The sequence below is a fragment of the Neisseria sp. HMSC070A01 genome (genome assembly GCF_001810165.1).
Taxonomy (GTDB): Bacteria; Pseudomonadota; Gammaproteobacteria; order Burkholderiales; family Neisseriaceae; genus Neisseria.
On sequence record NZ_KV800120.1, the window covers coordinates 1 to 57,671 of the forward strand.

51 protein-coding genes, 2 tRNA genes, 1 pseudogene and 1 riboswitch (1 of these 55 running past the window's edge) are annotated in these 57,671 nt (G+C 50.4%); of the genes and pseudogenes, 23 read left to right on the forward strand and 31 right to left on the reverse strand.

The features are described 5' to 3' along the window. The 11 genes and pseudogenes from HMPREF2711_RS03105 to glnA all read right to left on the reverse strand — a co-directional run. A pseudogene (locus HMPREF2711_RS03105) lies at positions 1-1,457 on the reverse strand (hypothetical protein); the annotation flags it as partial. Between the two features lie 1,486 nt (positions 1,458-2,943). Continuing rightward, on the reverse strand, positions 2,944-3,072 hold the full coding sequence (locus HMPREF2711_RS11235; RefSeq protein WP_256388401.1) for a hypothetical protein: 129 nt from the start codon (positions 3,070-3,072) through the stop codon (positions 2,944-2,946). A gap of 201 nt (positions 3,073-3,273) precedes the next feature. Further along, entirely contained in the window at positions 3,274-4,854 is a 1,581-nt protein-coding gene (gene purH / locus HMPREF2711_RS03110; RefSeq protein ID WP_070615455.1) for a bifunctional phosphoribosylaminoimidazolecarboxamide formyltransferase/IMP cyclohydrolase, read from the reverse strand. 163 nt (positions 4,855-5,017) lie between these two features. Next, positions 5,018-6,187 (reverse strand): chloride channel protein, encoded by a 1,170-nt coding sequence (locus HMPREF2711_RS03115; RefSeq protein ID WP_070615753.1) that lies wholly within the window; start codon positions 6,185-6,187, stop codon positions 5,018-5,020. A gap of 108 nt (positions 6,188-6,295) precedes the next feature. Then, the gene (locus HMPREF2711_RS03120) at positions 6,296-7,114 is read right to left on the reverse strand and encodes a hypothetical protein (RefSeq protein ID WP_070615458.1); all 819 of its coding nucleotides are present in this window, start codon (positions 7,112-7,114) and stop codon (positions 6,296-6,298) included. A gap of 63 nt (positions 7,115-7,177) precedes the next feature. After that, positions 7,178-8,053, reverse strand: a complete 876-nt coding sequence (locus HMPREF2711_RS03125) for a DMT family transporter (protein WP_070615461.1) — start codon at positions 8,051-8,053, stop codon at positions 7,178-7,180. A 79-nt stretch (positions 8,054-8,132) separates the two neighbouring features. Then, complete coding sequence (locus HMPREF2711_RS03130; protein WP_003748448.1) at positions 8,133-8,867, reverse strand: glutamine amidotransferase-related protein; 735 nt, start codon at positions 8,865-8,867, stop codon at positions 8,133-8,135. Between the two features lie 43 nt (positions 8,868-8,910). Next, on the reverse strand, positions 8,911-9,150 hold the full coding sequence (locus HMPREF2711_RS03135) for a Fis family transcriptional regulator (RefSeq protein ID WP_003684241.1): 240 nt from the start codon (positions 9,148-9,150) through the stop codon (positions 8,911-8,913). Between the two features lie 70 nt (positions 9,151-9,220). Continuing rightward, complete coding sequence (gene dusB, locus HMPREF2711_RS03140) at positions 9,221-10,225, reverse strand: tRNA dihydrouridine synthase DusB (RefSeq protein ID WP_003748446.1); 1,005 nt, start codon at positions 10,223-10,225, stop codon at positions 9,221-9,223. A gap of 131 nt (positions 10,226-10,356) precedes the next feature. Continuing rightward, positions 10,357-11,007 carry a site-2 protease family protein gene (locus HMPREF2711_RS03145; protein WP_003748444.1) on the reverse strand — a complete coding sequence of 217 codons (651 nt, stop codon included), beginning with the start codon at positions 11,005-11,007 and terminating at the stop codon, positions 10,357-10,359. Between the two features lie 384 nt (positions 11,008-11,391). Then, on the reverse strand, positions 11,392-12,810 hold the full coding sequence (gene glnA / locus HMPREF2711_RS03150) for a type I glutamate--ammonia ligase (protein ID WP_070615464.1): 1,419 nt from the start codon (positions 12,808-12,810) through the stop codon (positions 11,392-11,394). 198 nt (positions 12,811-13,008) lie between these two features. Between glnA and aroE the strand changes: the two genes are divergently transcribed. Together aroE and mtgA are read left to right on the forward strand one after the other, a co-directional pair. Continuing rightward, the gene (gene aroE, locus HMPREF2711_RS03155) at positions 13,009-13,818 is read left to right on the forward strand and encodes a shikimate dehydrogenase (protein ID WP_070615467.1); all 810 of its coding nucleotides are present in this window, start codon (positions 13,009-13,011) and stop codon (positions 13,816-13,818) included. Between the two features lie 2 nt (positions 13,819-13,820). Next, positions 13,821-14,522: a monofunctional biosynthetic peptidoglycan transglycosylase gene (gene mtgA / locus HMPREF2711_RS03160; RefSeq protein ID WP_003748438.1), complete on the forward strand. Its 702-nt coding sequence runs from the start codon at positions 13,821-13,823 to the stop codon at positions 14,520-14,522. 39 nt (positions 14,523-14,561) lie between these two features. Here the strand turns inward: mtgA and pncB are convergent, their stop codons facing one another. Both pncB and HMPREF2711_RS03170 read right to left on the reverse strand, forming a co-directional pair. Further along, positions 14,562-15,782 carry a nicotinate phosphoribosyltransferase gene (gene pncB / locus HMPREF2711_RS03165; protein ID WP_070615470.1) on the reverse strand — a complete coding sequence of 407 codons (1,221 nt, stop codon included), beginning with the start codon at positions 15,780-15,782 and terminating at the stop codon, positions 14,562-14,564. Between the two features lie 92 nt (positions 15,783-15,874). Then, entirely contained in the window at positions 15,875-17,170 is a 1,296-nt protein-coding gene (locus HMPREF2711_RS03170) for a M23 family metallopeptidase (RefSeq protein WP_003748435.1), read from the reverse strand. Positions 17,171-17,533: 363 nt separating this feature from the next. Here HMPREF2711_RS03170 and HMPREF2711_RS03175 point away from each other — a divergent pair, with 363 nt between their 5' ends. Further along, the gene (locus tag HMPREF2711_RS03175) at positions 17,534-18,517 is read left to right on the forward strand and encodes a hypothetical protein (protein ID WP_003748434.1); all 984 of its coding nucleotides are present in this window, start codon (positions 17,534-17,536) and stop codon (positions 18,515-18,517) included. A gap of 6 nt (positions 18,518-18,523) precedes the next feature. Here HMPREF2711_RS03175 and rfaQ read toward each other — a convergent pair whose 3' ends face one another. Then, the gene (gene rfaQ, locus HMPREF2711_RS03180) at positions 18,524-19,606 is read right to left on the reverse strand and encodes a putative lipopolysaccharide heptosyltransferase III (RefSeq protein ID WP_070615473.1); all 1,083 of its coding nucleotides are present in this window, start codon (positions 19,604-19,606) and stop codon (positions 18,524-18,526) included. Positions 19,607-19,753: 147 nt separating this feature from the next. Next, a riboswitch (PreQ1 riboswitch) is annotated at positions 19,754-19,798 on the forward strand. Positions 19,799-19,801: 3 nt separating this feature from the next. On the opposite strand from rfaQ, the gene queF reads away from it, so the two are divergent. Continuing rightward, positions 19,802-20,275 carry a preQ(1) synthase gene (queF, locus tag HMPREF2711_RS03185; protein WP_070615476.1) on the forward strand — a complete coding sequence of 158 codons (474 nt, stop codon included), beginning with the start codon at positions 19,802-19,804 and terminating at the stop codon, positions 20,273-20,275. Between the two features lie 100 nt (positions 20,276-20,375). After that, a complete protein-coding gene (locus HMPREF2711_RS03190; protein WP_049328863.1) occupies positions 20,376-21,053 on the forward strand; it encodes a 7-cyano-7-deazaguanine/7-aminomethyl-7-deazaguanine transporter in 678 nt (225 codons plus the stop codon). Between the two features lie 66 nt (positions 21,054-21,119). On the opposite strand, the gene ubiM is transcribed toward HMPREF2711_RS03190, so the two are convergent. From ubiM to rplU, 3 genes are all read right to left on the reverse strand, one after another. After that, positions 21,120-22,304, reverse strand: a complete 1,185-nt coding sequence (gene ubiM, locus HMPREF2711_RS03195) for a 5-demethoxyubiquinol-8 5-hydroxylase UbiM (protein ID WP_004518804.1) — start codon at positions 22,302-22,304, stop codon at positions 21,120-21,122. Between the two features lie 275 nt (positions 22,305-22,579). Then, positions 22,580-22,852, reverse strand: coding sequence for a 50S ribosomal protein L27 (rpmA, locus tag HMPREF2711_RS03200; protein ID WP_002212328.1), 273 nt, complete (start codon positions 22,850-22,852; stop codon positions 22,580-22,582). A gap of 27 nt (positions 22,853-22,879) precedes the next feature. Then, on the reverse strand, positions 22,880-23,188 hold the full coding sequence (gene rplU / locus HMPREF2711_RS03205; RefSeq protein ID WP_002216394.1) for a 50S ribosomal protein L21: 309 nt from the start codon (positions 23,186-23,188) through the stop codon (positions 22,880-22,882). 263 nt (positions 23,189-23,451) lie between these two features. On the opposite strand from rplU, the gene ispB reads away from it, so the two are divergent. The 3 genes from ispB (at position 23,452) to HMPREF2711_RS03220 (ending at position 24,970) form a co-directional block, all read left to right on the forward strand. Further along, complete coding sequence (gene ispB / locus HMPREF2711_RS03210) at positions 23,452-24,426, forward strand: octaprenyl diphosphate synthase (RefSeq protein ID WP_003748423.1); 975 nt, start codon at positions 23,452-23,454, stop codon at positions 24,424-24,426. A 4-nt stretch (positions 24,427-24,430) separates the two neighbouring features. Then, positions 24,431-24,877 (forward strand): DUF441 domain-containing protein, encoded by a 447-nt coding sequence (locus HMPREF2711_RS03215; protein WP_004518807.1) that lies wholly within the window; start codon positions 24,431-24,433, stop codon positions 24,875-24,877. A gap of 18 nt (positions 24,878-24,895) precedes the next feature. Beyond that, positions 24,896-24,970, forward strand: a tRNA-Arg gene (locus HMPREF2711_RS03220). A gap of 102 nt (positions 24,971-25,072) precedes the next feature. On the opposite strand, the gene HMPREF2711_RS03225 is transcribed toward HMPREF2711_RS03220, so the two are convergent. Next, complete coding sequence (locus HMPREF2711_RS03225) at positions 25,073-26,230, reverse strand: NnrS family protein (RefSeq protein ID WP_070615479.1); 1,158 nt, start codon at positions 26,228-26,230, stop codon at positions 25,073-25,075. Between the two features lie 86 nt (positions 26,231-26,316). Continuing rightward, positions 26,317-26,697, reverse strand: a complete 381-nt coding sequence (locus HMPREF2711_RS03230; RefSeq protein ID WP_070615483.1) for a hemerythrin domain-containing protein — start codon at positions 26,695-26,697, stop codon at positions 26,317-26,319. 146 nt (positions 26,698-26,843) lie between these two features. Here HMPREF2711_RS03230 and HMPREF2711_RS03235 point away from each other — a divergent pair, with 146 nt between their 5' ends. Beyond that, entirely contained in the window at positions 26,844-27,302 is a 459-nt protein-coding gene (locus HMPREF2711_RS03235) for an RrF2 family transcriptional regulator (RefSeq protein WP_049337024.1), read from the forward strand. Between the two features lie 599 nt (positions 27,303-27,901). Here the strand turns inward: HMPREF2711_RS03235 and HMPREF2711_RS03245 are convergent. The 8 genes from HMPREF2711_RS03245 to HMPREF2711_RS03280 form a co-directional block, all read right to left on the reverse strand. Next, a tRNA-Ile gene (locus tag HMPREF2711_RS03245) sits at positions 27,902-27,977 on the reverse strand. A 93-nt stretch (positions 27,978-28,070) separates the two neighbouring features. Further along, positions 28,071-28,922 carry a dihydropteroate synthase gene (folP, locus tag HMPREF2711_RS03250; protein WP_070615488.1) on the reverse strand — a complete coding sequence of 284 codons (852 nt, stop codon included), beginning with the start codon at positions 28,920-28,922 and terminating at the stop codon, positions 28,071-28,073. An 83-nt stretch (positions 28,923-29,005) separates the two neighbouring features. After that, positions 29,006-30,667 carry an electron transfer flavoprotein-ubiquinone oxidoreductase gene (locus tag HMPREF2711_RS03255; RefSeq protein ID WP_070615491.1) on the reverse strand — a complete coding sequence of 554 codons (1,662 nt, stop codon included), beginning with the start codon at positions 30,665-30,667 and terminating at the stop codon, positions 29,006-29,008. Positions 30,668-30,799: 132 nt separating this feature from the next. Continuing rightward, positions 30,800-31,237, reverse strand: coding sequence for an ExbD/TolR family protein (locus tag HMPREF2711_RS03260; protein ID WP_070615494.1), 438 nt, complete (start codon positions 31,235-31,237; stop codon positions 30,800-30,802). A 3-nt stretch (positions 31,238-31,240) separates the two neighbouring features. After that, a complete protein-coding gene (locus HMPREF2711_RS03265) occupies positions 31,241-31,900 on the reverse strand; it encodes a MotA/TolQ/ExbB proton channel family protein (RefSeq protein WP_049332314.1) in 660 nt (219 codons plus the stop codon). A gap of 102 nt (positions 31,901-32,002) precedes the next feature. Beyond that, positions 32,003-32,929 (reverse strand): energy transducer TonB, encoded by a 927-nt coding sequence (locus HMPREF2711_RS03270; RefSeq protein WP_070615498.1) that lies wholly within the window; start codon positions 32,927-32,929, stop codon positions 32,003-32,005. A 350-nt stretch (positions 32,930-33,279) separates the two neighbouring features. After that, positions 33,280-34,176 carry a tyrosine recombinase XerC gene (locus tag HMPREF2711_RS03275; RefSeq protein WP_003748405.1) on the reverse strand — a complete coding sequence of 299 codons (897 nt, stop codon included), beginning with the start codon at positions 34,174-34,176 and terminating at the stop codon, positions 33,280-33,282. A gap of 1 nt (position 34,177) precedes the next feature. Continuing rightward, the gene (locus HMPREF2711_RS03280) at positions 34,178-34,606 is read right to left on the reverse strand and encodes an acyl-CoA thioesterase (RefSeq protein ID WP_003748403.1); all 429 of its coding nucleotides are present in this window, start codon (positions 34,604-34,606) and stop codon (positions 34,178-34,180) included. A gap of 150 nt (positions 34,607-34,756) precedes the next feature. On the opposite strand from HMPREF2711_RS03280, the gene fba reads away from it, so the two are divergent. Both fba and HMPREF2711_RS03290 read left to right on the forward strand, forming a co-directional pair. After that, positions 34,757-35,821, forward strand: a complete 1,065-nt coding sequence (gene fba, locus HMPREF2711_RS03285) for a class II fructose-bisphosphate aldolase (protein WP_003748401.1) — start codon at positions 34,757-34,759, stop codon at positions 35,819-35,821. Positions 35,822-35,947: 126 nt separating this feature from the next. Continuing rightward, positions 35,948-36,877 carry a glycosyltransferase family 2 protein gene (locus HMPREF2711_RS03290; RefSeq protein ID WP_003748400.1) on the forward strand — a complete coding sequence of 310 codons (930 nt, stop codon included), beginning with the start codon at positions 35,948-35,950 and terminating at the stop codon, positions 36,875-36,877. A 65-nt stretch (positions 36,878-36,942) separates the two neighbouring features. Here the strand turns inward: HMPREF2711_RS03290 and HMPREF2711_RS03295 are convergent, their stop codons facing one another. After that, positions 36,943-38,619 (reverse strand): formate--tetrahydrofolate ligase, encoded by a 1,677-nt coding sequence (locus HMPREF2711_RS03295; RefSeq protein ID WP_003748397.1) that lies wholly within the window; start codon positions 38,617-38,619, stop codon positions 36,943-36,945. 178 nt (positions 38,620-38,797) lie between these two features. Here HMPREF2711_RS03295 and HMPREF2711_RS03300 point away from each other — a divergent pair, with 178 nt between their 5' ends. Next, positions 38,798-39,229, forward strand: a complete 432-nt coding sequence (locus HMPREF2711_RS03300; RefSeq protein WP_003680126.1) for an EamA family transporter — start codon at positions 38,798-38,800, stop codon at positions 39,227-39,229. 71 nt (positions 39,230-39,300) lie between these two features. Here HMPREF2711_RS03300 and HMPREF2711_RS03305 read toward each other — a convergent pair whose 3' ends face one another. Further along, positions 39,301-40,443, reverse strand: a complete 1,143-nt coding sequence (locus HMPREF2711_RS03305; RefSeq protein WP_003748395.1) for an extracellular solute-binding protein — start codon at positions 40,441-40,443, stop codon at positions 39,301-39,303. A 308-nt stretch (positions 40,444-40,751) separates the two neighbouring features. Between HMPREF2711_RS03305 and rpsT the strand changes: the two genes are divergently transcribed. The 6 genes from rpsT to lpxH all read left to right on the forward strand — a co-directional run bounded on the left by rpsT (position 40,752) and on the right by lpxH (position 47,538). After that, a complete protein-coding gene (rpsT, locus tag HMPREF2711_RS03310; RefSeq protein ID WP_002212556.1) occupies positions 40,752-41,015 on the forward strand; it encodes a 30S ribosomal protein S20 in 264 nt (87 codons plus the stop codon). 168 nt (positions 41,016-41,183) lie between these two features. After that, positions 41,184-42,323, forward strand: coding sequence for a phospholipase A (locus tag HMPREF2711_RS03315; RefSeq protein WP_049332334.1), 1,140 nt, complete (start codon positions 41,184-41,186; stop codon positions 42,321-42,323). Positions 42,324-42,475: 152 nt separating this feature from the next. Then, complete coding sequence (locus HMPREF2711_RS03320; RefSeq protein ID WP_070615755.1) at positions 42,476-43,177, forward strand: DUF502 domain-containing protein; 702 nt, start codon at positions 42,476-42,478, stop codon at positions 43,175-43,177. Positions 43,178-43,240: 63 nt separating this feature from the next. Further along, positions 43,241-45,049: an aspartate--tRNA ligase gene (gene aspS, locus HMPREF2711_RS03325; RefSeq protein WP_049359901.1), complete on the forward strand. Its 1,809-nt coding sequence runs from the start codon at positions 43,241-43,243 to the stop codon at positions 45,047-45,049. A gap of 239 nt (positions 45,050-45,288) precedes the next feature. Continuing rightward, positions 45,289-46,674: a PIG-L deacetylase family protein gene (locus tag HMPREF2711_RS03330; RefSeq protein WP_070615501.1), complete on the forward strand. Its 1,386-nt coding sequence runs from the start codon at positions 45,289-45,291 to the stop codon at positions 46,672-46,674. Between the two features lie 156 nt (positions 46,675-46,830). Continuing rightward, positions 46,831-47,538 (forward strand): UDP-2,3-diacylglucosamine diphosphatase, encoded by a 708-nt coding sequence (lpxH, locus tag HMPREF2711_RS03335; protein WP_070615503.1) that lies wholly within the window; start codon positions 46,831-46,833, stop codon positions 47,536-47,538. 60 nt (positions 47,539-47,598) lie between these two features. Here lpxH and serB read toward each other — a convergent pair whose 3' ends face one another. Continuing rightward, a complete protein-coding gene (gene serB, locus HMPREF2711_RS03340; protein ID WP_083301545.1) occupies positions 47,599-48,429 on the reverse strand; it encodes a phosphoserine phosphatase SerB in 831 nt (276 codons plus the stop codon). A gap of 307 nt (positions 48,430-48,736) precedes the next feature. On the opposite strand from serB, the gene HMPREF2711_RS03345 reads away from it, so the two are divergent. The 4 genes from HMPREF2711_RS03345 to argC all read left to right on the forward strand — a co-directional run bounded on the left by HMPREF2711_RS03345 (position 48,737) and on the right by argC (position 56,829). After that, the gene (locus HMPREF2711_RS03345; protein ID WP_003748380.1) at positions 48,737-50,941 is read left to right on the forward strand and encodes a TonB-dependent siderophore receptor; all 2,205 of its coding nucleotides are present in this window, start codon (positions 48,737-48,739) and stop codon (positions 50,939-50,941) included. Between the two features lie 429 nt (positions 50,942-51,370). Then, complete coding sequence (locus HMPREF2711_RS03350; RefSeq protein ID WP_003748378.1) at positions 51,371-53,578, forward strand: TonB-dependent siderophore receptor; 2,208 nt, start codon at positions 51,371-51,373, stop codon at positions 53,576-53,578. A 129-nt stretch (positions 53,579-53,707) separates the two neighbouring features. After that, on the forward strand, positions 53,708-55,411 hold the full coding sequence (locus HMPREF2711_RS03355) for an ABC transporter ATP-binding protein/permease (protein ID WP_070615507.1): 1,704 nt from the start codon (positions 53,708-53,710) through the stop codon (positions 55,409-55,411). A 371-nt stretch (positions 55,412-55,782) separates the two neighbouring features. Further along, the gene (gene argC / locus HMPREF2711_RS03360) at positions 55,783-56,829 is read left to right on the forward strand and encodes an N-acetyl-gamma-glutamyl-phosphate reductase (protein ID WP_003748373.1); all 1,047 of its coding nucleotides are present in this window, start codon (positions 55,783-55,785) and stop codon (positions 56,827-56,829) included. Positions 56,830-56,905: 76 nt separating this feature from the next. On the opposite strand, the gene HMPREF2711_RS03365 is transcribed toward argC, so the two are convergent. Then, positions 56,906-57,181, reverse strand: a complete 276-nt coding sequence (locus HMPREF2711_RS03365) for a hypothetical protein (RefSeq protein ID WP_003748371.1) — start codon at positions 57,179-57,181, stop codon at positions 56,906-56,908. Positions 57,182-57,442: 261 nt separating this feature from the next. On the opposite strand from HMPREF2711_RS03365, the gene HMPREF2711_RS03370 reads away from it, so the two are divergent. Beyond that, positions 57,443-57,671, forward strand: the start of a protein-coding gene (locus HMPREF2711_RS03370; RefSeq protein WP_003680158.1) for a S24 family peptidase. 458 nt of this gene lie beyond the right edge of the window; 229 of the gene's 687 nt are visible here — the first part of the coding sequence; its start codon is at positions 57,443-57,445; its stop codon lies off the right edge, out of view.

A 57,671-nucleotide genomic window follows, 5' to 3' on the forward strand; every position in this document is an offset into this window, starting at 1 on the left:
CCTTTAGGACCAGTTGCGCCGGTTGCACCAGTAGAACCGCCACCGATTACGCTCAGGGTGTATTCGTTAGTGCCGTTTGAGGTCATTGTCAAACCGTTACCAGCGATCAGTTTCAGAGTGTTATTGGCATTTGATTTAGGATCGTATTTGTAAGTACCTTCAGCTGGTGAGCTACCGCTGCCATTGTGGCCTGTGAATACGAATGGATTCAGGTTTTCGATGCGGTTTGCTACGGCAAACAATTGAGAGCCGTTGATTGCATCGGTAGAAGTTGCATTGATACGGCCTGCGGCAACGTTTTGGATTTGACGTTCGTTACCTGCAGAACCTACAGACAATACTGCGCCGTTACCCAAGCCGCTGGTTGCGCCTGCGAAGCCACCGTAAGTATAGCTGCCTACTGTTGCAGAAGAGGTAGGTACGAATGCGCTGGTTGTAGAGCCGTTACCCAGGGCTACGCTGTTTTCGATAGTAGATTTAGCTTCTGTACCCAAAGCCAGAGTGTTTTTGGCTGTTGCTTGAGCACCATTACCCAGAGCAGTTGCATAATCACCACCATTGGCTTGAGCACCACGACCCAATGCAATCGCTTGTTTAGAAGCAGCGTTACTTTGTACGCCCAAAGCTACTGAGTATTTGCCAGTCGCTGTAGCAGCAGGACCGAATGCAGCAGCAGAAGTACCGTCAGCTACGGAACCACGACCGATTGCTACGTCAGAACCTTGTTTGGCTTGAGCGTCACCACCCAATGCTACCGCGCCGTTTGCCAAAGCTTTAGAACGCTCACCGATGGCTGTAGCTACGATACCGGTTGCTTGAGCTTCTGTACCGACTGCCATTGCCGAACCGGCATTATTTACTACGCCGTCGCCATCAGCGCCAGTAGAAGTACCGTCAGCTGTAGCAGCATGACCTACGGCAACGTCAGCAGCTTGCTTAGCAGTTGCACCGTTACCTTGAGCGATAGAGTTATTGCCAGCAGCTTTAGATTGAGTACCCAAAGCGATAGAGTTGTTACCGATTGCTTTAGCAGCAGTACCTGCTTTATTACCCAGAGTACCATCCATCGCACCGCCAATAGCTACAGAATTTTCACCTGTTGCTTGAGCGGATGCACCACCAGCAAATGAGCCTGTGCCATTAGCTTGAGACAATACGCCGATAGCGGTACCACGGTTAGCAGTTGATTCAGCATAAGCACCGATACCAATTGCGTTATCGCCTCTAGAAACTGTTTTAGTACCGACAGCAATGGAGTTATTGTTAGACGCAGTGGCAGTTTGACCCACAGCAATAGAGTTAGACTCAGCAGCAGTAGCGTTAGAACCTACAGCAACTGCAGCTTCTTTATTGGCTTGCGCATATGGACCAACTGCAACTGTCAGATTACCTTCTGCTTTTGTATATGAACCAACGCCGACAGCTTGAACACCTGACGCATTTGAGCTGGTACCCATTGCCATCGCATGGTCTTTACTTGCTACAGTATCTTTACCGACAGCAATAGTATTGGTCCAAGCACCATGAGCGTTATTACCAATAGCGATAGAATCTTGTTTTTCGGCGTTTGCATGCGTACCTACAGCAACTGCAGCAGCATTTGCATTGGAGTTATCACCAATAGCTGTTGCAAATTGTGCACCAGCATTTGCACGGTTACCGAATGCACTTGCGGAGTCTTGAGTAGCAGTTGCACGGTTACCTACTGCAGTCGCACGAATTTGAGTTGCTTGGGCTACATTACCGATTGCAACAGAAGCTTCACCACTTGCAACAGAGCTTACACCCATTGCAGTCGATGCACCGCCGGTTGCGATATTGTTATTACCTACTGCCAATGCTGCGTTTGCAGTCGCAGTATTGTTCGCACCGTAAGCGATAGTGCCATCTTGGCTGCTAGCAGTATTTTGATAACCCACTACAACAGAGTTGACACCAACGTTTCTGTTAGAACCGTTGTAAGTACCATTTGGAGTAATGTTTACCGCACTACCACCCAAATCTACACCTGCCTGAGCAGCACTGGAAGCCATCAAAGCACCTGCCGCCGCAACTGCAGCAGCTACGGCTTTACGCTTGTCAGAAGCGGATTTTTTGCCGTGTGCATGGCTGATTTCGGAAACCGCGGTCCATGTCTGGGTCGCGTGGTTCCAAATAACTTTAAAGACTTTATTCATATCGATTTTCCTGTAAGGGGTTTGATTTCTTTTGGGACGTTTGCTCGGCCATAAACCGCTTGCCCATACATATGCCGCACTTCAGAGTCTCCCCTTTATGCGGTTTTACGTCGTAATCTCTTGTATGCAATTCCCGTGCCAAAAGTTTCCACTCGGCCGAATGACAGCTAAAAGCCTGTTTTATGGGATTTTATGCTGATACATTTTGGGAAGCTTGTGAAGTTTGGGAAACGATGTGCCGTTTTTTGTCAGCTTGTTTCTTAACAAGTCACTTTTTGTCAGCTTCTTTCAATGCATTCGGAATCCTTGTCCAAATTTTATATGCGTTTGGTTTCGCAAATCAACTCTTCCGATAAAGTGTTACTTTTTCGGCCTCAACGGTCATGCCCGTTAAATTTACTTGTTGCTTTTTTTAAACGGTTTTTCTAGCTATTTGATTTTACTTTTTTATTCTCAAACAATAATGATTGATAAATAATATATAATTTGAATAGTTTCTTTAGTGATAGATTTAAATGTGGGCTTTTATTTAGAGAATTAATGAAATTTGTATTGAAGATCGGCTTAAAACGTGTGATAGGTTTATATGGCCTGTTTTCAGACGACCTTTGACGTTTCCTAACATATAAATAGTGAACAAATGATACGAATTTATGCGCTATTGAGCCGATGGACGGCGTTAAAAAGGCAAGTGTAAAACTTACCTTTACGTTTGGGATTTGTTTGTTCTCCTATTGTAGAAAACTGTGTTGTTTTTCAGACGGCCTTACCAACGGAATGTCTGGGTCACGCCTGCGGAAGCGCCGTTATTGCCGGCATAGCCGTAGCCGCCGGTATGGCTGGAGGCGCAGGCGGTGAGTGTGGCGAGGGTAAGGATGAGGAGGATGTGTTTCATGGTTCTTTCTCTGAGTGGGTTGGTTTGAGACTTGGGCGGCGTTGTGTTGCTGCATGAATCGGACGGGCTAGGGCTTGGTTGCTTTGTCTTGATTTACAGTTAGACCACTAAATTGTTTGATGATTGAAAAAGGCCGTCTGAAAACGGGTTTCATGATATTGAAACTTTGTTTTCAGACGGCCTTTATTTTATATCAGCTTATTAGTGGCGGAAATGGCGGATGCCGGTTACGACCATGGCGATACCGTGTTCGTCCGCTGCGTCAAAGACTTCTTGGTCGCGCATGGAGCCTGCCGGATGAATGATGGCTTTGATGCCCTGCTCGGCAATGACATCTACGCCGTCGCGGAATGGGAAGAAGGCATCGGAAGCGGCACATGCGCCGTTGAGGTCGAGATTGGCATCTTGCGCTTTGCGGGCGGCGATGCGGGTGCTGTCCACGCGGCTCATTTGGCCTGCGCCGATGCCGTAGGTTTGACCGCCTTTGCCGAAGACAATGGCGTTGGATTTGACGTATTTTGCGACGTTCCATACAAACATCAGGTCGTTCCATTCTTGCTCGGTCGGTTGGCGCTTGGAGACAACTTTCAAATCGGCACGGCTGAGGCGGTGGATGTCGGGGGTTTGTACCAATAGTCCGCCGCCGACGCGTTTGAGTTCAAAGCGGTTGGCACCTGCCTCAAGCGGTACTTCCAATACGCGCACGTTTTTCTTGGCGGCGGCGATTTCGAGGGCTTCGGCGGTAAACTTCGGCGCCATGAGGACTTCCATAAATTGGTTGTCGGTAATTTGTTTGACGGTTTCGCCGTCCACTTCGCGGTTGAAGGCGATGATGCCGCCGAATGCGCTGGTGGTATCGGTAGCGTAGGCGAGTTTGTAGGCGGTCAATGTATCGGCGGCAACGGCGACACCGCACGGGTTGGCGTGTTTCACGATCACGCAGGCGGGCGCGTCGAAGGATTTGACGGCTTCCCAGGCAGCATCGGCATCGGCAATGTTGTTGTAAGACAATTCTTTGCCTTGCAGCTGTTTGTAGGCGGAAAGACTGCCTGCGGCTGGATAAATATCGCGGTAGAATGCGGCGCGTTGGTGTGGATTTTCGCCGTAGCGCATGTCTTGCACTTTAATCCAGCTTTGGTTGAACTGGCTGGGGAATTCGCCGATTTGGGGCTGGCCGCTCAAGACGTCGTCTGAAAGCGAGGTCAGGTAGTTGGAAATCATGCCGTCGTATTGGGCGGTATGGCTGAATGCTTTGCGTGAAAGGTTGAAACGGGTTTTGTCGCTCAAGGCGCCGTTGTTGGCTTCGAGTTCAGCAGCGATGGCCGGGAAATCGGCGGTGTCGGTAACGATGGCGACGTGTTTCCAGTTTTTCGCGGCGGAGCGCACCATGGTAGGGCCGCCGATGTCGATGTTTTCAATTGCGTCTTCTAGCGTACAGTTTGGCTTGGCGATAGTGGCGGCGAAGGGGTAAAGGTTGACGCACACGAGGTCGATGTTGCCAATGCCGTGTTCTTCCATCTTGGCGACGTGCTCGTCCAAATCGCGACGGCCGAGGATGCCGCCGTGGATTTTCGGATGCAGGGTTTTCACGCGGCCGTCGAGCATTTCGGGAAAACCGGTATAGTCGGCAACTTCGATAACGGGAACGCCTGCATCAGCCAAGAGCTTTGCTGTACCGCCGGTAGAAAGGATTTCTACACCGAGCTTAGTCAGGGTTTGGGCAAATTCGACTGCGCCTGTCTTGTCGGACAGGCTGATCAGGGCGCGTTTGATGGAAGACATTTGGATTTCCTTTGTTGAAGGTTTAATCGATATGGGATGAATTTTCAGGGCGGTATTATCCGCTATTTTCGCCTTTTTGGCAGTAGGTTTTTATAGATATTGTTGACAATTTTATTGTAAAAGGCCGTCTGAAACTTGGTTTCAGACGGCCTGATGTTTTTGACTATTTAAATCCCATTTTCTTCGCCACGCATACTGCGCCTGCCATGCCTGCGCATAAGGGCATGAGCAAGGCAACGGGGGCGTAGGTGAGTTCTAAAACAAAGACGATGGCCGTCAGGGGCATTTTGAGGGAAACGCCAAGGAAAACGGCGGCGCCGACAACGGCCGCACTTTCAGACGACATGGCAGGAAAGAAAGTATTCCACGCGGCTGCGGCGGCAAAGGCGATGGTGCTGCCGAGCATCATGGACGGGGTAATCAGGCCGCCGTATGCGCCTGCCGCCAGCGCCATTAAGACGACCAGCCATTTGACGGCGGTCAGCTCAAGGCTGTGTTGCCAGTCGGTCAATCCGCCAAAGGTCAGTTGGTTGCCTGCTTTGCCGTTGCCCAAAATTTCGGGAAACCAAACGGCAATCGCGCCGATGAGTGCAAACATGCAGACGGCCAAGGGAATGATTTTGATGTTGTCGCGCTTGATGAAGGGGAATTTTTGGGCGGTGCGCTGGAAAAAGACGGCGGTTGCGCCCAGTATCGGGCCGATGATGGCGGAAAACCAAAGTAATGGGGTGTTGATGGAAAGGTTGGCCGGATGATATTGCTGCACGTCGCCCAAGCCAATGCGTGCGACGGCGGTGGCGATGACGGAAGTCAGCAATGCGGCGGCGACGGCTTGCTGCGTCCATACGCCCAGCATGGCTTCGAGGATGAAAAGTGTGGAGGCGAGCGGCACATTATACACGGCTGCCAAACCTGCACCTGAAGCGCAAGCAATGACCAGCCTTGCGTCATCTTCGCTCAGCCCGAAACGGTTGACACCGACCGAGGCGAAAGCGGCGGTCATTTCACGCGGCGCAACTTCGCGGCCGAGCGGCGAGCCCAGCCCGACAGTAATGATTTGCAACAGGGCATGGCTGACGGTTTCCAAAAATGGAAAACCGGCGAGCGGATTTTTAACCACGGCTTTGATACCCGGTTGCGGCCTGCCGTAGCGTTTGAGCAACCACCACCCCAAGCCGACCACCACGCCGCAAAAGGCCATCACGCCGATACGCCGCTCCGGACTTGCCTGCGATACGCCCTCCCGGAAAGAAACGTATAGGCCGTCTGAACCGTAACCGTAGGCAAGATGTTGAATCGTGTGCATGATTTCGGTTAATACAATGCCGACCATGCCGCCGATGATGCCGGTAATGATGAGTGCGGCCCAGAGTTTATGAGTGTCTTTCACGGGATTTGACTTGAGGTAGTAATGGTTTGATCAAAGCGTTTTTCGGGGGAACTATTGTCCGCCCAAGGGATAGTTTTTGGGGGCAACGTGGTTTTTGCCGTTATAAGGGAAAATATATTTCTGATTTTTATAATTTTTCTTTCCTGATACGCCGCTGAGTTTTGCAGTCAACGCCCATACGCCGGATACGGCAGGACGGTTTTTGTCAAAAGCAATTTTGGCTTCCAGGCTGGTATATCTGTCTTTGCAGTCTCGTTTTTCACGCCCTTTCAATTCATCGCAATCGCCAAAATATGCGCCGTTATCGTTACCGCTGATAATAAAGCTTTTACGGATGCGGTTGCTATCATCGGTAAACAGGAAGTTTTGCGAAGTCGTCGTATCGCCTTGGCCTGTATAACTTGACTCGGCAACATAGCCCCAGTTTTGCGCGCCCACCTGAACAAACTTCCACGCCTTATTCTCCGGCGTCTCGCCCCATGCGCCGATTTCATCTCTTCCGTGCTGTTTGATTGCCCACTTGCCGTCTGTTTTTTCCAAAACAAACAATTCTGCCAAACCCGAAGAGGCGTGCGCGTCATTTTTTTCTTTCTCTTCTAAATCGTAGGCAAAACCTGTGTACAACACATAGCGCGCGGCTTTGCCGTTGCGCGTTACGGTATGGTCGGCAACAGGTTTCATGCAATACATGATGTTGTTAGATGGTGCCTGTCCGTCTTTCGGCGGCTCGGTAAGCTGGCATTTGTGCGCGGCAAGCGGTCGGTTGTAATGTTTGGCAATGACGGCCTGTACGGTGGCTTTGTCGTTATCGGGTGCAGCCGACACCAAAACGGGGCAGGCAAGCAAAAGCAGGGGTATGATGCGTTTCATAGAAATTTTCCCAAAATGTTTGATTGAAAAAGTACGGCTATTTCAGACCATCTGAAACTGTTTTCAGACGGCCTTTTTGTGTTTGCTGCCGATACGCGCCAACACTCCGGCGACAAAAGTGGACGAAATGACGACGGTAATGCCCAGCGCGGCCATGCTGCTTAAATGTTCGCCCAAAATCAACACCGCCATGATAACGCCGATGACGGGCTCGAGCGAAATCAGCAGGCCGGAGACGTTGGCAGGGACTTTGTTCATGCCTTTGTTCCACAACAGATAGGCGAGCCAGCTGCAGCCAATCCCCATATACAACACCGACAACGTGCCGCCCCACGACCAGTTGATTTGATAGCTGTCTGCCAACACCAGCGAAAACGGCAGGCACAACAGCGCCGCCGCCGCCATGGAAGCCGCGGTAAATGCGGGCGCACCGATACGGGCAATCATTTTTTGGCTCGGACGTATCACGCCGGCGAAACCGAATCCTGCGAGCAAAATCAGCAAACAGCCGAACCAGTCAATCGAACCGCCCTCTTCCGCGCCGCCCAATACCATCATGCCCACGCCGGCAAACGCCGCCGCGCAGCAAATCCAGTGGTACAGTTTGGCTTTGTCGTTGAAGAAGAAATGGCCGACAAAGACGACCAGCAAAGGCTCCAGCCCGACCACGGTAATCGCGCTGGCGGCAGATGTGTATTTCAAACCGATAAACTGGAGCATCAAAACGACAACGTAATTGACAAAGGAAATCCACAACAAGGGCTTCCATTCGCTCCGCGGAATCCTGCCCAAATAACGGCGGCATGACGGCAACACCATCAACGCGGCAATCAACAAACGCGCCTCGACCATCAGCGCTGGGTCGATCATCTCGTAAGAATACTTAGCAGCGATAAAAGAGCTGCCCCAAATCAGCAGGGCAAGTATTTGATAGAACATGGTCCGACCTTTTAAAAAGGGTTAATCGTTTCTTCTCTATATTTATTATTCAGACGGCCTGGCGGGATTTTGGCCTTTTTTATTTTGTCTGCGTCAGCGAATCCAAAAAGTCGAAGAGTTTGGCATTCATTTCACTGAAATCCGCCGCTTCGATTTTATCCGGATGCTGGACATAAGTTTGAGCTTGACTTTGTTCGGCCACATTGTCGCGCCCGTCCGCCGCAATCAGCAGCCCGACGGCTTCGCGGTCAAACTCCAAATGAGCCTGGAAGGCATAATGTTTGGACGCAAAACGGATAATCTGGCGCGGACAGCCTTTGCTGGTTGCCAACACAACCGCCTCATCCGTCAAACCGGGCATATCGCCGTGCCAATGGCCGGTATTCAGGGTTTTGCACAACAGGGAAACATGGGCATCCGCCAGACCTTCCGCCGTCAGCTCAATCGGATAAATGCCGATTTCACGCTCAGGGCTGCGTGTGTGGCGCGCGCCGTAGGCAACGGATAAAAGCTGCGCACCCAAACACACGCCGACAATATATTTATCCGCCGCCATCGCCTGACGCATCAGGCGCAGCTCGGATTTGGGGTCGTAATACGGGAATGTCTGCCTGTCTTCATCAGGCGATTGCGGCCCGCCCATCACAATCAAAAAATCTATATCGTCCACATTGTCAGGCAGGGTTTCACATTCGTACACTTTGGTTGCACTGATGTTATGTCCGCGCCATTGCGCCCATTTCAAATATGCGCCCGGCACTTCAAATGCCTCGTGCAGGATGAAATGGATATTTAATTTATTCGGATTTTGCATTGTTATTTCTCCTTCGACCGTCAGGACGGGTTGCTCTGCCGTATTACAGCATACCGTGCTGTTGTAATTTTTTACGCAGGGTATTGCGGTTCAAACCCAAAATAACGGCAGCTTTAGACTGGTTGCCGCCGCATTGCTCCATTACGCAGGCAAGCATCGGCTTTTCCACTTGATGCAACACCATATCATACACGCCGCAAGGTTCCGTACCATCTAAGTCTTTGAAGTATTGTCGTAAGTTTTGTTCAATACATTGCGCAATGTCAGTCGTCGTTTGATTCATCGTGATTGTCTTTCTTTAGATTTGTTTTTAAATGGATTTATTTTTAAATGATGAGGCCGTCTGAAACCCTTTAGCCTTCCCGATAGTGGCATACCCAGCGGTCGGTTTTCTCTGAAAGCGTCTCAAGATAGGCGGCAAGGGTATCGTATTGTGCCGCGGCGCTGTCCAATCGGTTGATGTCCCGGCGTGTGTGTTCGCCGTCGGGCATTTCGTCGATGTACCAGCCAATGTGTTTGCGGGCGATGCGCACGCCGGCGACTTCGCCATAAAACGCGTGCATGGCGCGGATGTGGTTCAAAATGGTGGCGTTGCATTCTGCCAAGCTCAAGGCCGGCGGTAAAACACCGTGTTCGGCATAATGTTTTAAATCACGGAAGAGCCACGGCCTGCCTTGTGCGCCGCGCCCTATCATGATGCCGTCGGCGGCGGTTTGTTTGAGGACGGCGGCGGCTTTTTGCGGCGAAGTAATATCGCCGTTGACCCAAACGGGGATGTTCAGACGGCCTTTGGTTTCGGCAATCAGTTCGTAACGCGCTTCGCCTTTGTACATCTGCGTGCGTGTGCGACCGTGGATGGCAAGGGCTGCAATGCCTGATTCTTCAGCGATTTTGGCGATGGTCGGCAAGTTTTGATGTTCGTCGTGCCAGCCCAAACGGGTTTTGAGGGTAACGGGTACGTCCACCGCGTTGACAACGGCTGCCAAGATTTCGGCAACCAAAGGCTCGTTTTGCATCAATGCGCTGCCTGCCTGCACATTGCAGACTTTTTTGGCCGGGCAGCCCATGTTGATGTCGATAACCTGCGCACCTAAGCCGACGTTATACTGCGCGGCTTCCGCCATCTGCTGCGGATCGCTGCCGGCAATCTGGACGGCCACCACTCCGCCCTCGCCTTCAAAATCGCTACGGCGCAGGGTCTTTTTGGTATTTCTAAGCGTCGGGTCGCTGGTCAGCATTTCGCACACCGCCCACCCTGCGCCAAACTCGCGGCAAATCCGGCGGAACGGTTTGTCCGTAATGCCTGCCATGGGGGCGAGTGCGATGGGGTTGTCAATGAAATAGCCGCCGATGTGCATGATGTGTGCGCCGAATTGAAGGGGCTGAAATTGTACAATTTTTAAGCAAATTTTTCCAATCGTATTTACATGTTGCACAATGAAAAGGCCGTCTGAAACTGGGTTTCAGACGGCCTTTTCAGCCAGAACATTTAAATAAACAACATGACAACCATCTGCACTGCGGTCTGAATCATGTCGATAATCGGCCAAATCAGTTTGGCCAGCAGGCCTGTAAACAACAGGATCAGGATAATCCATGTGCCGTATGGCTCGATTTTACGGAACTGCATGGACTGCTTGGCGTTAAGGAAGGTATCAATAAAAATACCGCCGTCCCAAGGCAAAATCGGAATCAGGCTGAATGCAACCCAAATCGAGTTCACCATCACGCCGTAACCGGCCATCTGCGCCAACGGTGCTTGATACGATTCAGGCACATACGCGGCAAGTACGACCACAAAACCCCAAAAGAACGCCAAAATCAGATTGGCAATCGGGCCTGAAATAGACACCCAACGCCACGCGCGGCGCGGATCGCGGAAATTACGCGAATCGATGGGCATGGGACGCGCCCAGCCGAACAGAAAACTGCCTATCATCAGACACACCAGCGGCACGACAATCGTACCGACAGGGTCGATGTGCGGCAGCGGATTGAGCGTCAAACGCCCAAGCTGCTCGCCGGTATGGTCGCCCCAATACCGCGCCGTATAACCGCGTGCCACTTCGCGCACGGTAATGGCCAACAACACAGGCAATACTGCCAGCAGAAATACGCCTAAATCAAAATTTGCAAACATGTTTTTCCTTATCAAACACGCCGTCTGAAAACACAAAATATCCTTAAATACCCTTTCAGACGGCCTGAGGCTTTAATCTTCCTGTTTTTTGTCCGAACCAAAAGACTCTTTCAGCTCTCGCCAAGTAATGCCTTTACCTTGCGGATTCAGCTTGAAGACTGATTACTACAAAGTAATGGCGAATATCTTTAATAAAAGGCCTGTCATGCTGAAATTTAACACGTAGAACCGATTCCATAAAGGCTTTCCAACAGCATGATTTATTGCTTCCCGCTATCATACCCAATTTGAGCGCCCTATCTATTTTAAGCCTAAAGGCCGTCTGAAACTTCAAATCCAGTTTCAGACGGCCTTTGATTTCCTATTTAAAATGTTTCAACTGTTTTACAGGCTGTAATACATTTCAAATTCCAGTGGGTGCGGCGCCATGCGGATGCGGCGTACGTCTTCTTCTTTGAAGGCGATGTAGCTGTCGATCCAGTCTTTGCTGAACACTCCGCCGCGCAGGAGGAATTCGTGGTCGGCTTTGAGGGCGGCGAGGGCTTCTTCCAAAGAGGCGCAAACGGTTGGCACCAATGCATCTTCTTCCGGAGGCAGGTCGTACAGGTTTTTATCGGCAGGGTCGCCCGGATGGATTTTGTTTTGAATGCCGTCCAAACCGGCCATCAACAAAGCGGAGAACGCCAAGTATGGGTTGGCGGTCGGATCAGGGAAGCGCGCTTCGATACGGCGTGCCTTGCTGCTGTTTACAGACGGAATGCGGATGGAAGCGGAACGGTTTTTGGCGGAATATGCCAGTTTGGTCGGCGCCTCAAAGTGCGGCACGAGGCGTTTGTAAGAGTTGGTGGACGGATTGGTAATCGCGTTCAGGGCTTTGGCGTGTTTGATGATGCCGCCGATGTAATAAAGGGCGGTATCAGACAAACCGGCGTAGCCGTCGCCGGCAAACAGGTTTTGACCGTCTTTCCAGATGGATTGGTGGACGTGCATGCCGCTGCCGTTGTCGCCCATGATGGGTTTGGGCATGAACGTAGCGGTTTTGCCGAAGTTGTGGGCAACGTTTTGAATCACGTATTTCATGTCTTGGGTTTGGTCGGCACGTTTAACCAGAGTGGCAAAACGCGTGCCGATTTCCATTTGGCTGCCGGTACCGACTTCACTGTGGTGCACTTCGACTTCGATGCCGAGTTCTTCCAAAATATTGACCATGGCAGAACGCAGGTCTTGGCCGCAGTCAATCGGTGCAACAGGGGCGTAACCGCCTTTGACGGCCGGGCGGTGGCCGGTGTTTTGACCGTCCATGTGCAGGCCGCTTGACCATGCGCCGCTTTCAGAAGTGATTTCGTAACGGGTTTTGTGCATATCGGTTTCAAATTCTACGCCGTCAAAAACGAAGAATTCAGGCTCGGGGCCGAAATAGGCGGTGTCGCCGATACCGGAAGATTTCAAGTAAGCTTCAGCGCGGCGTGCGATAGAGCGAGGATCGCGGTCATAGCCTTGGCCGTCGGCCGGATCGATGACGTCGCAGGTAAAGACAACGGTGGTATCGTCGTAGAAAGGATCGACGAAGGCTGTAGATGCATCGGGACGCAGCTGCATATCGGAAGCCTGAATGCCTTTCCAGCCGCCGATGGACGAACCGTCAAATGCCTGACCGTTTTCAAACCATTCTTCGGGATCGTCGAGGACGATGCGGGCGGGTACGGTAAAGTGGTGCTGCTTGCCTTTGGTATCGGTAAAGCGCAAATCTACGAAGCGGGCTTCGCTTTCTTCAATCAGTTTTACAGCGTCTTTGATGGACATCTTCAGCTCCTGAGGGATTGGGTTTAATTTGTTATTCTATCACGGTAAGGCCGTCTGAAATACATCAGGACGCCCGTTTTTACGCAATGAAATATAGTTTCAGACTGTTTGATTGTCAACAATTTTACATTACGCTTTCTTAACATAAAGACCGCTATAATAAGCACTCTTTTCTTTTGTTTCTGCAGAACCTGTTTTATGAACAATACCCCGCGTTACGCCGTTTTCGGCAATCCCGTTGCACACAGTAAATCACCGCAAATCCATCAGCAGTTTGCGCTGCAGGAAGGCGCGGTCATTGAATATGAGCGCATTTGTGCCGAAATCGGCGGTTTTGCCGAAGCTGTTGCAGCGTTTCGTGCCGAGGGTGGGCAAGGTGCGAATGTAACCGTCCCGTTCAAGCAGGAAGCTTTTGTGCTGGCGGACGAGCATTCCGAACGCGCTTTGGCTGCCGGCGCGGTCAATACGCTGGTGTGGTTGGAAGACGGCAGGATACGCGGCGACAACACCGACGGTATCGGTTTGGCCAACGACATCACGCAGGTCAAAAATATTGCCATCGAAGGCAAACCCATTTTGCTTTTGGGCGCGGGCGGCGCCGTGCGCGGCGTGATTCCTGTTTTGAAAGAACACCGCCCTGCCCGTATAGTCATTGCCAACCGTACCCACGCCAAGGCCGAGGAATTGGCTCGGCTTTTCGGCATTGAAGCCGTCCCGATGGCGGATTTGAACGGCGGCTTTGATATCATCATCAACGGCACGTCCGGTGGCTTGAGCGGTCAGCTTCCTGCCGTCAATCCTGAAATTTTCCGCGGCTGCCGCCTTGCCTACGATATGGTTTACGGCGACGCGGCGCAGGCGTTTTTGAACTTTGCCCAAAGCAACGGTGCGGCCGAAGTTTCAGACGGCCTGGGCATGCTGGTCGGTCAGGCTGCCGCTTCTTACCATATTTGGCGCGGATTTACGCCCGATATCCGCCCTGTTATCGAATACATGAAAGCCCTGTAACCATGTTCCGCATCATCAAATGGCTGATTGCCCTGCCCATCGGCATCTTCATTTTTTTTAACGCTTATGTGTACGGCAACATCATTACCTACCGCGCCGTCGCGCCCAGCAAAACCGCCTTCATGTCCATGCGCATGAGCCAGTTTGCAAGCGAAGGGCGCGATGTCGAGTTGGATTACCGCTGGGTACCTTACGACCAAATCTCTGTCAACCTCAAAAAAGCCCTGATTGCTTCCGAAGACGCCAACTTTGCCGAACACAGCGGCTTTGACTGGAACGGCATCAAATACGCCATGAAACGCAATAAGCAAAGCGGCGAAGTCAAAGCCGGCGGTTCGACCATCAGTCAGCAGCTGGCGAAAAACCTGTTTCTTAACGAAAGCCGCAGCTACATCCGCAAAGGCGAAGAAGCGGCGATTACGGCGATGATGGAAGCGGTTACCGACAAAGACCGCATTTTTGAGCTGTATCTGAACTCAATCGAATGGCACTACGGCGTATTCGGCGCGGAAGCGGCGTCCCAGTATTTCTACAAGAAACCTGCCTCCGCCCTCACCCGCCAACAAGCTGCCAAACTCACGGCGCGCGTTCCGGCTCCGCTGTTTTACGCAGACCACCCTAAGAGCAAACGGATGCACAACAAAACCAATATCATCCTGCGCCGCATGGGTTCGGCAGAATTGCCCGAAAGCGATATGGATTAATTCAAAAGGCCGTCTGAACATTTCAGACGGCCTTTGTTTTTAGGCTTTCTCTTCCGGCTCCGGTACGTCAAACACTTGGCGCAGGTAAGCGAGGAAGGTGTTGTTGGTGGTCATGGTTTTGCCCGGGGAGTCGGAGAGCTTGGCGACGGATTGGCCGTTGCACTCGACAAGCTTCAAGACAATGTTCAAAGGCGTGTGTCCCAAATCATTGGTCAGGTTGGTACCGATACCGAAACTGGTTTTGAAACGGTCTTTGAAGTATTGGTGTAACGCCCATGAACGCTCAATATCGAGGCCGTCTGAAAAGGTCAGCATTTTGGTGCGGCTGTCGATTTTGAGTTTTTTGTAATGCTCGTAGGCTTTGTCGCCCCAAACATAAGGATCGCCGCTGTCGTGGCGCAGGCCGTCGAAGAGTTTGGCGAAGTAGAGGTCGAAATCGCGCAAGAAGGCGTCCATGCCGACCACGTCGGTCAGGGCAATGCCGAGGTCGCCGCGGTATTCATGTACCCAGCTTTCCAGCGCGGCTTTTTGGAAATTACGCAAACGTACGTCCAAGGCTTGGAAGGCTTGGAGGAACTCGTGCGCCATGGTGCCGATGGGTGTGATGCCGAGTTTTTTGGCCAGATAAACGTTGCTGGTACCGCGCACGATGTCGGGAGCGGCTTCTAATAAGGTACGGATAACGTGTTCCTGCCATGCAAGGGTGTAGCGGCGGCGCGTGCCGAAATCGGAAATCAGGAACGGCGGATCATTCGGATTTTGAGTGGCTGCGATTTCTTTCAGTTGTTGCGCTTTGGCCTGCAAACGGCGCTCGCCTTCTTCGATGACGGCTGGTGTTTCCAAGCGGCGGAAATAGAGTTCGTTGACGATGGCAAGAATGAAAATCTCGAAGAACATCGCCTGTATCATCGGACCTTCGATGCGGATATTCAGACGGCCCTGATCGTCGGGACTGACTTTGACGAAGCGGCGTTGGAGTTGGAAAAGTTCGAGATAATCGACAAAATCGCTTTTGATAAAACGCAGACTGCGCAAGTAGTCGAGTTCGTCATGCGTAAAGCGCAGCTGGCACAGGGCGTCGAGTTCGCGTTCCAATTCTTCTTGAATATCGGCCAGCGGATACACCATCTCTTTGTTGCGGCAGCGGAATTCGTAGAGGCTGTGGGTTTGCGGGAATTGATGCAACACGACTTGCAGCATGGTAAATTTGTACAGGTCGGTATCAAGCAGGGATTGGATAATGGGCTGATGAGCAGACATAAGCTTTCTCTGAGTAAACGTGGGCGTTGAGGTATCGATTTTAATGGAAAAGGCCGTCTGAAAGAAACCTTATTCAGACGGCCTTTATCTTATTAATCCAGCTGCGCTACGGAAACCGGCAAAGAGCGGATGGTAGACAACATCGTGCTGGCATCTTTTTGCTGTTTGCGGAACGCAGCCATATTGGTCGGGGTCAGCTTCGGCGTCGGCAGGGCGACGGTAGTCGGGTTGACCGGCTGACCGTTGACGCGTGCTTCGTAGTGCAGGTGCGGACCGGTAGAACGGCCGGTTGTACCCACAAAACCAATCACTTCGCCGGCGCGGACTCTGCCGTCGGCAGGACTGAACGCACTCATGTGGCCATACAGGGTTTCCACACCGTTGGCATGACGAATCATCACGGTATTACCGTAGCCACCTTTCCAACCTTTGAAAATCACTTCGCCGTCGGCAGCGGCCTTAATCGGCGTACCGGTCGGAGCGGCATAGTCGATACCGGTGTGCATACGGACGGTATGCAGGACCGGATGGACACGGTAGCCGAACGGAGAAGAAATGCGCGTGTATGCAACAGGCTCGGTATTAAAGCCTTCTTTTTGTTGCAGGGACTTACCGTTTTGATCGTAGTAGCTGCCGCTTTCTTCGTCGCCTTTGCCTTGGCTGTAATAATAGGCTTGATAAGTTTTGCCGTCTTTAACCACTTCAGCCGCCAAAATATCGCCAACCGCCATTTGTTGGCCGCGGAAATACATACTGTTGTACAAAAGGCGTACGGTATCGCCTTCTTTCAAATCGCTCATATTAAACGAGTCGGCAAAGATTTCTTTGAGCTGGATATACACTTCGGAAGGGATTTCGGCACGGAGCATATCGCCGATGGCGGAAGTGCGGATTTGCACGGAGCGCAGGGTCGGCATGGTTTTCATGTCGATTTCGGCATTGGAGATGCGCCATTTGCCTTTGACTTTTTCCAAAGCCACCAAATTGCGTTCCAATTCTTCATCGGTAAAGAATTGAACATCGGTCACTTGGCCTGAAGAATCGATGCGGATGTTGACGGATTGGTTGGTCCGCAGGTTTTTCATGTCGAGGTTGGCATTGTTTTTCGCCATGATTTGCTTGATGTCTTCTTGGTTGACACCCATGCGCGTCAAAACGTCTGCCAAAGAGTCGCCGGCTTGGACGGCTTCTTGCGCCCAATAGCTGGATTGATAGGTATTGGTTTCCACATAAACGGCAGGCAGCTCTTCGGAAATACGCTCGACTTTGAAATCGGTCTGTGCTGGTTGAGGGTCGGTAATGGCGTATGCGGTCATGATGCCCGAAGCCGGCAGCAGAAACGCTAAGAGGGTTGCTTTGAATCGAGTGGAATATTTGTTTTTAATCACGCGTTATCCTTAATGGGGCGGTCTGTTTTTTAAAGTTTGCAGAATGCCGGCACATCCGGCCTGCTGCGACCGCCTGCTGGTTTAAACAGTTTTGGGGATAAAGGACTTTGAGTCTTTTTTCCGATCTGAAAATCAGGTTTTCATTCGGAATGAATGAGGTCGTGTTTGAGATTGACGTTATTATCAGGGCTATTGTGTTGATTTACACCCTGTTTTTCTGAAATTTACGCCACGCATTTTAGCATGACAGCCCGTTTTTTCCAAACCGGCCGTCTGAACGGCCCTTTTTGAGTACGTGAGGGCAAGGTTCCGAAACGCATCATTTGTCGCGTAAAATAACGGTTTTTCTATCTATTTGCGCTTATGAAGCTGACCCTCGCCCTTCCCTCGCTCAACCGCTTTGCCGACGAATCCGTCCCTGAGCTTGCCTTACCTACTTTTAACCGTCTTTTGCGTTACGGCACATTACGCAAAGAAACACTCAGGCCGTCTGAATTTTACGGACGCCATTTGTGGGGCGGCAGCCTCATTGCCCAAGTGCAACGTTTACGCCACACAAGCCAAAAACGCACAGCCGCTTTTGCCTCTCCGGTTTGGCAACAGATGGGCATGCACCATGTCAACATTATCAGCGGCGAGTTTATCGGCATCCAAAAAGAAGAGGCGCAACGGTTATGTGCGGATTTGTCGGCGTTTTATCAAGATAAAGATTGGCAATTCGAGCCGCTTTGCGAAAGCATGTGGCTGCTCAGTATGCCGACAATAGAAGATTGGGGCGCGGAATGTGTTTTGGATGTGTGCGGGCAGCCGGAAATGGACGGTCAGGCACACGGCAAAGATGCGGTGTTTTGGTTGGCCATGCAGACGGAAATCCAAATGTTTCTCCACACGCATCCAATTAACCAAGCGCGTGAACAACAAGGATTGCCGGAAATCAACGGTTTGTGGCTGTGGAACGATGCAAGCGGCGGCACACAGTCTGCGGATATCGTCGCTTCAGACAGCGCATGGGCGCGTTTTTCGGATACGCCCAAACTCGATGCGCCATATGATTTGAAGGCTTGGTTTGAGATGGTTCAAGAAACAGGCAACACGGTTTCAGACGGCCTTATCTTTTTGGACGACTTGGTTTCCACCTTACAGACAGGCGATGTTTGGGCATACAAAGATATTTTGGAAAGCTGGGAAACCCGTTGGTTTGTGCCTTTATGGGACGCCCTTGATTCAGGCCGTCTGAAAGCCGTATGCATTGCCACAGACGGCGAAAACGGCGGCACGCTGGAAATCGGCCGCCGTTCCAAATGGGCATTTTGGCGCAAAGCTAAAACGTTTAACGGATCGTGGTAAATAGTTTTAAGCCTCCAATGCCTCCAATTTGGCCGAAATTTTATCCCACACATCCTGTAACGGAATCGCTTTCAACAAACGGGTCGGATCGTTGGTATCGATGCTGTCGGGGTTGGGCAATTCGGCATAATCGCCGGCATAAATAACCTCAGCCTGTTCGGAATACGGACGCCATTTGTCCACCCATGACGCCCCAAACAAAGCGATTTGCGGTTTATCCAAAGCGGCGGCGATGTGCATCGGTGCGGAATCGACACCGATAAACAGTTTGGCGCCCTCAATGGCCGCCGCCAATTCACGCAGGCTCAAGCATCCGGACAACACCCAAATTTTTCCGCCTTCAGGAATATTCAGACGGCCTATAATTTCCTGAAGCATGTATTGCTCGACATTGTCGGGGGAAGCGGTCAATACGACATTTTGCCCGCTGTTGAGCAGAAGCTGTACGATGGCGGCGTTTTTGCCGTCTTCCCAACATTTGAAATGCCAACGCGCACCCGGGTGCATCAACACATAATCTTCGCCGTTCCAACCCTGAGCACGCAATTTCTGCCGCATGCTTTCCCTTGCATCTTGTGCCACCCAAAGGCGTACCTTCGCATCGGCTACGTCTTCCGGCTGGATAAGCGGCGCAAGGATATTCAATTGATTTTCAACGATATGATGGCTGGTATCCAGCTCATGGTTGATAAAATCATGACAGAAACGCCACCAAAAACCGTCGCGCTTGATGCAGTCCAAACCCACGCTGCAACGGGCGCACAGTTTGGCGATTATTGCCGCACGCCATTGGTCGGACAGGTTGAAAGCCCAGTCGTAATCGCGTGCCTTCAGCTTTGAAAAAAGGTTTTTCTCACACTTCAACTGCTTGAATACGCCAAGCTTCTTCCAATTTCGATCAATGGTAAAAATCTGCGCAATCTGCGGATTATCGGCAATCAGCTGCTCCGTACCGGCATACACCAGCATATCGATTTCGCAATCGGGGAAACGGGTTTTCAGCGCATCGACCACCGGCGTGCTTAAAAGCACATCGCCATGATGGCGCAATTTGATGATCAGGATGCGTTTGGGTTGGGATAAAGACATACGAAACTTTCAGACGGCCTGTTGATTGGCTGCTATTGTAAAGCGGAAAACAGGTTTCATAAAATACAAAACAGGCCGTCTGAAAGCTATCCTGCTGATTCATCGCTATAAAATCCGCACAAGCCATGCAATTTATATTACAATCCGCACCCCGTGGTTCGAAAACCTCCCACATTAAAAAACTAAGGAAACCTCATGTCCCGCAACAACGAAGAGCTGCAAGGCATCTCCCTTTTGGGCAACCAGAAAACCCAATACCCGAGCGAATACGCGCCTAAAATTTTAGAAGCGTTCGACAACAAACACCCCGACAACGACTATTTCGTCAAATTCGTCTGCCCCGAGTTCACCAGCCTCTGCCCGATGACCGGCCAGCCCGACTTTGCCACCATCTACATCCGCTACATCCCCCATATCAAAATGGTGGAAAGCAAATCACTGAAACTCTATCTCTTCAGCTTCCGCAACCACGGCGACTTCCATGAAGACTGCGTCAACATCATCATGAAAGACCTCATCGCCCTGATGGATCCGAAATACATCGAAGTATTCGGTGAATTCACACCGCGCGGCGGCATCGCCATTCATCCGTTTGCCAACTACGGCAAAGCAGGCACAGAGTTTGAAGCTTTGGCACGCAAACGCCTGTTTGAACACGACGCACAATAATCCCGTTCAGACGGCCTAACGCCCTTTTCATGGCAAGACCCTCTCTATTGCACAGTCTCGCAAGGCTTCATGCCGTCTGAAAAACTTCCGAAAGATTTCCATGTACGAATTTACCGCCGCACAGCAGAAGAAAGCGCTCTTCTGGCTGGTGCTTTTCCATATTTTTATTATTGCCGCCAGCAACTATCTGGTGCAGTTCCCCTTTCAGATTTTCGGTATTTTTACCACTTGGGGCGCATTTTCCTTCCCCTTTATCTTCCTCGCTACCGACCTGACTGTGCGCATTTTCGGCGCGCCGTTGGCGAGACGGATTATTTTTTGGGTGATGTTCCCCGCCCTGCTGCTCTCTTATGTCTTCTCCGTCCTCTTTCATGACGGCAACTGGACAGGCTGGGCATCTTTGGCCGAATTTAACACCTTCGTCGGCCGTATCGCATTGGCCAGCTTTTCCGCCTATGCGCTCGGGCAAATCCTCGATATTTTCGTGTTCAACAGATTACGCCGTCTGAAATCATGGTGGGCAGCCCCTACTGCTTCCACCGTCGTCGGCAACGCTTTGGACACGCTGGTGTTTTTTGCTGTTGCCTTTTACGCGAGCAACGATGAATTTATGGCGGCAAATTGGCAGGGCATCGCATTTGTCGATTATCTGTTCAAACTCGCCATCTGCACCCTCTTCTTCCTGCCTGCCTACGGCATCGTATTGAGCATCTTGACCAAAAAACTGACTTCCTTAAACGTCCGTCAAGAAATGCCCGAATCGGTTTTAGCCAAATAAGCAGTAGATAAAAACAAGGCCGTCTGAAACTTTGATCGTTCAGACGGCCTTTTATGTTTTAAACAATTAACCGGTCAATTGTTTAGTAATCAGTTTTTTCAGCGGCGGGAAATTATTGCTTGCACGCAATACCAAACCGCGCAGCAGTTTCGCCGGAGCAGTTTCATTGGTAAAGAGTTTCAGCAGCATATTGGTGCCGTGGTAAATCGGATGGGCGTGGAGCATATGCTTGGTGCTGTATTTTTCCAGCAGGCTCTTCGCACCAATATCCTGACCGCGTTGCTCGGCTTCAAGAACCAATTTAGCCAAAAGATCGGCACTTGCCAAACCCAAGTTAAAGCCGTGCGCAGTAACCGGATGCATACCGACCGCGGCATCTCCGATCAACGCGCTGCGTTTGCCGTAGAAACGTTGGGCAATCATGCCGACCAAAGGATAATTGTGAATGGTGCTGACTAATTCCATATCGCCCAGACGGCCTTTGAGTTGCTCTTTCACGCTGGCTGCCAATTCTTCCGGCGACATATTCTTAATCGTTTCGGCTTTATCGCTGTCCACCGTAATCACCGTATTGGTCAAGTGTTCTTCCAAAGGCAGCAACGCAATAGTGCGGCCGTAGTGGAAGCATTCATATGCGGTATGCAGGTTGGACAGAGTATGCTTCATGCGGCACACGAACATGGTGCGGCTGTAATCGTGCATATCGGAAGAAATGCCCAATTGACGGCGCGTTTGCGAGAAGCGGCTATCGGCGGCCAACAACAGACGGCCGGTCAATACTTCGCCGCTTTCCAAAATGACTTGCGCCTCATTGTCGGAAGTTTTAACTTCTTTAACATTGGTGCCGGTCAAGATTTTGACATTGTCCAATTTGGACACGACTTCATAAGCGGCTTTACGGATGTTGTGATTGGAAATCAAATAGCCCAAGCAGTCTGCAGGCTCGCCGCGCGCCTCAGTCGGTTGCGGGAAATGGAGCTGGTAATCGGAATGACCGTTCAACACTTTGGCATCGCGCAAAGGATAAATTTCGTCTTTTGGAATCAAATCCCACATACCCAATCGCTGCATGATTTCGCGCGACAAGTGCGTCAGTGCGATTTCACGGCCGTCATACGGCGGATTTTGCAACACTTCTAAAGGACTTCTTTCAATCAGGGTTATGTTCAACCCGCTTCCGGCCAACTCTGCGGCAAAACTTAATCCGGCAGGGCCTGCGCCGACGACGAGAATATCACTGTGTAAGCTCATGGGAGGAATTCCTTGTATTCAACTGATACGGATTTTTTCAGACGGCCTTAAGTTTACTGTGTTTAGCTACATGAGGGTAAATCAAAGGCATTTGATAGATTATATAGAAAGCATTGATAGAATAAAACAAATGTTATCAATTGTAAGCGTGTTTTTACTTTGGCCTTAATATAAATCAAGCTTCACGACATACGGATTTTATCAAACAGACAAAACAGTCTGACAAACAAAAACCGCATTCCGAAAAGGGAATGCGGTTTTCAATCGTAAAACGATTATTCTTCAGAACCGGTGTAAGGACGGATGCTGACAGTTTTACGGTTCAGCGCGCCTTTGGTTTTGAATTCAACGTAACCGTCGACTTTAGCAAACAAAGTGTGGTCTTTGCCCATGCCTACGTTGTCACCTGCGTGGAATTTAGTACCGCGTTGACGAACGATGATGGAGCCTGCCGGAATCAGCTCGTTGCCGTAGGCTTTAACGCCCAAGCGTTTGGCTTCTGAATCGCGACCGTTGCGGGTGCTACCGCCTGCTTTTTTACTTGCCATTTGTAATACTCCTGAACTTACTTGAAATTAGGCGATTGCCACGATTTCGATTTGGGTGAAATTTTGGCGATGGCCTTGGCGTTTTTGGTAGTGTTTGCGACGACGCATTTTGAAAATGCGTACTTTCTCGCCACGACCATGAGCAACGACTTTGGCTGTTACTTTTGCGCCTTCGATAAAAGGTGCGCCTACTTTTACAGATTCGCCGTCAGCAATCATCAAAACTTCAGTCAGTTCGATTTGGCTGTCGAGTTCGGCTGGTATCTGTTCTACTTTCAATTTTTCGCCAACGGAAACTTTGTATTGTTTACCGCCGGTTTTTACGACCGCGTACATACTCAACTCCATGAGAATTAGGTTAACATTCCGCACACCATGTGCGAAACGAGCTATTCTATTTCTATTTGCCTGTTTTGTCAAAATTTATTTTATTTACAACTGAAAAGGCCGTCTGAAAGATATGTTGCATGCTTTTTAACTGATATAATCACGCGCTGGATTGCTGATATCTTTATGCAACGTTATTACCCCGACCGAATGTACGGGTTTAAACAGATTCATTGGAGCCTCCGCTCCGTTTTATCAACAGAGAATGTTTTATGCTCGAAAACCTGCCTTACTTCCAACGCCACCTGCCCGATGACCTTGCCAAAGTGAACGCGGTCATCAATCAAGCTGTTCAATCCGATGTCGCGCTGATTTCGCAAATCGGCACATACATCATCAGCGCGGGCGGTAAGCGACTGCGTCCGATTATTACCATTTTGGCAGGCAAAGCAGTCGGGCATGACGATGAAAAGCTGTATTCGCTGGCGGCGATGGTGGAATTCATCCACACCTCCACCCTCCTGCACGACGATGTCGTCGATGAAAGCGAATTGCGCCGCGGCCGTAAAACCGCAAACAACCTTTTCGGCAACGCGGCGGCCGTTTTGGTCGGCGACTTCCTCTATACACGCGCCTTCCAACTGATGGTTGGTTCGGGCAGCATGCGTATTTTGGAAGTGATGGCCGATGCGACCAACATCATCGCCGAAGGCGAAGTCATGCAGCTGATGAACATCGGCAATACGGATATTACCGAAGAGCAATACGTCCAAGTTATCCAATACAAAACAGCAAAATTGTTTGAAGCGGCCGCACAAGTCGGCGCAATTTTGGGCAAGGCTTCCCCCGAACACGAGCAAGCCTTGAAAGACTACGGCATGTACGTCGGTACGGCTTTCCAAATCATTGACGATGTATTGGACTATTCTGGCGAAACCGAAGAAATCGGCAAAAACGTCGGCGACGATCTGGCCGAAGGCAAACCTACCCTGCCATTGATTTACCTGATGCGAAACGGCTCCGAGCAGGCCGCCAACGATGTGCGCCACGCTTTGGAAAATGCCGACCGCAGCTATTTTGAAAAAATCCACGACTATGTCGTCAACTCCGACGCTTTGCCGTATTCGATTTCCGAAGCGAAAAAAGCCGTTGACAAAGCCATCGCTTCATTGGACGTGTTGCCTGACAGCGAAGTCAAAGAAGCCATGATCCAACTGGCAAAAGAATCTTTGGCCCGAGTATCTTAATCCGATGAATTTCAGCTTTGTCCCTTTGTTTCTGGTTACGCTGATTTTTTTGGGCGTCGTCAGCAACAACAACTCGATTACGATTTCGGCGGCGGTATTGCTGCTCATGCAGCAGACGGCCTTGTCGCAATATCTTCCCTTGGTGGAAAAACACGGTTTGCATCTGGGCATCATCCTGCTGACCATCGGCGTATTGAGCCCGCTGGTTTCCGGTAAAATCCAGATTCCGCCGGTTTCCGAGTTTATCAATTTTAAAATGATTGCCGCCGTCCTTATCGGCATTTTGGTTGCCTGGCTTGCCGGACGCGGCGTTCCATTGATGAGCGAACAGCCTGTTTTGGTAACCGGATTATTAATCGGCACGGTCATCGGCGTTGCCTTTGTCGGCGGCATTCCGGTCGGCCCTTTGATTGCCGCAGGCTTATTGTCTTTTTTTGCCGGAAAGGTTTAAAATCCCCTCCTTTACCGCCTCGCCATAGTTCAACGGATAGAACGTATGCCTCCTAAGCGTAAAATACAGGTTCGATTCCTGTTGGCGAGGCCATAATTTCAATAAAAGCCTTTCATACTTTGAAAGGCTTTTTTGTTATCAATAAATAAAGGCCGTCTGAAACTTTTCAGACGGCTTTTTCATTTCGACAAACCGTTAACCCGGACGACCATCCGAACGCGGACGGATCAACCAAGGAATATATTTCCATGCGTACAACAGCAAAGAAGCGGCAAACAAAGCGGCGGAGCAACGGATACTGTGCGTGTATGCCGTACCGTTCACAAAAGTTGCCAAAACACGGACAGCCGTTGCGGCTATCATCAACCAAAAGGCAACAGGAACCACTTTAGGCGGCGGATAAATGGAGTTGCCGGTATGACCAAGCGCGGTTCGTGCCATCATGCCCAAAGTCAGCACGCCGATACCGCCAACGCCGATAAGGTGCACACCCAAATTCAAGAAACTTGAAATCCAATAAGAAAGACCGACTGCAATCAAGCCCAAGCCGGTAAACAGATAGCCGGCAAACAAAATCCAAAGCATAGGCTCTTTCAGCACGGCTTTATACCACCAGCGGTACACCTGCACAGTAAAAATCACACCGGCAGCCAACGCAAACAACGCGGCCAGTCCCGGCAAAATGTTATGCGCCATCAGCATGGCGGTCAGCATAGGCAGCCAAAGTGAAGCGTGCGCCACCCATTGAGGGCTGGGAATTTGCGGCACGTTCAGGCGCTTGGACGTAAAGAACGAGATAATCCGCATACCGATCAAACCGATAAAGCCGGCCACCATAATCAAACCGGATTGCAGACCGGTCATCAGCGCAATGGCATCAAACGGCTGCACTTTCAGATGGAAGGCGAAATGGGTGCCGCCCAAAACAAAAATGGCGAACACGGCAACATAGTTGCGCTTGTTTTGAGAACGGATTACCGGCAAAGCCATACACACCGCGCCATACCAGAAAAAGATCGTACCGAATATACCGCTTGCCGTTACACCCCAACCGGGGATAAACATACAAATGCGGGCCAACAGCCAAAATGCGGTCAAACCGGCCAAAGCCTTACCGCGTGTTGGCGGCTGGCCTGTCCAAGTCGCCACGGCCGTCAATAAGAATGCAATGACAACCAATCCGGCATAGCCCCAAATCATTTCATGGGCATGCCAATAAAAACCCGGCAACTCAGGCGTACCCTGAAAGCCGAAGCCCCAAAGCAGTATAGACAATGCGCCATACAAAGCCGCCAACGAATAAAACGGGCGGAAGGCCATTGCCCAAACCGGGTGTTTGAACAAATCGGTCATGGTGGTTCCTTCAATTTTTATATCATCATAAAACAGCAACAGAGGCCGTCTGAAACTTTTCAGACGGCCATCGATTCCTTTCCCTGTTACACATTTTCAGGCAAAGGCAAAAAAGGTTCAATCGCAGGGAAAAGCTCGCGCTCCTCAAAGCGCGCATGATCGCGCAAAGTAACAGCAAACTCCTTATTCCATGATTCATTCATATATTCAGGATGCGCCATCATCGCGCGCAATTTGGCATGATCGCCTTCAAAACGCTGCCGCAACGCAGGGTCAATTTTATCCCAATACGGCGCAAACATGGTTTCCTCTTCCAAAAAATGGGGCTCCAGCTCAATAAAATGAGGCTCCAGCTCCGCCTGATGGCTTTGATCGGGCGTACGCAGGAGACGGACGCACAACGACAGCGAGCCATGATGTTCGCGGGAAAGTTCTATTAAGGCAGGATGGCGTTTCAAGGGCTTCATAAGTTCGTTATAATGGTAACAGTTTGTCAAACTGGATTAATTCAAATGTTTCAGATATTATGAAACCCAATCCCACATAAAGTCAAACAGCCCCTCTCCAAGCACTACGCTTTTGACATATAATAAAAATATCTAAAGAGCCAGCCATGTATCTGACCCAACATACCGATTACGGATTGCGCGTATTGGTTTATACCGCCATCAACGATGACACCCTCGTCAATATCGGCACCATTGCCGAGACTTACAATATTTCCAAAAGCCATTTGATGAAAGTGGTTACCTCATTAGTCAAAGGCGGTTTTCTGGTTAGCGTGCGCGGCAAAGGCGGCGGTTTGCGCTTGGCAGACAATCCTGAAAACATCAATATCGGTGCAGTAGTGCGCCATCTTGAGCCGATGCAGGTTGTCGAATGCATGGGCGACAACAACGAATGCCTCATCACCCCTTCCTGCCGACTGACCGGTATCATTACCGGCGCCATCAAAGCTTTTTTCAGTCACTTAGATCAATACTCACTGCAAGATCTGCTGGACAAGCCGACTTACGACATACTTTATACACCACGCATCCCGATCAACGAAATACGCGGAACGGCCGACTAAATCTTCAGGCCGTCTGAAAACAATCCAGCCATACTGAAATGGTATTACTTGAATAATTAAAAATGCCGTCTGAAATGAAGATTTTCAGACGGCATTGGTTTACAAAACACTCTACAGCTTAAATAGCTGACTTTCATTCGATAGGTTAATTTTTATACTAAATATGTCGAATATAAGACAACAGAAAAACCTAAAATAAGAATAATCATAGCAACCATAAAATTTATTCTTAATACTTTCAAATAAAATTTATTGGAGATTTTTTGCATTCCAAACAGCACCTTGAAAAAATTAAATTGCATTCTTCTAGCAATAAACAGATATTCAAAAAAACCCGCATTCATCCCTTCTAATTTTGATATTTTATATAGCATTACTAGATTAATTATAATTACAATAAAATACACAAATACTAAAAAAAACAGAAAATAAGGTAATAACTCCACCAAACTACTCCTTCTTTTTTAAAAAGAATTTTCCCTAAAAAACATATTTGATGACATAACCGAATTGCTATTGTCGACATTATATTCCAATCTTTCGTAAACCAATGAATACAAAAATGCCCGAAGCCAAAAGCCTCGGGCATTTTTAATATTTGGTGGGTCCGGTGGGTTTCGAACCCACGACCAAGGGATTATGAGTCCCCTGCTCTAACCCCTGAGCTACAGACCCGTCAAGAGTAGAAGCGGATTATAGCATAACTTGTTGCTTGTTCAAGATGCCGGGCAAATGTTTCAGACGGCCTGTCGGTTTTCTATTCGAACATTATGCCGATATGCCCAATGCTTCCCAAACTTTCAAAGCGTCCGATGTTGCTTTGACATCGTGAACACGGATGATTTGCGCGCCTCGGGCGACAGTGGCCAAAGCGGCTGCGACGCTGCCGTGTACGCGTTTGGCGGCATCTTGTTCGCCTGTCAGCTCGCCAATCATACTTTTGCGCGATATGCCGATCAGGAGTGGAAATCCGGTTGCTTCCATCAACTCAGGCAAATGTTGTATCAGGGTAATGTTGTGCTGCAGGTTTTTGCCGAAACCGAAGCCGGGGTCGAGCGTGATGCGTTCAGGGGCAATGCCTGCTCGAACGCATTCTGCCGCGCGTGCTTTTAAATAACGCGCGACTTCTTCGACGACATCTTGATATTGCGGATTAAGCTGCATGGTTTTGGGCAAACCCTGCATGTGCATGAGACACATGCCTGTCGTCGGCTGTTGCGCCAATAATGCGACTGCGCCTTCATCACTCAATGCGGCAACATCGTTGATAATATCGACGCCGCCTTGCGCCAAGGCTTTTTCCATGATTGCCGTGTGGCGCGTATCCAAGCTGACGGGAACATTCCACTTGGCCACTTCCGCCAAAACCTGCTGCACCCTGGCCCATTCTTCTTCGAGAGAAACACCATCCGAACCCGGACGGGTAGATTCGCCGCCGATATCGAGAATATCCGCGCCGTCTTTCAGCAGCTGCTCGGCATGTGCCAATGCTATTGAGACATTTTGCGAATAGGTGCCACCATCGGAAAGTGAATCGGGGGTCAGATTGACGATGCCCATGATTTTCGGTTTGTCCAAGGCGATTTCAAATCGGCCTGCCTGCCAAATGCGTGTGTTCATAATGCGTCCATTGATGAAATAATAGGATAGAGGCAGTCTGAAATTTTTCAGACGGCCTTTAGGTTTTGACTTCAAACAGTCAATTACATTCCGCCGTAATTCGGCCCGCTTGCGCCTTCGGGGCAAATCCAAGTGATGTTTTGCGTCGGGTCTTTGATGTCGCACGTTTTGCAGTGAACGCAGTTGGCGGCGTTGATTTGCAGGTGCGGACTGCCGTTTTCTTCGACGATTTCATATACACCAGCCGGACAATAGCGGGTTTCGGGCGAGGCGTATTCTTTGTAGTTTACGTCTATCATGACCTGCGGATTTTTCAGCACCAAATGGTCGGGCTGGTTTTCTTCGTGCGCAAGGTTGGCGAGGAAAACGCTGCTCAAGCGGTCGAAGGTCAACACGCCGTCGGGCTTCGGATAATCAATCGGCTTGCATTCGGCTGCTTTTTTGAGCTGCTCGTTGTCTTTGCCGTGATATTTCAAAGTCCACGGGGCTTTGCCTCTGAGAATCATCTGGTCGATGCCGGTATAGATTGAGCCGAGGTAAACGCCCCATTTGAATGACGGACGGACATTGCGCGCGGCGTAAAGCTCTTGATACAGCCAGCTTTGTTCAAAGCGTTGCTGATAATCGGCCGCCTCTTTGCCGCTGTCGAAGCTTTCCACTTCTTCGAGGTTTTCCAACAAGGGGAACACGGCTTCTGCGGCGAGCATGGCGGATTTCATGGCCGTATGGATGCCTTTGATGCGCGGCATATTCAGGAAACCTGCGGCATCGCCGATTAAAACGCCGCCTCTGAACGAGAGTTTCGGCAGGCTTTGCAAACCGCCTTCAATCAGCGAACGCGCGCCATACGCGATACGGCGGCCGCCTTCAAAGGTTTTGCGGATTTTAGGATGGGTTTTGAAACGTTGGAACTCTTCAAACGGCGACAGATAAGGGTTTTGATAATCCAAACCGACCACAAAGCCGACAGCGACTTTGTTGTCGTCAAAGTGATAAATAAACGAGCCGCCGTAGGTTTTGCTGTCTAGCGGCCAGCCTGCACTGTGCATGACCAAACCGGGCTGATGTTTTTCAGACGGCACTTCCCAAATTTCTTTAATGCCCAAGCCGTAAGTTTGCGGCTCGCTGTTTTGGTCGAGCTGGAAACGCTCGATGATTTGCTTGGAAAGCGAACCGCGACAGCCTTCGGCAAACAGGGTTTGTTGCGCCCAAAGCTCCATGCCGGGCTGGAAACTGTCGGTCGGCTCGCCGTCTTTGCCCACACCCATATTGCCAGTTGCAATGCCTTTGACCGAACCGTCTTCGTGATACAGCACTTCGGCGGCGGCAAAGCCCGGATAGATTTCCACGCCCAAATTTTCCGCCTGCTCTGCCAGCCAGCGGACAACTTCGCCCAAGCTGGCAATATAGTTCGCATGGTTGTCGAAATTCGGGGTAACCGGCAGGTTGAAGGCTTTTTTCTCGGTCAGGAACAAAACCCTGTCCTTCGTCACTGTACGCGTCAGCGGCGCGCCTTTTTCTTTCCAATCAGGAATCAGCTCATTCAAAGAAATCGGATCGATGATGGCACCGGCAAGCGAGTGCGCACCGGCCTCCGAACCCTTCTCCACCACGCAAACGCTGATTTCGCGTCCATTCTTTTCGGCAAGCTGCTTGAGTTTGATGGCGGCAGACAAACCCGACGGGCCTGCGCCGACAATCACGACATCGTATTGCATACTGTCGCGTTCGATGGTTTCTGTCATAGTGGTTCCTGTATTGTCATTATTCAATTTAATCCGCTAATTATACAGCCTGGACATATAGTTACCAAATACAACAAAAGGCCGTCTGAAACTTTACTCAAATTTCAGACGGCCTTGACTGTGTTCAAAAGATTACTGCGCTTTGGTTTCCGTTACAAAACCGATTTTGCTGATACCGGCTTCGCGCGCCGCTTGCAGGGCTTGGTTGACGTAATCGTATTCAACCGCTTTATCCGCCGCAATCGCCACAATCACATCTTCGTTTTTCGCTTTGGCTTCTTTCAGCTTGGCAGTTACCGTTGCCAAATCCACTTTGGCATCAGAATCGCCGCCAACAACATAAGCACCACTGGCATCAATGCTCAAACGCAAAGGATCTTTAGGCTGCTGCTTATCCTCTTTCGCCACTTTTTCCGAAGCAGTCGGCAACTCCAAAGGAATCGAGTGGGTCAGCACCGGCATGGTAATCATAAATACAATCAGCAACACCAGCATCACGTCCACCAAAGGCGTAACGTTGATATCCGACATCGGCGCATCATCGCCGGAATTCATTGATCCGAAAGCCATGGTTTAATCCTTTTGGTTCAGCAGGCGGACATGCAGGTCATGTGCAAATGCGTCCATATCTTGCGCGATGGTTTTTGTACCGCGATTGAGGAAGTTGTACGCCAATACGGCCGGAATCGCCACAAACAGGCCGACGGCAGTCGATACCAAAGCCTCACCAATCGGACCGGCCACCGCGGCAATGCTCATTTGACCGCTTTCGCTGATGCCGATCAGGGCATGGTAAATACCCCAAACAGTACCCAGCAGGCCGATAAACGGAGCGGTTGCGCCGATAGAGGCCAAAGCAGTCATGCCGTAGTCGAACTGACGCATGGTTTGGGACATGCTGTTGCGGATATGAACAACCAAGTATTCGTTCAAAGGCAATTCGTCAATCAGCGATTTGCTTGTTGTTTGACGGTAGTTTTGGTATGCGCGCAGAGACTCATCGGCAACATTGCTCATCGGTGCTTCTACCGCTTTGGCTTTTTGTACGGCATCGGCCAGCGTAAACGCATTCAACATTAACTCTTTTACCTGAGCATTGCCTTTTTTCGCTTTGCGGTATTTGATGCAGCGGATCACGATAACGCTCCACGTTACCACGCTCATCAACAACATCAGGACAAATACACCAATCAGTACCACATCACCTGATTTGAAAACTAAACTTAAATCCATAATTTTTCCAAGTTAAAAATAAAATTAAAATTTCTATCGGGTCATTTAAAACCATTTCCCAATAGCATATATTTTCTAATCCATCAGCTTGTGCCTGGATGCTTATTCGAGCGTGAATTTGACAGGTACTTTAAATTCAGTCCAAACACTTGCATGGCAACTGCCATCCTTAACGGCTTTACGCGCCGCATTATCCAGACGGTTAAAACCACTTGACTTATTCACACTAATTGAATCCACTTTACCGCCCGGACCAACCAAGACTTTCAGTACGACCAAGCCCTCTTCGCCATTTTCAGTTGACATTGTCGGATATGGGGGTCTCGGAATATGGCACGTTCCTTTTGCAGGATTGCCTTTACTGCTGCCGGCACCTGTACCGCTGCCACCACCTCCGCTACCGCCGGTGCCGGAGCCATGTTCGCCTTTTGCACCGCCGCTGCCGGAGCCGCTGCCTTCGCCGCGTCCACTGCCAGTACCTTTCGTACCGCCGCCGTTGCCTTTACCTTCTCCGTTCAAGGCTTTGCCTTCGCCGCTGCCTTTACCGTTTTCAGCAGTATTCGGCCCGGTTTTGTTGCCTGAGTATTCAGATGCTTTGGGAGATGGTTTAGGCTCTGCCTTCGGCTCTGGTTTCGGTTCAGGTTTTGGCTCGGGCTTCGGCTCAGGTTTGGGTTCCGGCTTAGGCTCGGGCTTAGGTTTCTCGATAGGTTTCGGTTTTTCCTTTTGCTGTACGATATCCGCTTTTTCTTTTTTCGTTACCACAGGTTTGATAACAGGCTTGGGCGGTTCGACAGGCTTAGGTTTGGGTTTGGGTTTCGGCTGTTCGGGGGTAGGCTCCGGTGCAGCAGGTGCGCCTTCGCCCTCAGGGCTGCCGTCGCCTCCGCCGAAATCGCCCAAATCGACAAATTCAATATTCGCCATTTCGACAGGAGGCGGTTTGTGCGCGTGCCATAAAAGTGCAACCAAGCCGACGTGGATCAACGCAACGGAAGTCACGACGGCTGGAGTTAAAATTCGTTTTTTATCCATAATTCCGTTATGTTAATAGAAACAATTCCTGTTTGCAAGCCGTTTTACAGTCAAAATAAGCATTAATGCCTATATAAAAAGTTTATAGGCCTGCTTTTTAGAGGTCGCGTATTATAATATGATATTAGCTCTCATTACTAATATTATCAAATAAAAGGCTGTTTTGAAAGATAAGCGGTAAGACAAAACAGCCTATTCTTCCAGCGTTTATGCTATCCGCACATTAAGCCAATATCTGAAACCTCATCAGACCAATAAAAATTCAAATGGTTTCAAATCATCTGTATTTTTTATCCATAAAACATCAGGCCGTCTGAAAACGCTCTTCAGACGGCCTGATTCAAACAAAATCATTTTTTCCGTTTCGCCCTTGGGTGCGCCTCATCATAAACGCGCGCCAAATGGTCGAAATCCAGCTTGGTATAAACTTGCGTGGCGGAAAGATTGCTGTGTCCCAATAATTCCTGTACGGCGCGGATATCGCCCGATGCCTGCAAAAGATGGGTTGCATAGCTATGGCGCATCATGTGCGGCGAGATATGGCTGGCACTGCCCACGCGCACTGCCCACGCCTGCAGGCGTTTTTGGATTTGACGCTGCCCCAGCCTGCCGCCGTTTTTATTGGTGAACAAGGCCTGCTCGCCCTCTTTGGCAATACGCACCGCCAGATAATCGCGCAATGCCGCAATGCTTTTAGCCACCAAAGGCACTTGCCGCTGCTTGCCGCCTTTACCATTTACACTGACCCAGCCTTCGTCCAAGACGATACTGTTCAGATTCAACCCTTGTATCTCGCTCAGGCGCAAACCGCTGCCATACATCAATTCAAACATGGCCTTATCGCGTACATCCAACTCGTCATCAACCGGCGCATGGTCAAGGATATGGTTTAAAGGTTCCTGCGGCAGCGCTTTGGGCAGGCGTTCAGGCAGGCGCGGCGCTTTCATATTAAACGTCGGGTCGCTTTCCATGACTTCTATCTGCACCAGCCAGCTGCAATACTGCCGCCATGCCGACAATTTCCGCGCCAAGCTGCTTTCGCTTAAACCCTTTTGCGACAGCTTTTTCAATGCCGCCACAAAATCACGGCGCGTCGGCAGGCCGTTTTCAAGATTATCGGGCAACAGACGCATCAATTCACTCAAATCGCGCCGATAAGCGGAAACGGTATGCTGCGACTTGCCTTGTTGCGACAAGGTTTTCAGATAGCGTTCAAGATGAAGCGCAAAATGATTTGATTCCGCCATTTCAGACGGCCTCCAATGCTGCTTTCAAGGCCGAAGGCAGACGGCAGACACGTTGTTTGCCATAGTCGAAACACACCATGCCTGTCTGCACTTTCGCCAGCACAAGGCCGTCTGAAATCCTGCGGATACGGTACAGTAAAGAAAAACCCACACCGGCCACGTCGGCCGCACCCATCTCCACCGACAGCTCATCACCATAATGACCTTGCGCCAAATACTGCACCGCCGCATCCGCCATAATCAGGCCAGCCCCGCCGGCATCCATTTCACTCCAACCCAGCGTCGCCAGCCAACGCATCCTCACTTCATGGCACAAACGCAACACTGCATCGTTCGCCAAATGGCCGCCATAGTTCACATCGCCCACCTGCACCGTCAAGGCCGTCTGAAACAAAGGTTTATCACATTCGGCCACCGAAATCCTATCCATTTTGCACACCCGTTTTCAATACTCTGCCATTATAAACCGAGACCCCGCTCGTTAATATATAAAAACAATGTAGCGGCTTGTAGTTTTTCATGGCAAAAAACATTATAATTTATCGGATAAATTTACCCTTCACTACTTCAGGAGCTTCTCATGGCACTCGTATCCATGCGCCAACTGTTGGACCATGCCGCCGAAAACAGCTACGGTCTGCCCGCATTCAACGTTAACAACCTCGAACAAATGCGCGCCATTATGGAGGCGGCCGACCAAGTCAACGCCCCCGTTATCGTTCAAGCATCCGCAGGCGCACGCAAATACGCAGGTGCCCCATTCCTACGCCATCTGATTTTAGCCGCAGTCGAAGAATTCCCGCACATCCCCGTCGTGATGCACCAAGACCACGGCGCATCGCCCGATGTATGCCAACGCTCCATCCAACTGGGTTTCTCCTCCGTCATGATGGACGGCTCGCTGCTCGAAGACGGCAAAACTCCGTCTACCTACGAATACAACGTCAACGCCACCCGTACCGTGGTTAACTTCTCCCACGCTTGCGGCGTGTCCGTTGAAGGCGAAATCGGCGTATTGGGCAACCTCGAAACCGGCGAAGCCGGCGAAGAAGACGGCGTAGGCGCAGTGGGCAAACTTTCCCACGACCAAATGCTGACCAGCGTTGAAGATGCCGTACGTTTCGTTAAAGATACCGGCGTGGACGCATTGGCTATTGCCGTCGGCACCAGCCACGGCGCATACAAATTCACCCGTCCGCCCACAGGCGACGTATTGCGTATCGACCGCATCAAAGAAATCCACCAAGCCCTGCCCAACACCCACATCGTGATGCACGGCTCCAGCTCCGTTCCGCAAGAATGGCTGAAAGTCATCAACGAATACGGCGGCAAAATCGGTGAAACCTACGGCGTACCCGTAGAAGAAATCGTCGAAGGCATCAAACACGGCGTGCGCAAAGTCAACATCGACACCGACTTGCGCCTTGCCTCTACCGGCGCCATCCGCCGCTTCATGGCAGAAAACCCATCCGAATTCGACCCGCGCAAATACCTAAGCAAAACCGTCGAAGCCATGAAACAAATCTGTCTTGACCGCTACCTCGCATTCGGTTGCGAAGGCCAAGCCGACAAAATCAAACCGATTTCTTTGGAAAAAATGGCAACCAAATACGCCAAAGGCGAATTGAACCAAATCATCAAATAATCTGTACATCGGATTGATACTAAGGCCGTCTGAAAACTTGGCAATAAGGTTTCAGACGGCCTTGACTTTTGGAAACTTATAGTAAAATCCCCCTCGACTACCCATCAAAACACATCGAAAGCAAACATGAAACTCGCCGTTATTTTGCCGGCCTATTGTGCCGAAGCTTATTTGCCCGAATGCTTGGATTCGGTATTGAATCAAACATTCCGCAACTTTTTCGTCATCGCCGTCAACGATGCCTCAAAAGACAAAACCGGCGAAATCCTCGAGGCTTACGCAGCCAGAGATTCACGTTTGCAGGTTTTCCACCTTCCGGAAAACAGGGGCGAGCCGTTTGTCTGCCAATTTGCCATGGATATGCTCAAAGATATAGAGGTTGAATACGTGGCGCGGATGGACGCGGACGATATTTGCACTCTGGATCGTTTTGAAAAACAAATTCAGTTTTTAGACAGCCATCCCGAAATCGATATTGTCGGCAGCCAAGCCACCATCTTTTTCGACGACCAAACCGGAAGAGAACCCGTTTTAAGCGATTTGCCCCTGCTCGACAAAGACATTAAAGCCTTTTTCTCCAGGGCCGCTCAAAATATGTTCAACCCCACCACCATGTGGCGGCACGACAGCATTAAAAACCTCGGGATAAACTACACCGCGACGGAAACCGCGCCCGATTTCCATATGTGGGTGCAATGCGCCCTACATGGCAAAACCTTTGCCAATCTGCCCGAACCTTTGTTGTTTTACAGGATACACCAAACTCAAGAAAGCAAAAAAAGAGACAAAATCAACAGATCCGTCCAATACACCATGGAGTTGTGGATCAGTCATCTCTTCCCTGATTTGAACGCGACGGAAGTAACGCTCTTAAGCCGCATCTTGTACGAAAAGCAACTGCGCTTGACCACAGAAGAGCTGAAAACCATTTTTGCCGCCTATGACAGAATCAGCAAAGACCGCAGCATTTCATTGTTTGGCGAAGACCGCAATACCATGTTCGACATGATAGACAAGTTCTTCAATTTCTTAAAAAGTCAGTTAAAATTCACTTAAATCATAAAAGGCCGTCTGAAACCTAAGTTTCAGACGGCCTTTGTCTATTTCAAGATCAATCTAAATCAGAACAAGCCGTGAATCACGCCGTCTGCGTCCACATCGATTTTCTCAGCAGCCGGAACTTTCGGCAGACCCGGCATTTTCATCATATTGCCGCACAACGCAACGATGAAGCCTGCGCCGGCGGAAACCGTGATACCGCGCACAGTAATGCGGAAGCCTTCGGGGCAGCCCAACAGTTTGGCGTTGTCGCTCAAAGAGTATTGGGTTTTCGCCATGCAGATCGGCATTTTGTCCAAGCCCAGTTTTTCCAGTGAAGCGATTTCGGCAGACGCTTCCGCGCTGAAATCAACATCTTCCGCGCCGTACACTTTTTGGGCAATCGCACGGATTTTGTCTTTAATACTCAACTCAACATCGTAGGCGAAGCCGAAGTTATTCGGTTGATTTTCAATGGCGTTGACGACTTTGTGCGCCAAATCCGCGCCACCCGCGCCGCCTTTGCCCCATACTTCGGTCAGGGAAACTTCGACACCGTGTTCCGCGCAGGCTTTTTCAATCATGGCCAACTCGGCATCGGAGTCGGACACGAAGCGGTTGATGGCAACCACCACAGGCAGGCCGAATACGTTTTTCAGGTTGGAAATGTGTTTCAAGAGATTAGGCAGGCCTTTTGCCAAAGCGTCGAGGTTTTCTTCGCCGAGGTTGGCACGCTCCACGCCGCCGTTGTATTTCAACGCGCGGACGGTGGCCACGACAACAGCCGCATCAGGTTTCAAATCCGCCAGACGGCATTTGATGTCGCAGAATTTTTCCGCACCCAAATCCGCGCCGAAGCCTGCTTCGGTTACAGCGTAATCGGCAAGGTGTTTCGCCAGGCGGGTGGCGGTAACGGAGTTGCAGCCGTGGGCGATGTTGGCAAACGGGCCGCCGTGTACAAAGGCAGGCGTACCTTCGATGGTTTGTACCAAGTTAGGCTTAATCGCATCTTTGAGCAATGCCGCCATCGCGCCATTCGCTTTCAAATCTTTGGCGTAAACAGGGCTGCCGTCTTTGGCATAGGCGACAAGGATGTTGCCCAAACGCTCTTTCAAATCGCTGATGTCTTTAGCAAGACAGAATACCGCCATGACTTCGGACGCAACGGTAATGTCAAAACCGTCAGGACGCATCACGCCGTCAACAGGTTTTCCCATACCGTCGATGATGTTGCGCAACTGGCGGTCGTTCATATCGACCACGCGACGCCACAGCACGCGTTTCGGATCAATGTTCAACTCGTTGCCTTGATAGATATGGTTGTCGAGCATGGCGGCGAGCAGGTTATTCGCCGCGCCGATAGCGTGGAAGTCGCCGGTAAAGTGCAGGTTGATGTCTTCCATCGGCAAAACTTGGGCATAGCCGCCGCCCGCCGCACCGCCTTTGACACCGAACACAGGCCCCAAAGAAGGTTCGCGCAGGGCGATAACGGCGTCTTTGCCGATGTGGCGCAACGCGTCCGCCAAACCGATGGTAACGGTGGTTTTGCCTTCGCCCGCCGGAGTCGGGTTGATGGCGGTAACTAAAATCAGACGGCCTTGTTTTTGCGGCAGCTTGAATGCTTCGGCAGGATTGATTTTGGCTTTGTAATGGCCATAGGGCTCGATGTTGTCAACGTTCAAACCCAGCTTGGCGGCAATTTCACCAATCGGGCGCATGGTGGAAGACTGGGCAATTTCAGCATCGGTTTTGAAGCTCATGATTTTCCTTTATTGAGAGAGGGAAAGGCCGTCTGAAACAATATAATAAAGACGGCTGGAAGAAAAAGAATATTAGTTCTATTATAGCGTTTTCCAAAGACAAACCGCAGTGAAAATTTCGATATTTCATCAACAAGCGGATTCATATTGTCAACAATTTGAAACAAAGGAATAAAACATGAGCAGCAACGCATGGCTGTTTTGGGCATTGGCATCGGCAGGCTTCGCCTCATTGACCGCCATTTTCGCCAAAATGGGTTTACAAGGCATAGATTCAGATTTCGCCACCTTTATCCGCACCTTGGTCATCCTCGCCGCTTTGGTATTGTTTTTAACCTACACAGGCAAATGGCAGGGTGTGAACGGCTTTACCGGCCGCAACTGGACATTCCTCATCCTATCCGGCCTCGCCACCGGCGCTTCTTGGCTCGCCTACTTCAAAGCCCTGCAACTGGGCAACGCCTCGCAAGTTGCACCCGTCGACAAATTCAGCCTGGTCTTGGTCGCCCTGATGGCCGTCGTTTTCTTAGACGAACGCCCAAGCACGCAGGAATGGATAGGCTTAGGCTTGGTAACCGCAGGCGTATTGACTTTGGCTTTGAAACGATAAAGATTGGGACAAAAAGGCCGTCTGAAAAATTTCAGACGGCCTTTGCTTTGCTTCAAACAATCAGCTCACAATTAATTTGAGCCGACTTTGATTTTTTGCCACAAGTTGACAGACAGTTTTTTCGCATCTGCGCTCATTTGAGGCATCACGAAACCGTCTTTCATGTCTTGCTCGTTCGGGAAAATAGAGCGAGTGTTCACCAGTTCTGCAGGCATTTTTTCGCGTGCAGGTTTGCTGGCCGGCGCGAAGGTTACGGCAATACCGTTTTTCGCAGCCACTTCGGGATCAAGCGTGTAGTTGATGTATTTGTGGGCATTGACGATGTTTTTCGCATCGGCCGGAATCAGCCAAGATTCAATCCAGAAGCCCATGCCTTTCGGCGTCAACACTTCGATGCCGACGTTGTTTTTCACTTCTTCGGAACGCGCTTTGGCCAAGTTCAAGTCGCCGCCGTTACCTGCCGCCAAGCAGATATCGCCGCGCGCCAGTTCGTCAATGATGGAAGGGCTGAAACGTTTTACATCAGGACGGATAGACTTCAACACTTCCGCCGCCGCTTTCAAATCTTCAGGATTCGAGCCTTTAGGATCTTTACCCAAGTAGTTCAACAAGATTGGGAACATTTCGCTCGGTGTATCCCACAAAGCGATGCCGCAAGATTTCAGCTTGTTGGTGTATTCCGGTTTGAACAGCAAATCCCAGCCGTTTTCAGGCAGCTTGCCGCCCAAAAGTTCTTTGCCCTTCGCAGTAATTGCCAAAGTATTGACGCCGGAGAAATAAGGAACGGCATATTGATTGCCCGGGTCGGCGGTTTCCAACATCTTCAGCAATTCAGGATCGATGTTTTTGTAGTTCGGAATCAGATCCTTATTGATTTTTTGGTATGCACCCGCCTCAATTTGGCGCGGCAGGAAGGCAATACCGGGCACAACCAAGTCGTAGCCGGATTTACCGGTCAGCATTTTGGCTTCCAGCGTTTCGTTGTTTTCATACAAATCGTAAGTCAGCTTCAAATTATTGGCTTTTTTGAAGTCTTCGACTGTACTTTCGTCAACGTAGTTTGACCAGTTGTAGATATTCAGAGTATCGGTGGCGGCTGCTTCGGCATTGGCAGCAGGCGCGCTGCCTGCTTGAGGTTGCTCGGCTTTTTTCTCGCCACCGCCGCACGCGGCCAAAGACAATGCGGCCAATACGGCTAATACAGATTTTTTCATACGGGCAGATTCCTGATGAAAGAGTGGTTAATGTCAATAAATAAGAAACCCTGCACCCCATAAACACCCCGGCGCAGAGTTAGGCTATTGTAATGGAAACGTAAGCAAACGCAAAGCAATATCCATCTGATTTTTATTGAAATAAGGCAAAGCAACACCATCTTTTTACCAAAAGCGTTGCACCGGTTGTCGTTTTTGGGCAAAATACGGCTGATTTGCGCGCGTTTATAGAGAAAAAGCTTGCATATAAGGAAATCTGTCTTTAAAATTGCGCGTTTACAGAATTTATTTTTCAGGAGATATTCAATATGGCAAACAGCGCACAAGCCCGCAAACGTGCCCGCCAGTCGGTTAAACAACGCGCCCACAACGCCAGCCTGCGTACTGCATTCCGTACCGCTGTGAAAAAAGTGTTGAAAGCAGTTGAAGCCGGCGACAAAGCTGCTGCTCAAGCAGTTTACCAAGAATCCGTTAAAGTCATCGACCGCATCGCTGACAAAGGCGTATTCCACAAAAACAAAGCAGCTCGTCATAAAAGCCGTCTGTCTGCTAAAGTAAAAGCTTTGGCTTAATACTAACGCAGATGCCGGAAATCCTGACATCAAAACAGGATGAATCGAGCTGATACGATGCCCCTGAGGTCCTGCCTTTCAGGGGCATTGCCGTATTCACAGCCCAAACCGACTAAATAAAACCATTTACCCTTTCATCAGGCCGTCTGAAAAACAACGGAAACTCTTATGAACAAGATGTTGAAACATTCCCTAAGTATCGGATTCATTGCCGCCGCCCCGCTGGCCGCCGCCGATACCGCCCTACACTGCACCACCATTCAAGACAACGCCACCCGTTTGGCGTGTTACGACAACATCTACTCGGCGCAACTCCCCCCTCAATCCCCACTGCCGCAAGCGCAAACCGAAACGGCCAAAACACCGGTCGACCTCGAAAAAAGCGTGCGCAAGAGCATTGAGAAAAAAGAAGCGGCCATTGTATTCGACAACCCTACCCACCCGAATATTTCAGACGACGTATTAAGCGAAACTGCCGACAGCTACACGCCTTTAAGCCTGATGTACGATTTGGATAAAAACGACACACGCGGCCTGTTGAGCGTACGCGAGCATAATCCTATGTACCTCATGCCTGTTTGGTACAACAGCAGCCCCAACTATTACCCTGAATCCCCCAGCCGCGGCGTAACCACGCAGGAAAAATTCAGCGAGCAAAAACGCCTCGAAACCAAAATGCAGGTTTCCTTCAAAAGCAAGATTGCCGAAGATTTATTCAAAACCCGTGCCGACGTATGGTTTGGCTATACCCAAAAATCCGACTGGCAAATCTTCAACCAAGGCCGCAAATCCGCCCCGTTCCGCAATACCGACTACGAGCCTGAAATTTTCATTACCCAACCCGTTAAAGCAGACCTGCCTTTCGGCGGCAAACTGCGCATGGTCGGCGCAGGTTTTGTTCACCAGTCCAACGGTCAAAGCCGCCCTGAATCACGCTCATGGAACCGGGTTTACGCCATGGCCGGCATGGAATGGGGCAAGCTGACTGTCATCCCTAGAGTTTGGATGCGCGCCTTCGACCAAAAAGGAGACGACGACGACAATCCGGACATCAATAAATACATGGGTTACGGCGACTTGAAAGTCCAATACCGCTTCAATGACAAACAAAATGTTTATTCCGTCCTGCGTTACAATCCAAAAAGCGGACGCGGCGCCGTTGAAGCGGCCTATACTTTCCCCATCAAAGGCAAACTCAAAGGCGTTGTCCGCGGCTTCCACGGCTACGGCGAAAGCCTGATTGACTACAACCACAAACAAAACGGCATCGGCTTCGGCCTGATGTTCAACGACTGGGACGGCATCTAAATGACTCCATATTGTTTCAGACGGCCTTTGTAACCAAGGCGGCCGTCTGAAACAATAAAACAAAACAAGCCATTCGTTTAAAATACTCGTTTCCTAGCGTCCAAACGCGTATAATGCAAAGTTTGGGCAAAACTTGCCGGAATGAAACAAAGATGACAGAAGCCGCAGCCGAAAGCGGAAAAATCGCCAAGGCTTTAAAGAAATACCTGATTACAGGCGTGCTGGTTTGGTTGCCGATTGCCGTAACCATCTGGGCGATGAGCTATATCATCTCCGCCGCCGACAGACTGATCAACCTATTACCGGAAAGCTGGCAGCCCCAGCATTTCTGGGGGTTCAACATTCCCGGCTTGGGCATCGTCGCCGCCACAGTCGTCTTGTTCGTTACCGGCGTATTCGCCGCCAACGTATTGGGCAGACGGATTCTCGGCGCATGGGACAGCCTTTTAGGACGTATCCCCGTCGTCAAATCCATCTACTCCAGCGTTAAAAAAGTTTCCGAATCCCTGCTCTCCGACAGCAGCCGCTCGTTCAAAACCCCCGTACTGGTTCCCTTTCCGCAACCGGGCATTTGGACGATAGCCTTTGTTTCCGGCCATATCCCCGCCAAACTCAAAGACAGCCTGCCGCAAGATGACGACTATATTTCCGTTTACGTCCCAACCACGCCCAACCCGACAGGCGGCTATTACATCATGGTGAAAAAAAGCGACGTGCGCGAGCTGGACATGAGCGTGGATCAGGCATTGAAATATGTGATTTCGCTGGGCATGGTGATGCCGGACGACTTGCCGGTTAAATCCCTGCCCGCCCAAAAACCGTCTAAAGACGGTGATACCGAACACAACAATTAAGGTCTTCTTTTTTCAGACGGCCTTTCCTTCTTTTCAAATTGAACAATATAAAAAGGTGATTTTATGCGTACCAACTATTGCGGCCTTATCAGCGAGCAATACTTAGACCAAACCGTTACCGTCAAAGGCTGGGTACACCGCCGACGCGACCACGGCGGTGTGATTTTTATCGACCTGCGCGACCGCGAAGGCATCGTTCAAGTCGTTATCGACCCTGACACTCCGGAAGCATTTGCCGCTGCCGACTCTTCCCGCAACGAATACGTTTTGAGCATTACCGGCCGCGTACGCAACCGTCCAGAAGGTACAACCAACGACAAAATGATTTCCGGCAAAATCGAAATCCTTGCCAAAGAAATCGAAGTCTTGAACGCTGCCGCTACGCCTCCGTTCCAAATCGACGATGAAAACATCAGCGAAAACGTTCGCCTGACCAACCGCGTTATCGACTTGCGCCGTCCTGCCATGCAACGCAACCTGCGTCTGCGTTACCAAGTGGCCATGGGCGTTCGCCGCTACTTGGACGCGCAAGGCTTCATCGACATCGAAACGCCGATGCTGACCCGTTCTACTCCGGAAGGCGCGCGCGACTACCTCGTGCCGAGCCGCGTTCATCCGGGCGAATTCTTCGCGCTGCCGCAATCTCCACAATTGTTCAAACAACTGTTGATGGTGGCCGGTTTCGACCGTTACTACCAAATTACCAAATGTTTCCGCGACGAAGATTTGCGTGCCGACCGTCAACCTGAATTTACCCAAATCGACTTGGAAACCTCGTTCTTGAACGAGGATGAAATCATGGACATTACCGAAGGCATGGCCAAACAAGTCTTCAAAGACGCATTGGGCGTGGATTTGGGCGACTTCCCACGCATGCCTTACTCTGAAGCCATGTTCTACTACGGATCTGACAAACCGGACATGCGCATCAACTTGAAATTTACCGAGTTGACCGACCTGATGAAAACGGAAGAATTCAAAGTCTTCCGTGGCGCAGCCGACATGAAAGGCGGTCGCGTGGTTGCACTGCGCGTGCCGAACGGCGCGAAATTCAGCCGCAAAGAAATCGACGAATACACCAAATTTGTCGGCATCTACGGCGCGAAAGGCCTGGCATACATCAAAGTAAACGATGTGAGCAACCTCTCCAACGGCGAAGACAGCGGCCTGCAATCTCCAATCGTCAAATTCCTGTCTGAAAACGCCCTGAAAGAAATCATCGCGCGTACCGGCGCGCAAAACGGCGACATCATCTTCTTCGGCGCAGACAAAGCCAAAGTCGTGAACGAAGCCATCGGCGCGCTGCGTATCAAAGTCGGCTTGGAACACGGCAAGGACAACGGCTACTTCGTAGACGAATGGAAACCTTTGTGGGTTGTCGATTTCCCGATGTTCGAATACGACGAAGAAGCCGACCGCTACGTTGCCGTACACCATCCGTTTACCGCGCCTAAAGAAGGTCATGAAGACCTGATGGTTTCCGACCCGGCAAACTGCCTGGCCCGTGCCTACGATATGGTATTGAACGGCTGGGAAATCGGCGGCGGCTCTATCCGTATCCACCGCGCAGACGTACAAGAGAAAGTGTTTGCCGCTCTGAAAATCAGCCCTGAAGAGCAACAAGAGAAATTCGGCTTCCTCTTGGACAACCTGAAATTCGGTGCGCCTCCTCACGGCGGCCTTGCATTCGGCCTCGACCGTCTGGTTACCCTGATGACCGGTGCCGAATCTATCCGCGACGTGATTGCCTTCCCGAAAACACAACGTGCACAATGTCTGCTGACCAATGCACCTAATGTGGTCGATGACAAACAGCTGCGTGAATTGAGCCTGCGTCTGCGTCAGAAAGCAGTTGAAACAAAAGAAGCATAATTTATCGGCTTAACCTTTAAAATATCAAGGCCGTCTGAAAAATTTGAAATTTCTTTCAAATTTTTCAGACGGCCTTTCTGTATTTTAGTCGTTTATATATAATCAACTTATAAACTGTTTTATTTTAAACGTTCACTTTAATGACGTTAGAGTATAAAAAACAACCGTTTGTAAGAAAAACAAACAAATAAGCTCCACAAGCACTATCATGACTGTTACAACAATAAAGGAACCCAACAATGTTTCTGATACTGACGGGGCTGATACTGACTTTTTTTGTTTTGTTGTTTATTATTACTTCAATTATTCATAAAAAACAGTTTGCCTATAACACACACCAAGACTATAACTATCCCTCCCTCCCCTCTACCGCGCATGCAACCCTCAAAGGCGGCAGCCTGACCTTGCCCGCCACTGTCAGCGGACGGGATACCGTCATTGCCAAAATCCGCATCAAGTCCAACTGGATGGGACTGCTGTTCTTGCCTTTTGTCGAAACCATTTCATCCAAAGGCAAATGGAAGCAATATTTCGAATACGGCGCAAAAGGCGTGCGCTATATCAATCTGAGCGACACCTTCTCCGACAGCGACAAAACTGTCCGTTTGGAAGGCAGATACCTGACTCTGGCCGATCAAGAAATCGAACTTTCCGTTTATCCGCGTGAAAACCTCGACGGCAAAAAAATCCTTGTCCTCGCGCCCCATGCCGACGATGCCGAACTCAGCGCATACGGTTTGTATGAAAAACACGCCGCCAATTCAATGATCTGCACCTTAACCGCCAGCGAAGGCGGCAGCTTCCACTATGGCAACCTTTACGGCCAATGCGACTGCGACACTCAGGCCCAATATCTGCAAAAAGGCCGGATGCGTGTTTGGAACAGCCTGACCGTCCCCCTTTTGGCCGGCGTGCCGTCTGAAAACATCCTGCAACTGGGCTACTTCGACAGCACATTAACCGCCATGCGCCAAAATCCGGAAAAAGAGATTAAATCGACCAAAATCGATACGGCCGACGTCGATATTTTCCGCCATGCCAATACCTCCCCATTGGCGCAACAGCTCAAACCCGGCTCAACCTGGAACAGCTTGGTGGACAATCTCGGCTACCTGATAGAAACATTCCAGCCGGACATTATCGTGTCGCCTTCCCCCAATATTGACACGCATCCCGACCACCAACACACAACGCTGGCCGCCATCGAAGCCCTACGAAAAATCGATTACCGCCGCGGCAATCTGTTTTTGCACACCATCCATTATCTGAGCGACGACTTCCCAATCGGCAAAGTAGGCTCTTCCCTCAGCCTGCCGCCGCTTGCCGAACAGCCATTTTATTTCCAAAGCATCTATTCCCACCCTTTGGACAAAGAGGAACAAAACCGCAAACTCCTCGCCCTTGACGCCATGAACGACATCCGCCCCAATTCAGACGGCTATATGCGTTGGAGCACCATGATATTCAAAGGCTTAAACAAACTGCGGCACCACGTCCTCCACATCGACAAAGACTTGGTCAGCCGCTTTGTCCGCAGCAACGAATTTTTCTATAGCGTCCCCATTACCGACCTGTACCAAGAAGAGACGCTGAAAAAAATCACCTATCAGGGCAAAGCCCAATAAACCATAAAGGCCGTCTGAAAAGATGTTTCAGACGGCCTTTATCACACCCAATCAAAACAACAAAATCACCGTATTACCAACGAAAAACACCAAGCCCAAATCCAAACGCGACAACCCAAGTTATAATAAAACCCTTCCCATACGCCCCACATCATCATGCCGATTTACTTCATCGCCGATTTGCACCTGAGCGAATCCCATCCCCAACTGACCGCTCTCTTCCAAAAATTTATCCAAGAAAAAGCCGTCCATGCCCAAGCCGTGTACATCCTCGGCGACCTTTTCGATTTTTGGATCGGCGATGACGAAAACAGCCCTTTGGTGCAAACCATCAAACAAACCATCCGCAGCCTGACCGAGCGCGGCATTGCCTGCTATTTTATCCATGGCAACCGCGACTTCCTCATCGGCAAAACCTTCGCCCACGATACCGGCATGACCTTACTGCCCGAGTACACCGTGATCGACCTATTCGGCACGCCCACCCTGCTCTGTCACGGCGACACTCTCTGCACCGACGATCATTCCTATCAAAAATTCCGCCGTACCGTCCATCAAAAATGGCTGCAACGCCTGTTCCTGCTTTTGCCGCTCACACTCCGGCTGAACATCGCCGCCAAAATCCGCAAGCAGAGCAAACAGGACAAACAACACAAAACCGCCGACATCATGGACGTCAATCCAACCTTTACCTACGAAACCGTCCAACGCTTCCACACGCCCCTACTCATTCACGGCCATACCCACCGCGAAAACATCCACCGCAACGCCGATTACACCCGCATCGTACTCGGCGACTGGCGCGACAATTACGCCTCCATTCTCGAAGTCGATGCCGAAGGCTACCGTTTTATCGCCTTATAAAACATCAGGCCGTCTGAAAACCGGTTTCCCGATTGTTCAGACGGCCTGACCTCAAACAGTTTACGCAAACCAACCGCGTATCCGCTCCAAACCACCAAAGCGCACACACGCATCCGCATTCGCTTCAGTTTTCGGTTTCGCCCGATAAGCAATGCCGAATCCCGCCTCCCGTATCATCGGAATATCATTCGCACCATCGCCCATCGCCACCACCTGCCACGGAGCCAAACCCAGACGCTCACGGTATTCGCGCAACAAATCCGCCTTAGCCTGCGCATCGATAATCCGCCCTTTCAGACGGCCTGTCAGCTTGCCGTTTTCCACTTCCAATACATTCGCAAAATGGAAATCCAAGCCCAAACGCCGTTGCAGGCGTTCCGTAAAGAACGTAAACCCGCCCGACACCAGCATAAACTTCACATCATTCCGTTTACACGCTTCCAACAAAAATTCCGCGCCCGGCGACAGCTGCAACACATTCTCGTACACCTCTTCCAACACACGCTCGTCCAAACCGGCCAGCAAGGCCACACGCTTGCGCAAAGACTGCTCAAAGTCCAGCTCGCCGCGCATCGACTGCTCCGTAATCTTAGCCACCTCATCCTTCAGCCCGACACCGGCCGCAATCTCATCCACGCACTCAATAGTAATCAGCGTCGAATCCATATCGCTGACAATCAGCCCCAAATCAGCAAAAGCCACATCCGGCAACACCGCGCCATCTATCTGCTGCGCAATCAACGCCGCACGCATCCCGTCCGTCAATTCAAAATCATCATCAACCGGCACACGCAACACCGACTTCCCTGATGACGCAGACACCAAACCGCCAAACGCCGACCAGTCGCAAGCGCCCAAATCCCCATGTTGCAACACCAAAACCTTCTTCATCTCTTTCTCCTCATGCCTCAAAACCTTTGCAAACAAATCCGGTGCACATTCAGCTTAAAGCAACGCAAACCGTATTTTTGCAAAGGCCTTAAAAAAACCAAAACAGCATTATAGCCGAACCACCCCGAAAATTTTCAGACGGCCTGTCGCTTGATTCCCTTAGCTAGTTTAATTTCAAAAACACCTTCAAAAACCATAAAAACAACATAAATCCGCTAAAAACCCTCAAAATCTTGTTCTTAAATTACAAAACAACAAAATTATCGTAAAATATAATTATTATTATTTTAATTATAGAAAGACGTTCATGAACGCCCCAACCCTTAAAACATTAGCACTCATTATCGCCACCCTGCCTTATGCAGCCTTAGCAGACAACACGGCAACACCCAAGCTCGAACAAACTGCCGAGCTGCAAACCGTCAACGTAACCGGCAAAAACCGTTCCACCCGCACCGAAAACCGCGACTCCTACACAACTTCAGCCATGCGCACCACCACCGGCCTTACCTTGTCTCCGAAAGAAACGCCGCAGTCGGTGAGCGTGATTACCAAAACGCAGCTGGATAACCAAGGCATGACCAATATGGAACAAGCCTTAAAAACCACAACCGGCATCAACGTGATTCCCGATTCTGGCCGTTGGCGTTATCAGTCGCGCGGCTTTTACATCGATCAAATTGAAGAAGACGGCTTATCCACTACCGTTGCAGGTTCGTCCGGCAACCCGTACAACGACCCTCAAAGCATGAGCAATCTGGCCATCTACGACCATATCGAAGTTGTCCGCGGTCCGACCGGCCTGACCCAATCCAACAGCGAACCCGGCGGCACAATCAATGCCGTACGCAAACGTCCGACCGCCAATACGCAGGCAACCTTAAGTTTTATGACCGACCGTTTCGGCGCAGCAGGCCTGATCGGCGACGTATCGGGCAGCTTAAACAGCAGTCACAGCGTCCGCGGCCGTTTGGTTTCCAGCCTGACACGCAATAAAACTTTCCAAGACAAAAACCCAACCAAAGGTCAAATGCTGTACGGGATTTTAGAGGCCGATATCGGCGAGAACAGCAAAGCCACACTTGGAGGCCTGTACCAACGCACCGAAGAAACACCCGATTTCTACGGCGTACCGATGGGCAACGGCTTTGACCTTAACCTTCCGAGAGATACCTATCTGGGCGCGGAATGGAATCAAATCCGCTTGTACAAACGCAATGTCTTTGCTGAATTCGACCATCAAATCAACGACAATTGGAAATGGAGCAGCAAGCTCAACTACAACCGTTCTTCATCCGCCCAAAACTTCGCCACCGCAGCCAATACAGGCGGCAGGTTCGCCGGCATCGGACAGAACGGCATCTTTACCGGTGCAACCGACAACATCCAAAAATACGACAACACCGGCAAACAATTTGCCTTCCAAACCGGCGTATCCGGCAAATTCCAAGCCTTAGGCAATGAACAGCAGGCATTTGCCAACTACACTTATTCACGGGAAAACAACAGCTCCTACAACCTATGGAAAGCCCGTACCTCTAACGAATACAATATTTTCGATTACGACTGGAAGAGCGTAGTGCGCACCGATTGGACAAGCGGCAACGCCAACTATACCGATACCGAACGCACCATCACCAACCATGCCGTATCGACAGGCGTTCTCTTTACCCCTTGGCACAAACTCCACATTTTGGGCGCATTGCGTTACACACACTGGGCATACGACTTCGACAACCGCAAAACAGGCAAACTGTCCGAATACCGAAAATCCAGCCTTGTCCCTTACTTGGGCATTACATTCGATGTCGACAAAAACCACAGCATCTATGCCAACTATACCCAAATCAAAAAACCGCAGACCAACCGAGATATGGACAACAATCTCCTGAACCCGATTACCGGTACCAATACCGAAATCGGCTTCAAATCCGACTGGTTTGGCAACGGCAGGCTCAACAGCTCGTTTGCCCTCTACCAAATCATTCAAAAAAACCGTCCGTATGATTTAGATAAACGCAACGCTATGGGCGAATGGGCATATCAGGCCATCGGCAAAGTTCAAAGCCGCGGTTTTGAAGCCGAACTCTCCGGCGACCTCACCGAAGATTGGAAAATATCGGCAAACTACGCTTTCAATATAAGCAAATATAAAGAAAGCGAAGGGGCGCGTTACCCCATCGGCACAAACTTCAGCAAACATACGCCCAAACATATGTTCCGCCTGTACACCAGCTACTGCCTCCCCTTTGCCGACCGCAAATGGACCATCGGCGGCGGTATGACCGTGCAAAGCAAAACCAACAGTTTGTGGGATGTAGGCCAAGGCGGCTACCTGCTTTGGAATGCCGATGTTCATTACACACCGACCAAAAATCTCAACCTCAGTTTGATCGGCAGCAATTTGGGCAACCGCCGCTACTATGAAAACCACCGTATTCGCACAATGGGCATTAACAATATTTACGGCCAACCGCGTAACGTCATGTTCAAAGTCGATTACAAGTTCTAACCCCGCTTGATTCAAAGGCCGTCTGAAACCGATTCTTTCCGTTTTCAGACGGCCTTTTCCAATCAAATTTTTTTTAAATCTTGATATAAAGCAAACAGTCTAAAAAATTTTCTCAACCGAAAAAAAATTCCTGTTGATTTTTTTCACCGTTTCGATATAGTTATTTATAGCTAGTTTGATACTACCCTTTGTATCTAGCTTTCATTGCATTACTACCTTCATTCGTTGCCAACGGCTCCCTTTCCGGCGGCAACCTTTTTTTGATCCGATGGTTTGGCAATATCGAAATTGAATCAAATAAAATGATTCGGGGACTTATATTTATTTTTAAAATAAAACGGCTTATAAAAAACAACGGCTCAATTTAAACGGATATTGCCGCCAATATTTAAAAACAAACAGACCTTTCTTTATCAAGGACCCCTTCCAATGCACCATTCTGAGAAACTATTCAAACTGAGCACACTTGCCCTCTGCCTTGCCGCACTACCCCAAGCCGTACAAGCTGCCGAAGAAGTACAACAGGCTGAAGTGGAACAAGTTACCGTAGTGGGTAAAAACAAAAGCCTGCGTACAGAAAGTCAAAACAGTTACACCGTATCCGCCCTGCGCTCAACCACAGGACTGATCCTCTCTCCGCGGGAAATCCCCCAATCTGTCAGCGTCATTACTAAAAAACAAATTGAAGACCAAGGCATCACCGACTTAGAAGGTGCGTTGCAAAACTCTACGGGCATCAATGTTTTCAAAAGCGGCGGACGCACGCATTTCATGTCGCGCGGCTATTTTATCGAACAGTTTGAAGAAGACGGCATTGCCACGCAACTTGGTTCGCCTGGCGGATTCGGCTTAGGTGGCCCGGCCGGCGACCCGACCAGTGCAACCGATATGGCAATGTACGACCACATTGAAGTGGTGCGCGGTGCGGCAGGTTTGACACAGGCAAACAACGAACCCGGCGGCACGGTAAACGCCGTCCGTAAAAAGCCGACTGCAAAACGCCAGCTTTCCGCCGATTTGATGGCAAACTCATGGGGCAAAGTAAACAGCACCTTTGATGCATCCGGCACCTTAAGCCAAGAACACGGCCTGCGCGGACGCTTTGTCGGCTCGGTAGGCAGCAACAAAACCTTCAAAGACCAATCCGGCGGCCGCGACGTCCTTCTGTATGGCGTGATGGACAAAGACATCGGCGACAACAGCAAGCTCACTTGGGGCGCAAGCTATCTCAACCAAACCGAAACGCCCGACCCCGACGGTCTGCCCATGCGCGCTGACGGCAAAGAGTGGAAACGCAGCCGCTATTTGGGTGCGGATTGGAACGAAGCCCGCCTGAAAAAATACAATCTTTTTGCCGAATTAGAACATTATTTCAACGACAACTGGAAACTGAGCAGCAAACTGGACTGGCGCAAGAACACTAGTTTAAAAGAATATTACACGCTGGGTGGCACGGGTAACGGCATCGGTACAGACGGCCTGGGAAGCACATACAGCTTCGACCGTTACGATGCAGGCAACCGCCAGTTCACTTTCCAAAACAACCTGACCGGCCGCATCTTCGCTTTCGGCCAAAATCACGACCTCTTCTTCATGCACAGCTATTCCAAAGAGAACGTGAATTCAAGCAATCGCTGGCTCAACGACAGCAGCAACTATGACGCAGATGCCTTTAACGGCAGCGAGAAAGCCAAACCCGATTGGGATTCTGCCACAGCCAAAGCCCGTGGCGGCGACGGCCGTTATACTACCCATGCCTTCGGTTTGGGCGCGCGCATCAATCCCACCGACAAACTGCACATCATCGCAGGCGGACGCTATACCAGCTGGAAACGCGACTACTATTGGGATCGCGACCTCAAAGACGGGGCAGCAGGTTCCTCAGACTCGCTCAAACGCAACCGCTTCGTTCCTTATGCCGGCATCACTTACGATATCACGCCTAAACAAAGTATTTACGCCGCCTATACTTCCATCTTCAAACAAACGATGAACCGCGACTACAATGACAACCTGTTGCCGCCGATTATGGGACGCAACTACGAACTCGGTTGGAAAGGCGAATGGAACGAAGGCCGTCTGAATACTTCTGTCGCCCTCTACCGTACCGACAAAGACAACAACAACCAACGCGTCAATGCCAAACCGCATCCCTATTGGGAACCGCTCAATCAAAGCAGCCGCGGCTTGGACGCCGAAATCTCCGGCAGTCTGACCGACCGTTGGCAGGTTTACGCAGGCTACACCTTCAACCGCAGCACCAACCGCAACAGCGTCGGCGACAATGTTGAATCGCGCCTAAAAGGCTACAACTTCAGCAGCCATACGCCGAAGCATATGTTCCGCCTCTACACCAGCTATGTCCTGCCGGTGGATGACGGCAAATGGACAGTCGGTCTTGGCTTGAAGAGCAGCAGCAAAACCGCCAATTCCTACGGCTCCATCAAGCAAGGCGGCTACACCATTTGGAATACCAACGTCCAATACCGCCCGAGCAAAAACCTGCAACTGGGGCTGGCAGTCAACAACCTGACCGACAAACGCTACTACGAAAACCAATACAACCGAGCTGCCAACAGCGACAACTTCTACGGCGAACCGCGCAACGCCGTGTTCAGCCTGAAGTGGAAGATGTAAATAGCAGCATAGCAAGCACGGGTTGACCGCTCATTTTTTAAAAGCATAAACCAACTATTGCTGATAAAAAGGCCGTCTGAAAGTACAATTTCACTTTCAGACGGCCATTCGCACGCATTCGCAAGCATTATGAAAACACTCGAAAAATTCTTTTACCTCGCCCGTCCTTTCTGGTCGGGGGCGCACGGCCGCCTCCAATGGCTGATGCTCGCCGTCCTCATCGGCTTCACCCTTTGCTCCATCACCATCAGCGTTTGGATCGCCGCGTGGGACAAACGTTTCTACGACGCGCTGGCCGCATTTGACGGCGCGTCCATGCCCGCGCTCATCGTCGAATACCTCGGCTACATGGCGATGATCATCGGCTGCATCGTTTGCGGCGACTGGTTGCAAAAACGCCTCATCTTCCGCTGGCGCACCCACCTGACCGAGCAATTCCAAACAAACTGGCTCGAAGGCCACAAACACTACCGCCTGCGCCTGACGGGCGAACCGGACAACCCCGACCAGCGTATCGCCGAAGACATCTACCTCCTCGCCGACAAAAGCATCAGCCTCTTTCGCTCCTTCATCAACAACGTTGCCAAATTCAGCGCGTTCGTCGCCGTACTGTGGACGCTCTCCGGCGTGCAGACCTTCAACATCGGCGGATACAGCATCACCATACACGGCTACCTCGTCTGGGTTGCCCTGATTTATTCCATCTTCAGCACCGTCATCGCCCACCTTGTCGGCCGCAAACTGAAAAACCTCAATATCGACCGCCAGCACCGCGAAGCCGACTACCGCGCCGCCCTTCTGCGCGTGCGCGACCATGCCGAACAAATCGCCTTTTACAACGGCGGCGAAGCGGAAACAGGCCGTCTGAAACAACGTTACCTCCGCATCCGCGACAACTGGCGGCGACTGACCAACTGCGAATTCCGCCAAGAAACCTTCTGGGCGACCTATGTCCGCATCAGCATCTTCATCCCCATCCTCGCCACCCTGCCCATGTACCTCGCCAAAACCATGACCTTCGGCGACATGATGCAGACGCGCACATCGTTTGCCCGCGTCCAAGACAGCTTCGGCTGGTTTACCGACTCCTACCGCCGCCTGATTGAATGGGCGGCAGTCATCGAGCGGCTTTCCGGTTTTCAGACGGCCTTAGAACAAGCAGAACACAAAAGCCCCGTCCTTCAACCACACCAAGCAGATTTGCCGCAACATCGCGGCAAAGCCGTCCTGCACAACCTTACCGTCCACACCCAAACCGGCACCCCCCTGCTCTCCGGCATCAGCCTTGAAGCCCATGCCCCTGAATGGCTATTGCTCGAAGGCAAAAGCGGCATCGGCAAATCCACGCTGTTGCGCGTGCTGGCCGGTTTATGGCCGTATTATCAAGGCACTTTTTCACTCGAAGGCAACCGCCTGTTTTTCCCGCAACGCCCTTACCTGCCTACCGATACCCTGCGTCAAACCGTCAGCTATCCCTATGCGGCCTGCCAAGACGACCATTTGATTCAAACCGTTTTGGAACAAGTCGGCCTAAACAGCCCCACGGGTAGGCTGCACACGTTGATGAACGATTTGGACACTTCATACGAATGGCACGGCATCCTCTCCGGCGGCGAACAGCAACGCCTCAGCCTTGCACGCGCACTGCTGCACAAACCGCAAATCCTGTTCCTAGATGAAGCTACCAACCAGCTCGATGACGAATCCGCCCTGATGTTGATGCAGACCCTCAAACAACATTTGCCCGACACTTTGGTCATCGGCATCAGCCACCAACCCAAGATTCAAACCCTGTTTGATAGTTCGCTGAATTTGAATGAAAAAATTATTTAAATGTTAAAATGTGCAAAACGCTTGCTTTCCATTCTAACAAGGGATATAGTACCAAGTAACTAGTTCTTATTGATGAGAGCTACTCCTTGGATACTTGCCTCCGGTCCTCCAACCCGGGGGCATTTTTTTACATTTTTATTTTGTGTTCGTACGGATAGGATAAAGACGAAACACCCACCACAAATCAAACAGCAAACTGCGTTTTCCCAACGCTCAGGCCGTCTGAAACCCGCTCTCGAATATTATTCATTCCATATTTCAGACGGCCTGTTTAACCGTCCCTTGCAAAGCTTGGCACAAGCACCGCTGACCGACGGCAATCAATTACTATATAATCAAACGCATCGTCATCCCTACAAAGGAGCCACACCATGACCACAAAAATTAAAATCGGTATTGTCGGTGCAACCGGATACACAGGCGTCGAATTGTTGCGCCTGCTCAGCAGCCACCCCAACGCAGAAGTTACCGCCGTTACCAGCCGAAGCGAAGCCGGTATTGAAGTGGCGGACTACTTCCCCAGCCTGCGCGGTATTTACGACCTTGCATTCCAAACACCCGAGGATGCCGGACTTGACCGTTGCGACCTCGTGTTCTTTGCCACGCCCAACGGCGTGGCCATGAAAGAAGCACCGGCCCTTGTCGAAAAAGGCGTACGCGTGATTGACCTGTCTGCCGACTTCCGTATCCGCGACATCCCCACATGGGAACAATGGTACAAAATGACCCATGCTGCGCCGCAACTCGTTTCCCAAGCAGTGTACGGTTTGTGCGAACTTCACAAAGATGACATCGCCAAAGCCATGCTGGTGGCCAATCCGGGCTGCTACCCCACCTGCGTTTCCCTGCCCTTATTGCCGCTGCTTCAGGCTGGCCGTCTGAAAGCCAACGCGCCGCTGATTGCCGACTGTAAATCCGGTGTTTCCGGCGCAGGCCGCAAAGCCAGTACTCACGCCCTGTTGTGCGAAGCAGGCGATAACTTCAAAGCCTACAGCGTCGGCGGCCACCGCCATCTGCCTGAAATCCGACAAACCCTGTCCGGACTGCAAGACCAGGTTTCAGACGGCCTGATTTTCGTGCCACACCTTGTTCCGATGATACGCGGTATGCACGCCACCCTGTATCTGCACCTGCAAGAACATACCGATCCTGAAGCTTTGCTGCGCGAATACTACCGTAACAGCCCCTTTGTCGATATCCTGCCTTCAGGTTCGACACCCGAAACCCGCAGCGTGCGCGGCGCCAACCTTTGCCGTATCAGCGTTCAAAAAGCGCCTGATCAAGACGATGTGTGGATTGTGCTTTCCGTCATCGACAACTTGGTTAAAGGCGCAGCCGGTCAAGCCGTGCAGAATATGAACATCATGTTCGGCCTGCCCGAAACCACCGGCCTGACCAATGCGCCGTTGATGCCTTAACGTCATCCTTATTAAAAACACAAGGCCGTCTGAAACAATGGTTTTCAGACGGCCTTTATTAATTCATACGCAAACATCACTCATACACCACGCCGGCAAGCATTTCTTCTTCATTCAAGTTACCGTACTGTTGTTCCCAATCGTGGGTAGCCTCCACCATATCGCATTCTTTGGCGAAGGCAAGCAACCTGCCGTCCATCTGATCCAGACTCAAACTGCCCAAGCGTTCGCATTCCGAAGCCGTCAAATTACCGTCCGCTTCATGCGCTTCCGAAGATCCGAAAGGCAGGGCAAAAAAACCCAGCACCAACGCCAGCAGTACCCAAAAAATATTTTTACGCGAACGAGTCATTTCACACCTCTCATCATAATCACATAGCAGGTTTAAGTCAGAAAAACTAAACCAAATAAAACTAAACTAAGAAAAATCGAATCGAAAATTAGAAATATCGACTTATCTAAGACAAAACGAATAATACTAAGAAAAAATAAAATATGCAATACTTTTTCTTAGGTTGAGTAATTTTTTTCTTACAATTTTATAAAAACTAAGGTAAAATACACTCAAATCGTCTAAACCATATAAAAAACATACCTTCATAAAGGCATAAACATGGATACCTTTAAAGACCGCCTGGCTTTCTTATGGAAAGATGAAGCCCGCCAAGCCAAAATCGCCGCCGACATCGATATGACCATCGCCGGATTCAGCCGCATCTGGAACGAAGGCGGCCTGCCAAAATCAGAAACGCTAAAAAAAATCAAACAACTTAAAGGCTGCAGCATAGACTGGCTGTTGACAGGCGAAGGCTCCCCCTTCCCCGATTCCGAAGCCCCAAAAG

Excerpts from the sequence above, each read along its gene's own strand:
- HMPREF2711_RS11235 (WP_256388401.1), bottom strand. The coding sequence starts at position 3,072 with ATGAAACACATCCTCCTCATCCTTACCCTCGCCACACTCACCGCCTGC.
- purH (WP_070615455.1), bottom strand. The coding sequence starts at position 4,854 with ATGTCTTCCATCAAACGCGCCCTGATCAGCCTGTCCGACAAGACAGGC.
- HMPREF2711_RS03115 (WP_070615753.1), bottom strand. The coding sequence starts at position 6,187 with ATGGTCGGCATTGTATTAACCGAAATCATGCACACGATTCAACATCTT.
- HMPREF2711_RS03120 (WP_070615458.1), bottom strand. The coding sequence starts at position 7,114 with ATGAAACGCATCATACCCCTGCTTTTGCTTGCCTGCCCCGTTTTGGTG.
- HMPREF2711_RS03125 (WP_070615461.1), bottom strand. The coding sequence starts at position 8,053 with ATGTTCTATCAAATACTTGCCCTGCTGATTTGGGGCAGCTCTTTTATC.
- HMPREF2711_RS03130 (WP_003748448.1), bottom strand. The coding sequence starts at position 8,867 with ATGCAAAATCCGAATAAATTAAATATCCATTTCATCCTGCACGAGGCA.
- HMPREF2711_RS03135 (WP_003684241.1), bottom strand. The coding sequence starts at position 9,150 with ATGAATCAAACGACGACTGACATTGCGCAATGTATTGAACAAAACTTA.
- dusB (WP_003748446.1), bottom strand. The coding sequence starts at position 10,225 with ATGCACATCGGCGGCTATTTCATTGACAACCCCATCGCACTCGCCCCC.
- HMPREF2711_RS03145 (WP_003748444.1), bottom strand. The coding sequence starts at position 11,007 with ATGTTTGCAAATTTTGATTTAGGCGTATTTCTGCTGGCAGTATTGCCT.
- glnA (WP_070615464.1), bottom strand. The coding sequence starts at position 12,810 with ATGTCCATCAAAGACGCTGTAAAACTGATTGAAGAAAGCGAAGCCCGC.
- aroE (WP_070615467.1), top strand. The coding sequence starts at position 13,009 with ATGAACAATACCCCGCGTTACGCCGTTTTCGGCAATCCCGTTGCACAC.
- mtgA (WP_003748438.1), top strand. The coding sequence starts at position 13,821 with ATGTTCCGCATCATCAAATGGCTGATTGCCCTGCCCATCGGCATCTTC.
- pncB (WP_070615470.1), bottom strand. The coding sequence starts at position 15,782 with ATGTCTGCTCATCAGCCCATTATCCAATCCCTGCTTGATACCGACCTG.
- HMPREF2711_RS03175 (WP_003748434.1), top strand. The coding sequence starts at position 17,534 with ATGAAGCTGACCCTCGCCCTTCCCTCGCTCAACCGCTTTGCCGACGAA.
- rfaQ (WP_070615473.1), bottom strand. The coding sequence starts at position 19,606 with ATGTCTTTATCCCAACCCAAACGCATCCTGATCATCAAATTGCGCCAT.
- queF (WP_070615476.1), top strand. The coding sequence starts at position 19,802 with ATGTCCCGCAACAACGAAGAGCTGCAAGGCATCTCCCTTTTGGGCAAC.
- HMPREF2711_RS03190 (WP_049328863.1), top strand. The coding sequence starts at position 20,376 with ATGTACGAATTTACCGCCGCACAGCAGAAGAAAGCGCTCTTCTGGCTG.
- ubiM (WP_004518804.1), bottom strand. The coding sequence starts at position 22,304 with ATGAGCTTACACAGTGATATTCTCGTCGTCGGCGCAGGCCCTGCCGGA.
- rpmA (WP_002212328.1), bottom strand. The coding sequence starts at position 22,852 with ATGGCAAGTAAAAAAGCAGGCGGTAGCACCCGCAACGGTCGCGATTCA.
- rplU (WP_002216394.1), bottom strand. The coding sequence starts at position 23,188 with ATGTACGCGGTCGTAAAAACCGGCGGTAAACAATACAAAGTTTCCGTT.
- ispB (WP_003748423.1), top strand. The coding sequence starts at position 23,452 with ATGCTCGAAAACCTGCCTTACTTCCAACGCCACCTGCCCGATGACCTT.
- HMPREF2711_RS03215 (WP_004518807.1), top strand. The coding sequence starts at position 24,431 with ATGAATTTCAGCTTTGTCCCTTTGTTTCTGGTTACGCTGATTTTTTTG.
- HMPREF2711_RS03225 (WP_070615479.1), bottom strand. The coding sequence starts at position 26,230 with ATGACCGATTTGTTCAAACACCCGGTTTGGGCAATGGCCTTCCGCCCG.
- HMPREF2711_RS03230 (WP_070615483.1), bottom strand. The coding sequence starts at position 26,697 with ATGAAGCCCTTGAAACGCCATCCTGCCTTAATAGAACTTTCCCGCGAA.
- HMPREF2711_RS03235 (WP_049337024.1), top strand. The coding sequence starts at position 26,844 with ATGTATCTGACCCAACATACCGATTACGGATTGCGCGTATTGGTTTAT.
- folP (WP_070615488.1), bottom strand. The coding sequence starts at position 28,922 with ATGAACACACGCATTTGGCAGGCAGGCCGATTTGAAATCGCCTTGGAC.
- HMPREF2711_RS03255 (WP_070615491.1), bottom strand. The coding sequence starts at position 30,667 with ATGACAGAAACCATCGAACGCGACAGTATGCAATACGATGTCGTGATT.
- HMPREF2711_RS03260 (WP_070615494.1), bottom strand. The coding sequence starts at position 31,237 with ATGGCTTTCGGATCAATGAATTCCGGCGATGATGCGCCGATGTCGGAT.
- HMPREF2711_RS03265 (WP_049332314.1), bottom strand. The coding sequence starts at position 31,900 with ATGGATTTAAGTTTAGTTTTCAAATCAGGTGATGTGGTACTGATTGGT.
- HMPREF2711_RS03270 (WP_070615498.1), bottom strand. The coding sequence starts at position 32,929 with ATGGATAAAAAACGAATTTTAACTCCAGCCGTCGTGACTTCCGTTGCG.
- HMPREF2711_RS03275 (WP_003748405.1), bottom strand. The coding sequence starts at position 34,176 with ATGGCGGAATCAAATCATTTTGCGCTTCATCTTGAACGCTATCTGAAA.
- HMPREF2711_RS03280 (WP_003748403.1), bottom strand. The coding sequence starts at position 34,606 with ATGGATAGGATTTCGGTGGCCGAATGTGATAAACCTTTGTTTCAGACG.
- fba (WP_003748401.1), top strand. The coding sequence starts at position 34,757 with ATGGCACTCGTATCCATGCGCCAACTGTTGGACCATGCCGCCGAAAAC.
- HMPREF2711_RS03290 (WP_003748400.1), top strand. The coding sequence starts at position 35,948 with ATGAAACTCGCCGTTATTTTGCCGGCCTATTGTGCCGAAGCTTATTTG.
- HMPREF2711_RS03295 (WP_003748397.1), bottom strand. The coding sequence starts at position 38,619 with ATGAGCTTCAAAACCGATGCTGAAATTGCCCAGTCTTCCACCATGCGC.
- HMPREF2711_RS03300 (WP_003680126.1), top strand. The coding sequence starts at position 38,798 with ATGAGCAGCAACGCATGGCTGTTTTGGGCATTGGCATCGGCAGGCTTC.
- HMPREF2711_RS03305 (WP_003748395.1), bottom strand. The coding sequence starts at position 40,443 with ATGAAAAAATCTGTATTAGCCGTATTGGCCGCATTGTCTTTGGCCGCG.
- rpsT (WP_002212556.1), top strand. The coding sequence starts at position 40,752 with ATGGCAAACAGCGCACAAGCCCGCAAACGTGCCCGCCAGTCGGTTAAA.
- HMPREF2711_RS03315 (WP_049332334.1), top strand. The coding sequence starts at position 41,184 with ATGAACAAGATGTTGAAACATTCCCTAAGTATCGGATTCATTGCCGCC.
- HMPREF2711_RS03320 (WP_070615755.1), top strand. The coding sequence starts at position 42,476 with ATGACAGAAGCCGCAGCCGAAAGCGGAAAAATCGCCAAGGCTTTAAAG.
- aspS (WP_049359901.1), top strand. The coding sequence starts at position 43,241 with ATGCGTACCAACTATTGCGGCCTTATCAGCGAGCAATACTTAGACCAA.
- HMPREF2711_RS03330 (WP_070615501.1), top strand. The coding sequence starts at position 45,289 with ATGTTTCTGATACTGACGGGGCTGATACTGACTTTTTTTGTTTTGTTG.
- lpxH (WP_070615503.1), top strand. The coding sequence starts at position 46,831 with ATGCCGATTTACTTCATCGCCGATTTGCACCTGAGCGAATCCCATCCC.
- serB (WP_083301545.1), bottom strand. The coding sequence starts at position 48,429 with ATGAAGAAGGTTTTGGTGTTGCAACATGGGGATTTGGGCGCTTGCGAC.
- HMPREF2711_RS03345 (WP_003748380.1), top strand. The coding sequence starts at position 48,737 with ATGAACGCCCCAACCCTTAAAACATTAGCACTCATTATCGCCACCCTG.
- HMPREF2711_RS03350 (WP_003748378.1), top strand. The coding sequence starts at position 51,371 with ATGCACCATTCTGAGAAACTATTCAAACTGAGCACACTTGCCCTCTGC.
- HMPREF2711_RS03355 (WP_070615507.1), top strand. The coding sequence starts at position 53,708 with ATGAAAACACTCGAAAAATTCTTTTACCTCGCCCGTCCTTTCTGGTCG.
- argC (WP_003748373.1), top strand. The coding sequence starts at position 55,783 with ATGACCACAAAAATTAAAATCGGTATTGTCGGTGCAACCGGATACACA.
- HMPREF2711_RS03365 (WP_003748371.1), bottom strand. The coding sequence starts at position 57,181 with ATGACTCGTTCGCGTAAAAATATTTTTTGGGTACTGCTGGCGTTGGTG.